Here is a 54253-nt window from a genome sequence, read left to right as displayed (position 1 = left end):
GGGCTTGTTTCCACACGCATATTCCAATGCTGCGTCGTGTCTACGGTGCCCGCCGCGATGCCATGCTGCAGGCGTTGCAGGACCATATGCCAGACAGGGTTCAATGGACCAGGCCCGAAGGCGGCATGTTCATCTGGCTGACATTGCCGGTCGGTACACACGGGGCCGATTTGTTGGCCCGCGCGCTGGACACGGTCAAAGTCGCCTTTGTCCCGGGTGGGGCGTTCTTCCCGGATGGCAGCGGGACCAACACGATCCGGCTGAGCTTCTCGAACTCGGATGAGGATACGATCCGCGAAGGTATTCGCCGATTGGGTGAGGTTTTGCGGGCCTGATCGGCGGAAAGGTTTTGTTAACCTTGATGGCGCAATGCTGGGGGTATGATCCGGTACGTGTCCCTTCTAGTGCTGGCCGCTTGCTCGGCCGGCACGCCCCACTTTCGCGATGTGCCTGCGACCCGTGTGGCAGTGAACGGCAGTGTATTTGATGTGCGGGTCCGCGATCAACTGGCCGAGGCTGTACGCATCAACTCTCAATATGCTCCGCGCCTTGGCCCCATCCGCGACCGGGCCGCACTGGCTATGGCACAGGTGTCGGGTTGCCCGTTGTTGGATGTTCTGGGCGACGCTGCGGTCACCGTGGGCATTCTGGGTTGTGACCGGGAATTGGGGGAAAAGCTGATTTTTGGCAGCCTTCTTCGCGGTCCCTATGAATGTATCGACTATGGCTACTACGAAGACTATGGCTATCAGGTTTTTGAGTGCGCTCCTTACTGAGATACGCGCTTTCTTGCGTATTTTGGCAAGATATTGTGGATAACTTGGCGGGAAATCCCATATCCTGCGTTACTCCGTTGACTCACCCCCAATGGGTTGCGCAGACTTCCAGATATAGGAATCATGGGACGAGCGGCCTTTGCGGTTCAGCAAACTTAAACTCACCGGCTTCAAAAGCTTTGTTGACCCGACCGATCTGATTATCGCGGATGGGTTGACCGGTGTGGTGGGCCCAAATGGCTGCGGCAAGTCCAATCTTCTGGAAGCATTGCGTTGGGTAATGGGTGAAAACCGCCCCAAATCCATGCGCGGTGGCGCGATGGAGGATGTGATCTTTGCCGGGGCCGCAACGCGTCCGGCCCGCAATTTTGCCGAAGTTGTCCTGACGATGGATAACTCGGAACGTTTGGCGCCTTCGGGGTTCAATGACAGCGATCAGTTGGAAATTGTGCGTCGCATCACCCGCGATGTCGGCAGCGCTTACAAGACCAACGGCAAAGATGTTCGGGCGCGCGATGTCCAGATGTTGTTTGCCGATGCCTCGACCGGCGCGCATTCACCTGCACTGGTGGGGCAGAACCGCATTGCCGAGCTGATCAACGCCAAGCCCCGTGCGCGTCGCCGCATTCTGGAAGAGGCGGCCGGTATCTCGGGCCTTTATCAGCGCCGCCACGAGGCGGAGCTTAAGCTGAAGGGCACTGAATCCAACCTGACCCGTGTTGATGACGTGCTGGAGCAATTGGGCACCCAATTGGCGCAGCTTGCGCGGCAGGCGCGTCAGGCCGCGCGGTACCGTGAGATTGGGGAGCAACTACGGCAGGCTGAAGGCATGCTGCTCTATCGCCGCTGGAAAGAGGCTGACATGGCCCGCCAACAGGCCGAAGACGTCTTGCGCGAGCGGATCACCGAAGCCTCGCGCGCCGAGGCCGAAGCCCGCGCCGCCAGCGCCAAGCGGTCTGAAATCGAGGAAATTCTGCCGCCTCTGCGCGAGGAAGAGGCAATCGCCGCCGCCGTCTTGCAACGACAGCAGGTACAGCGCGACCAACTGGCTGATCAGGAAACCCGCGCGCGTCAGACGATCGAGACGCTGACCAACCGCATTCAGCAATTGGCCAACGATATCGAACGCGAAACCGGCCTGAACCGGGACGCGGGCCAGATGATTGAGCGTCTGGAATGGGAAGCGCGCGAACTGGCCAAAGCGGCAGATGGGCATGACGACAAAGTGGCTGAGGCCGCTGAGATCGCGCGCGAAGCCGCATCCGTGCTGCAAGATCGAGAAGATCACCTGTCGCAGGAAACCGAAGATGTGGCGCGTCTTGTGGCGCGTCACCAGTCGGCTCAGCGTTTGGTCGAAGATAGCCGCAAGACGCTGACCCGGTCCGAAGGCGAAGAAGAGAAAGCCCGTGCTGCGGTAGACGAAGCCCGCAATGCTTTGACCCGCGCCAGCGAAGCGTTTGAGGAAGCGCAAGAGGGTGAGGAAGAAGCGCGCGAGGCCGCTGAGGCCGCCGACGAAGCGCTGGCCGCAGCGGACGAGCTGCGCAATGAAACGCAGGCGCGAGAAGCCGAAGCGCGCGCCCAGCGGTCTGAGGCCGAGGGTGAACTGGGCGCGATCCGTGCCGAGACATCCGCCTTGGCCAAGCTGGTCGAACGGGATACGGCGGAAGGCGGGCAGGTTCTGGATCTGCTGCGGGTCGAGCCCGGCTTTGAAAAGGCGCTGGGGGCGGCACTGGCTGACGACCTGCGTACACCTTTGGTCGATGCCGACGGACCGTCCGGCTGGGTGCAAGTGTCAGGCTACGATGCAGATCAGCCCCTGCCCGATGGTGCAGAACCATTGGCGTTGCATGTCTCGGGCCCAGACCGTCTGAGCCGCCGGATCGCTCAGATCGGATTGGTTGATGCGGATCAGGGCGCGCGGCTGCAAGCCTCATTAAAGCCGGGGCAGCGTCTGGTGTCCCGTTCGGGTGACTTATGGCGTTGGGATGGGTTCCGGGCATGGGCCGAAGATGCGCCAAGCGCTGCAGCTTTGCGGTTGGAACAGCTCAACAAGCTTGAAGCTCTGAAACAGGAACTTACCCGCGCCGAAGCGCAGGCTGATGGTGCCCGCGCCGCGCATGAAGCGCTGTCGCAGCAACTGGCGGATGTCACCGAGGCAGACCGCCGGGCCCGTGAAGCCCGACGCGCCGCCGATCAGCGGATGGCAGAATCCGCGCGCGGGCTGAGCCGGGCCGAGGCTGACCGCAATCTGGCGCAGGGCAGGCTGGAAACGCTTACCCTTGCCGTTGACAGACACAAGGATGATGCCATGTCTGCCCGCGCGCAACTGCGCGAGGCCGAAGGTGCTCTGGCCGGCCTGGGTGACGTCGACAGCGCGCGCGCGCAGGTCGAGGATATCAAACAGACGGTTGAGGCCGCGCGGATCACCATGCTGACCCATCGCTCATCCCATGATGAGCTGCGCCGTGAAGGCGAGGCACGAACCCGGCGGGCCCAGGAAGTGACCAAGGACCTCAGTGGTTGGCGGCACCGGTTGGAGTCAGCAGAAAAACGTATCTCGGAACTGGTCGAACGCAAGGAAAGCTCTGAGGAAGAACTGTCTGAGGCGATGGCCGCCCCGGGTGAGATCGCCGAAGCCCGCGAAGAACTGAACGAGTTGATCGAGACAGCCGAGGCCCGGCGCGCCGAGGCCGCCGACAAGCTTGCCGAGGCTGAGACGCAGCAGCGCGAAGTCGTGCTGGCCGAGCGAGAAGCTGAACGCTTGGCGTCTGAAGCCCGCGAATCCCGTGCAGCGGCCGAAGCGCGCTGTGACGCAGCCAAAGAAAGCGTCGTGGCCGCCGCTGAGCGGATCGCTGAAGATCAGCAGCTGACGCCGAACCAGTTGCTGAACCAACTGGATGTGAATCCCGACCAGATGCCTGCAGCCGACGCGCTGGAGGCCGAAGTAAACCGCCACAAGCGCCAGCGAGACGCGATGGGTGCGGTGAACCTGCGGGCCGAAGAAGACGCCAAGGAAGTTCAGGAAGAGTTCGATACGCTGAACACCGAAAAGGCTGATCTGGAAGAAGCGATCAAGGCCCTGCGTAGTGGGATTGCCAGCCTTAACCGGGAAGGCCGCGAGCGTCTTTTGACCGCGTTTGAGCAGGTGAATTCGAACTTTGCCATGCTGTTTAAGCACCTGTTCGGTGGCGGTGAGGCGAATCTGGTCATGGTCGAAAGCGACGATCCGCTGGATGCCGGGCTGGAAATCATGTGCCAGCCACCGGGCAAGAAGCTATCCACTCTCAGCCTGCTTTCGGGCGGCGAGCAGACCTTGACGGCGACCGCGCTGATCTTTGGCGTCTTCCTCGCCAACCCCGCGCCGATCTGTGTGCTGGATGAGGTCGATGCGCCACTGGATGACGCCAACGTCACCCGTTTCTGCGACCTGCTGGACGAAATGTGCCGCCAGACGGACACTCGCTTCCTGATCATCACCCACCACGCGGTGACCATGGCGCGGATGGACCGGCTGTTTGGCGTGACTATGCAGGAACAGGGCGTCAGCCAGTTGGTTTCAGTCGATCTGAAAAAGGCCGAACAGATGGTCGCCTGATCGTTCACTGCAACGTTATGCCTCAATCGCCCGGTGGCGGGGTAAGGTGGCAGCATGACCCGATATCTGATCTTTGCCTTGTTGGCTGCCAGCCCGGTTGTGGCGGCGGAATGGCCAACAAAACCCGGAGATGTCCCGCTTTCATCTGCCGAGCTGGACGCCCTCGCGGGGCGAACGCTGACCTTCTATGACGACGGACAGTCCAAGTTTTCGGCTGGTGGGGCTTATTCCTTTACTTACGCCAGCGGGGATTCTGCGTTTGGGACATATTCCATTGCCGACGACGGCAGTGTCTGCATTGCGTATCGTAACGGATTCAGCCGCTGCGATCTCTATGTACGCAGCGGTAAGCGCCTAGTTTTGATTGACGAGAAAGGCGACCGATACCCGGTCCGGCCTGAATGAGTTTGGTAGCCGCCTCGACGATCAGGCATCGGATCCAAGTAGGGCATTATTTGATTTAAGATTCGCGTTTTGCGTTGTCATTTGATCGAAATATTGCCGAATGCCCGCGAAGAATGGTGAGTTTTCTTGTCTGAGCCGGTGGTATGCTCTCAAAAAATTCATACTCAATGGGGCTAACAGATGTGCCGATTTCTGGCTTGGGCAGGCGCAAAGCGTTATCTAGATGAATTGGTTCTGAACCAAGAGCAATCGCTTGTCATTCAGAGCCGAAATGCTCTGATCGGAAAGACGCCGATCAACGCAGATGGATTTGGCCTTGCCTGGTATTCCGAACGTGAGACGCCTTGTTTTTACAAGGACACTAACCCCGCCTGGTCGGATGCCAACCTGAAACAGCTTACGCATCACACCCGGTCGCATCTCTTTCTGGCCCATGTGCGGGCATCAACTGGTACTGCAACTTCGCGGAACAACTGCCACCCGTTTGGCGTTGGAAAATGGAGTTTTATGCATAATGGGCAGGCCGGAGGGCATGACCGTATCCGGCAGGAGCTGGACGGGATGATACCACCTGACCTCTACAGCCACCGGCTTGGCGCAACCGAAAGCGAAGCGATTTTCCTGATTGCCCATGGCGAAGGTCTGGATATCGATCCGATCGGCGCCATGGAGCGGGCAGTCCAACGTGTCGAAGATCTGTCACGACGCCGAGGTACGATGCCATATCTTCGCTTTGCCGCTTGTTGGTCGGACGGCGATCGCCTTTTTGCCGCCCGATATGCCTCGGACCGCTTTGCCCCAAGCCTCCACTACAAGGCGTGTAAGGATGGGTTCATTATTTCGTCCGAACCGTTGGACGCGAATAGCGGCGAATGGACTGAAATCCCTGCCAATACGGCGATTGAAACGCGGGGAGGGGCGTTGACTTCACACGCGTTTGAACCAAAAGCGCCGCATCACCGCGCCGAGGTTGCATAACTCTGTGGTGTTGCGTCCGGATGCGTCCCGTCTGTGCGGGACGCATCGGGGCTCATAACTGATTGAGCAAATCAGCTGTTGGCCACGCATCCGCGGGCAACCCCAGCCGTGCCTGTTCGGCCTGAACGGCAGCCCGCGTGCCGGCACCCAGAATACCATCGATCTTGCCCACATTATGCCCACGCGCTTGAAGCTTGGTCTGCAATTGCTTCATCTGCGCGCCCGACAGGCCTTGTGGCGGGGAACCTGCGTCATAGATTTGGCCGCCCTCCAACCGCGTACCGAAATAGGCAGCGGTCAGGACATAAACAAAGCTCTGGTTCCATTCGAAATAGACGTCAAAGTTTGGGTAGGCCAAGAATGCGGGGCCGTTGCGACCCTGTGGCAGGATCAGCGACGCGGGCAGATTGGCCAGAGATCCGCTGCGCGCTTGAACGCCCATCGCCTGCCATTCGGATACGGACCGCGACTTGCCGGGGCCGGACAGGGACCAGTCCATCTGGGCGGGAACAGTTACCTCCTGCAGCCAGGGCTCACCCGGACGCCAGCCCAAATGCGACAGCATCTTGCCGCCCGACATCAGCGCATCCGGGGCTGAGGTTTTTAGCGAGACCTTGCCGTCGCCATCCCCGTCCACGCCATTTTCCAGAATGTCGCGGGGCAACATCTGCACCATACCGATCTCACCTGCCCAGGCTCCGGTCGTGCGGTTGGGGTCGAAATCCCCTTGGCTGTAGAGCTCGATGGCTGCAAAAACCTGTGGTCGAAACAACTCAGGCCGGCGGCAGTCATGCGCCAGAGTGACCAGAGCGTTGCGGGTGTTGAAGTCACCTTGTACCGCGCCATAGTCGGTCTCGAACGCCCAGAACGCCAGCAGTACACCGCGCGACACGCCGTATTCCCGCTCAATCCGGTCAAACACCGTATCGTATTTGCGAGACATGGATTTGCCGCGATCAATCCGGTTTTGCGAAATCAGACGGCGTGAAAAATCGATGAAAGGTATTTGGAATACGCCTTGCGCCCGATCCGCCTTTAGAACCGCGCTGTCCTGCTGAACACCTTTGAAAAAGCTGTTCACAGTGGATTTATCGAACCCTTGCTGAACGGCCTCGGCCTTCAGACCCTTCACAAAGGAATTGAACCCGCCGCCACATTGGGCCAGGGCGGGAGAGGTGAGCAGGGTGGCGGCAATGATGCCCGAGAGTAAACGCATTTTAGGGTCCGTCAGAAAATAAAGCTGACCCCAACCCACACCGACACGAGGCCCAGCGCAAGCCCCCAAACCCGCCAAAGCATGTCACATGCGCGGAAAATCTCCGGCGCGCCGATGTTACGTGGCGCATCACCGTTGACCCAGGCCAGATCGCGGACCTGTCCGTCATAGCTGCGCGGCCCAGCAAGGGCGACGTTTAAGGCGCGCGCCATCGCGGCCTCGGGCCAACCGGCGTTGGGTGAGATATGGCGACGTGCATCCGCGACCATTTCTGGCCAGCGCGCCCATTGACCGGATAGCGCCACGATCATCACGCAGGTCAGACGGGCGGGAATGAGGTTCAACAAATCGTCCAGACGCGCCACGGCCCAGCCGAAGTCGCGGTACTTTTCCGACCGGTAGCCGATCATGCTATCGGCAGTGTTGACCGCCTTGTAGATCAGCAACCCCGGCAGGCCCGCGACCAGAAACCAAAACGCGGGCGCAATTACGCCGTCGCTGAGATTTTCGGCAGCGCTCTCAATCGCAGAACGCGCGATCTGCGCCTCGGTCATGTCCCGCGTATCGCGCGATACGATCATGGCCACTTTGGCGCGGCCCTCGGCCAATGAGATGCGCAGCCCGTCGCAGACTTCGCGGACATGGGTCACCAGTGACTTTTGTGCCAGCAGAATTGCGGCAAGGATGATTTCGATCACCGGCCCAAACAAGGTCAGCGCGCGGCCCAGAATCACTGCGCCAAAGACCAGAAGCACCACGACGGCCACGCCTTTCAGGTGCCTATTCGTTCCGCGGTTCAGGCGCTGGTCCAGCCAGCCGATGACAGTGCCGATCATCACTGCCGGATGACGAATGCGCGACCAGAGCCAATCTGGCTCTCCAAGCGCCGCGTCCAGACACATGGCACAAACAAGCAGAAATGCTGTGCTCACAACGCGGCCTCAAGCTGACTCCACCCGTCTGCGGGCGGCAAGCCAAGGCGCAGATAAGTGTTTGAGTAGGGGAATATGCGGCTCCAGATATGGGCGCGGGCCAGCTTGGCCTGCCAAGCGGCGGCATCGTCGACGTCATAAAGGCGGAACAACGTGGTGCCCCCGACCAGTTTTGCCCCCTTGCCGGTCATGATCCTGTCCAGCTGTTTTGTCGCTGCCGCCAACTGCTGACGGGTCGCTTTGGCCCAGTCTGTGTCCCGCAGCGCCCGTTCCCCGATCCGAAGGGCAGGGCCAGAGACGGACCATGGACCGGTCAAATCGTATAATTTTGCGATCAGTTCCGGACGACCAATTGCAAACCCCAGCCGCAGCCCGGCCAAACCCCAGAACTTGCCGAAACTTTTCAACACGATCACACCGGGCTGCTCGGCCAGATGAATTAGGGATACGTCAGGGCAAACGTCACAAAAACTCTCATCAATCACGGTCAGCGGGGCATCGGCGTCCTCTACGGTCCAGATACGTCCATCCGGATTATTCGGGTGCACAAGGACGCGCGCCTCGGCTGGGCCGTTCGATTGAACTGTCCAACCCTGCGCGGAAAAAGCTGCCGCGTGTTCGTTGTAGGTGGGGGCTGTGATCTGCACCCGACCCGTCGCAGCAAGGGCAGGCATGCGGGCGATTACCGCCGAAGCGCCGGGCGCGGGCAGAATCGCGGCACCATCTGGAACAGACCAGAACTGGCGTGCTGCGGCAGACAGTCGTTCGAACGCACCGTGATCCGGCAGCGCGGCCCAATCCGACTGGGTCAGTCCCGACACCGGATACGGGTGTGGGTTGATGCCGGTGGACAGGTCCAGCCAATTGTCGCGTGCCCCGCCGAACCGGGCGATAGCACCGTCCATCCCGCCGCCATGGTCGCGCGCGGCACGGGGGTTCAAATCTGCGTTTGGGCTTGCCATCGATGTTCTCGCCGGAATTGCGTGTTTCCGGTGCTTCAAGCGGATTTTCGCCGCTTACACAAGCAAATCCGCGTGATCGACCCGGTTGACCGGCACCATTAACACTTTGTTAAGGAATAAGCGTGATCACAAACCACGGGGGTCGGCACCGCACACTCTACCAAGTGCCGAGGTTGTTGCAAATGAATGTACTGATTGTTGAGAGTAACCCCGACCTTGGTCGGGTCTGGAAAAGACATCTGGAACGGCAAGGCGCCGAAGTGACGCTTGTTGCCGGACAAGAGGCTGCGATCCTTGCGCTGTATGGCACGGATTTCGATATCATCGTGCTGGATCTGGTGCTGGAAAATGGCAGCGCGTTGGCTGTGGCCGATTTCGCCAGCTATCGCCGCCCCGAGGCGCGGGTGATCTTTGTCACCAACACCACCTTTTTTTCAGACGGATCGATCTTTGCCCACAGCCCAAACGCGTGCGCTTATGTGCAAAGCGGCACGCCGCCAGAAGATCTGGCGGCGATGGTTGAACATTACGCGGCGGGCCGCTGACCGCGCCCGTGCGGTTCCATGTAGTCCAAAACCGGGTTGGTCGGGATGATCCGATGCGGATTGATGCTTTCGTGGCTATAGTGATAGTGGCGCACGATGTGGTGCATGTTCACCGTCGATGCGACGCCCGGCCATTGATACAGCTCGCGCGTATAAGCCCACAGGTTGGGGTAATCGATCAGCCGCCGCCGGTTGCATTTGAAATGCAGATGATAGACGGGATCGAACCGGATCAGCGTCGTGAACAACCTCCAGTCAGCCTCGGTCAGGCGATCCCCCATCAGATAACGGTTTGAAGCCAAACGATCCTCTAGCCAGTCCAGTGTTTCAAACAGCGGGTCCACGGCGGTGTCATAGGCCTGTTGGCTCGTGGCAAAGCCGGATTTGTAGACGCCGTTGTTGACGTTGGAATAGATGCGCGCATTCACCTCTTCGATCTCATCGCGCATCGCTTCGGGCCAGTAATCGTCGGTGTTGCCGGTGATCCCGTCAAAGGCCGAGTTGAACATGCGGATGATTTCCGAGCTTTCGTTCGAAACGATCGTCTGCTGTTTCTTGTCCCACAAGATCGGCACTGTGACACGACCCGAATATGTCGGGTCGGCCCTGGTGTAAACCTGGTGGGCAAAGCCCAGACCGTACAGTGTGTCCCCGGTTGCGCCGTGGTCATCAGTCTCGAAGGTCCAGCCTTTGTCCAGCATGTCGGGATGTACCACCGAGACTGAGACGTGCTTGTTCAAACCTTTCAGTTCCCTGAAGATCAGAGTGCGGTGCGCCCATGGACAGGCCAGGCTGACATACAGGTGGTAGCGGTCGGTTTCAGCGTTGAAGCCACCCTTGCCCGATGGTCCGGCGCTGCCATCTGCCGTCAGCCAATTGCGAAACTGCGCGGCGCTGCGTTTGAACGCGCCGCCAGTGGATTTGGTGTCATACCAAGTGTCGTGCCATTTACCGTCGACCAACAGGCCCATCTCATGCCCTCCGAAAAGCGATTTCGCCAAACATAGGCGGTCGCAAGTGCCGTTCCTATGCGAGGGCGCGCGCATCCTTCCTGCGCATACGCACAGGATGGATTGGGATTTCTGTGCAACAAATAGAAATCCCGGCGCTGACTGTGATCAGGTTCACTGGATTTTTACAATTTGCGCCTCACAATAGAATACACTGCCCGGGGAGATATTTTTATGAGTACTTATGTTTCAAAGGAAATTACTGCCGAATTGGATGCGGCGCGAATCGCAGGATTGAAAAAGATCAGCCGCCTACGTGTCGATATTGGCGACAATACCTACAAGATTCTTCGATTGTGGAAAGATGGATTTACAGTTGAGGCCGATACCACGCCTCAACTGCGCGGGCTTGTGGATATCTATGATGGTGTCAATCACTTGTACCAATGCCTAATCATCGCGGATGAGGATGAAGCAGGCGAAATGCGGTACGAGTTCAAGCGCAGCACGGCCGCGGCCGACAAGGCTCCGCTGGATTTCTACCGCGCGCCGGACGCGCCGATTGCGTTACTTGGGCACAAGGATTGAGGGCAGGGCCAACGACATCGCCGTTGGCCGCCTCGTTCACTGCAAATCAGCAAATGCATGCTTTAGCCGGGCGCATGCCTCTTCGACCCGTGCACGCTGAGTGGCCAAGTTAAACCGTTCGAAGGTCTCACCACCTGCGCCGAAACCGGGGCCTGAGGACGTTGCGATTTTGGCATCTTCGCGCAGGCGACGGACAAACTCTTCATGGGTCATGCCGGTCCCTGAGAATTCTACCCAAGCCAAATAGGTGGCCTGCAGCGGCATGGACCACAGACCAGGGATCTCGGCGATTGCCGCGTTAAAGACCTGGCAGTTGCCCGCCAGATGCGCGACCTGTTCGTCAACCCACGCCGCACCCTCGGGCGAATAGGCGGCAGTTATCATCGCCACGCCCAATGCGCTGGGGTCATAATCCAGCGTCTGAATGCGGTGCCGCATGGCCGCGCGCAGTTTGGGGTCAGGAATGATCATGTTACCGGTCCGCTGACCGGCGATGTTGAATGTCTTGGACGCCGCAGTCAGGGTCACGGTCCACGGCCGCGATTCCGGCGCGGCCACATCCATTGGCACAAACGTATTGCCAGGATAAACCAGATCGTGGTGGATCTCATCCGAGACCAAAATCAACCCATTACGTTCGGCGAATGCGGCCACGGCACGCAGTTCATCCGGTGTCCACACCCGGCCCGAGGGGTTTTGCGGCGAGCACCACAACAACAGCTTTTCCGACCCGTCCAGACGCGACTGAGCATCGTCCAGATCCAGGCCATAGGTTTCGCCTTGGCGAACTAGCGGGCACTCGACAACGCGACGTCCCGATTTGTTCACCTTGTGGGCAAACTCATGGTAAACGGGGCTGAAGATGACGACGCCGTCGCCCGGTTCGCTCCAGACATCCAGAGACAGGGCGATCGCATTGCCTAACCCCTGTGAAGTCAGCACCCAATCGGTGTCGATGTCCCAGCTATGGCGGTTCTTCATCCACCACTGAATCGATGCCAGATAGTCCGGGTGAATCCACGAATACCCAAAGACCCCATGGTCAGCCGCTTTTCGAACGGCATCTATCACGCATGGTGCTGTTGGGTAATCGGAATCCGCGGTCCACATGGCCAGCCCATTCTGCGGCGACACGCCGTAGAGCTGCTCCATCTTATCCCATTTTGAACTGTTGGTTCCCCGGCGGTCGATCAGGTCGTTGAAAGTCATGTCTGCTCCATCTGTCCGGTCGAAAGCTAGCCACAATTCCGGCGGGTGCAAGGGGGGCGTTGCGGCGCGGGTCGGGATGGCCTAAATCAACCCCATGAAACGCAATATCCTGATCCATCCCGACCCCCGCCTGAAAAAGGTCTGCGCGCCTGTGGCAGATATCAGCGACGAGCTGCGCAAGCTGGCAGACGACATGCTGGAGACGATGTATGACGCGCCTGGCGTTGGTCTGGCCGCGCCTCAGATCGGTGTGCTGGATCGGTTGATCGTGTTGGACTGCGTTAAGGAAGAGGGCGAAGCCCCGCGTCCGCTGATCATGTTCAACCCCGAGGTCATCGCCTCGTCCGATGAGACCAATGTCTACGAGGAAGGCTGCCTGTCGATCCCCGATCAATTCGCCGAAGTCACGCGCCCCAAAGTTGTTGATGCCACGTGGATCGACCGGGATGGCAACTTGCAGCAGGACACATTCGATGGCCTGTGGGCGACCTGTGTCCAGCATGAGATCGACCACCTGAACGGCAAGCTGTTCATCGATTATCTCAAGCCGCTTAAGCGTCAGATGATAACGCGCAAGATGCAGAAACTAAAGCGCGAGCAGGCCCGCGCATGACCTCTCGCACCTGCCTGCCATGGCCCGATAAACGCCTGCGCACCAAGGCGGAGGACGTCGCCGAGATCACCGATGAAATCCGTGCCATTTGGGACGACATGATCGACACGATGGAGGCGATGCCCGGTGTTGGCCTTGCCGCACCGCAGATCGGTGTCATGTTGCGGCTGGCTGTGGTGGACGGCTCGGTCGAACGCGGTAAGGCTGTGCGTTTGGCGAACCCAGAAATCCTGCACAGCTCAATCGAATTGCGCGAACATGATGAGGCCAGCCCGAACCTGCCCGGTGTCTCGGCCAAGGTGAAACGCCCGCGCGCAGTGACGGTCAAGTTTCTGAATGAGCAGGGGATGGTGGATCGCCGCGATTTTGTCGGGATCGAAGCCACAAGCGTACAGCACCAGATCGACCATCTGAACGGGAAGATGTATTTCGACCGGCTCAGCAAAGTCAAACGGGACATGCTGCTGCGCAAAGCCAAAAAGCTGGGGTAGAGATGCGCGTTGTATTCATGGGTACGCCCGACTTTTCGGTTCCGGTTCTGGATACGCTTGTCGAAGCTGGGCATGATATCGTCGCCGTATATTGCCAGCCCCCGCGCCCGGCTGGCCGGGGCAAAAAGGACCGACCGACACCGGTTCACGCACGGGCCGAAGCGTTAGGCCTGACTGTCCGCCATCCGGTGTCTCTGAAATCGTCAGATGAACAGGATGCCTTTGCTGCACTGAACGCAGATGTGGCTGTGGTGGTCGCTTATGGCCTGATCCTACCGCAGCCCATTCTGGACGCGCCTGCCCAGGGATGTCTGAATATCCATGCCAGCCTGTTGCCGCGCTGGCGCGGGGCGGCCCCGATCCATCGCGCCATCATGTCCGGCGATGCGCAAACCGGTATCTGCATCATGCAGATGGAGGCCGGTCTGGACACAGGCCCGGTTCTAATGCGCGAAGCAACCGATATCGGGATCGAGGAAACCACCGACCAGTTGCATGACCGGCTGTCGATAATTGGCTCCAAACTGATCGTTGAGGCTTTGCATGACCTGCCGGATCTGACGCCCGAGCCGCAGCCCGAGGTTGGTGTGACCTATGCCGCCAAGATCGACAAATCAGAGGCACGGATTGACTGGTCCCGGCCCGCAGCAGAGGTGGACCGGCAGATCCGTGGTCTGTCCCCGTTCCCAGGTGCCTGGACCGAGATTGACGGGGACCGCGTGAAACTACTGGCGTCGCGTCTGGCCGAGGGGCAGGGCGTACCCGGCGAAGCTCTGGACGATGCCTTGACAATAGCTTGCGGCGAAGGTGCCGTTGATCTGTTGCGCCTGCAACGGGCGGGCAAAGGCGCACAGGATAAGGAAACCTTTCTGCGGGGCTGGCCTGTGGCCAAGGGAAGTCGGATTTAGAAGGAATAACAGACTTGTACATGACTTTGATGGGGACGGTGTTGATCGCAGCCGTCGTTGGAAGCCTCGCGGAAAAAACCGGGTTTACCCGAAACGGCTATCTGCAATCTATCATCATTTGTATCGGCGGTGCCTTTCTGTTTTTCTTTGCTCAGATCATGTTTGGCAGGATGTTCGGGTTTAACCTTGCTTTTGGGTCCCCGGGATTGAACGCTATTGTGTCATCCGTCGGCGCGCTGATTATCGTGCCGACCCATTGGAGGAAGTGACATGCCTGTCATCGCCCTAATCGTCATCGGAGCCGCCGCAGGGTTCCTGGCCACCCGTTTAATGCGGATCGAGGCCAACATCCCCACAACCATGTTGATTGGCATCGTTGGTGCACTGGTTGGCGGATTTTTGTTGCGGGCCTTGATCACCGTGGCAGGGTGGTTGTCCGGATTTATAGGCGCGGTTCTGGGCGCGCTGTTGGTAATCTGGATATGGCAGACCTATCTGCGGCGTTAAGCGTGGCTACCGCTCGTCGCAAATCACTGTTGATCCCAACGATTTCGAATTGCGCGTCGCCATATTGAATCGATTGGCTTCCTCTGCTGACATCCAGTGCATTTCGTCCTCGGACGCTGCATCAAGCGTGAACCAATAAAAGGCCGGGTCGACACCAATATCATTGAAATAGTCGAGATAGCGATCGTGCTCGGGGTGGTTTTCGGGCAGGTTGGCAGCCACATATCCGCCGCCGCCCCAGCTATGAACCCCGACACATGCGCCAGGTTCCAGAGTGCGTCGATTGCCGGCGAGGAACAGATCGGTGCCACCAGAGGCGACCAAACCGTTTGAGGGCACCACAGTATCGAACCCTTCGTCCCGAACAACGCGGCTGAAAACGACATTTGCATCATCATCGACCGAGCCTTCGATGTTCTGCAGTACAAGGGTCTTGATCTCGGGATTGGCCGCGGTGATTTCTTCAAAAGCGCTGAGTGTCGTGTGATCAATAGCCCCCGAAGCAACGATTTCGTCGCCCTGTATAACGAAGCTGACCGCGTCGTATCGCTCTGCACACGCACCCAGAAGAGCCAGTGAGGCGACAAAAATGGGGAAAGTGAATTTCATTTCAGTCCTCACATCTGTGGCACAGGAAATGCAGATCGAACATTTTGCACCCGTTTATTGCCGCGGCGGGCGCGCCTTGTAAACCGGAAGCCGCCAGCCAAACACCAATGATCCCGCCCGCAATGCCCAGCAGATCAACGCACATGCGGCCAGTGTGGCCAGCTCGTCGAAACCAAGTCGGGTTGCGATCACAGCGGCAAAAGCCCCGGCAAACGCGCAAGAGACGTAGAGCTCACCCTGTTTCAGGACCAGTGGCACTTCGTTGCAGACCACGTCCCGCATTAAGCCGCCAAGGCAGCCCGTTGTGACGCCCATCAGCACAACGATGACACCGGATTGGTTCAGCGACAAGGCTGCGCCAGCACCTGCTGCCGCGGCAATCGACAGAGCGAAACTGTCCAGCCAGACCAGCAAGTTGTATCGGCTTTCCACCAAATGGGCGGTGAAAAACACCACCACAGCTGCCGCTGTGGCGATCAGGATATAGTCCGGTTGACCGACCCAGAACACTGGGTGCCGGTCCAACAGCAGGTCGCGGACGGTTCCGCCGCCCACAGCAGTCAGGCAGGCCATAAAGGCAAAACCCACCAAATCCAGCTGTGCCCGGCTAGCCACCAATGCGCCCGTCAGGGCAAAAACCAGAACTGAGGCATAGTCGAGCAGCGCCAGACCGCTCACGTCTGCGCCTTTTTTGGTTTGAACGGGGCCATGCCCGCACGGGCCAGCTCGTCGGCTTTTTCGTTTTCGGGATGGCCTGCATGGCCCTTGACCCATTCCCAGGTCACGTCATGGCGCGCCTGCGCCTCGTCCAGTCGCTGCCACAGATCGACATTCTTGACCGGTTTCTTGTTCGAGGTCTTCCAGCCGTTGCGCTTCCAGCCGAAAATCCAGCCGGTGACGCCATTCTTCACATAGGCGCTGTCGGTTACCACGGTGATCTTCGAGGCCCGCTCCAGCGTTTCCAGCGCGCTGATCGCGGCCAGCAATTCCATGCGATTGTTGGTGGTTTCAGCCTCGCCGCCGTTCAGCTCGCGTTCTTTCAGGAGTTTTTCGCCGTCCATCGCGCGCATCAGCACGCCCCAGCCCCCCGGGCCAGGATTGCCCGAACAGGCACCATCGGTATAGGCAAACAACTCAGGCATGGGCGATCACCAGAATAAAGCCGTCATAAGACCCGGCCAGACCTTTGCCGACTCCGGTTGTGATCCGATCGATTGTGAACCCTGCCTTCGCCAGAGCCTCTTCGATCTCGGTCTGTGAGAAATAGGTGTAATAGCGATCAATGTCGTCGCGGTGTTCACCGGTTCCCAGCTTCAGGCCAAGGAACAAGACACCCTCAGGCCTGAGTGCCCGGTGGATGGCCGCCATATGGCGCGGGAAATCCTCGCGCGGCGCATGCAGCAGCGAGAAGCTGGCATAGATGCCGTCAAACGTGGCCGTTTCGGTCACATCGTCAAATGTACCGACATACGCATCCACGCCATTTTCGCGGGCGTGTTCCACAAAGGCCGGCGTCGCATCCAATGCCCGAACCCGCAGCCCCTCGCGCAGGAAAAACATGCTGTCCGCGCCAGGGCCTGAGCCGAGGTCCAGCACATAGCCGCCCGGCGCAACCGCTTCGGCAAAGGCCATACGCGCTTCGATCTGTTCGGGCGGCAATGGGACGCTCAGGTACTCGGCAACACGCGTGGTGTAGGCATCAATTGTCTTGCGATCGGTCACAGGTACACTCCTACGGCAAGGCATATCAGGACGATGGCTGTCAGCAGAACGCGCAGCCTCAGCCACCATGTTGGGGTCAGCCGCCAATATGCAAATATTGCATCCAACATCAGCAAACCGGCGAAGCCGTACATCAGGTTGATGCCCGCCTCGATAGGTCCACCGCCGGTCATGAAAAACGCCCAAAGCGCCGGGAGGACTGACAGCACATAGCATGTCGCTGCCTTACTGCCGGAGGTCTTGGTGGCGAACCCCCACAGAACACCGGACATAAAGCTTAAGATCACCGAGCCGAAGAACAGTTGAATATACGGCCCGACGAACCGCGAACCAAGCTCTTGTCTGCCCCAATCCTGCAAATCGCCGTTCAAGGAGGTCAGCGCGCCCCAAATGAACGGGATCAGCCCCGCCAGCGCCAGAACCAACGGCGCCCTGGGGACGCCTCTCATGCGGTTTGCCTCAGGACGCGGGGCACTTTGAATTCGACATTTTCGACGGCGGTTTCGACCAGTTCAACCGTCACGTCATAGTGGGTGTCGAAAGCGTCAATCACCTCATTCACCAGCACCTCGGGTGCTGACGCGCCTGCGGTAATGGCGATGGTTGAGATGCCTTCCAGCGCCCGCCAGTCGATATCGTGGGCGCGCTGCACCAGTTGCGCATAGTTGCACCCGGCGCGGGCCGCTACCTCGACCAGCCGACGTGAGTTTGACGAGTTCGGCGCGCCCACAACAAGCAAAGCATCCGATTTCGGAGCCACGGCCTTAACAGCCTCTTGCCGGTTCGTGGTGGCGTAGCAAATGTCCTCTTTATGCGGGCCAACGATGGCCGGGAACCGGGCTTCGAGGGCCGCGATAATGTCCTTGGTGTCATCCACTGAAAGCGTAGTCTGGGTGACAAATGCCAGCTTTTCCGGATTGCGCACCTGAACCGAGGCCACGTCATCAACGGTTTCAACCAGCAGCACTTCGCCGTCAGGCAATTGGCCCATGGTGCCGATGGTTTCTGGATGGCCCTTGTGCCCGATCATGATCATCTGCAACCCGGCCTCAGCATGGCGCTGCGCCTCGACATGGACCTTGGAGACCAGCGGGCAGGTGGCATCGACGTAGATCATTTCCCGCTGGGCCGCCGACGCGGGAACGGATTTCGGTACGCCATGCGCTGAAAAGATAACGGGTCGGTCGTTAGGACACTCGTCCAGCTCTTCGACAAAAACGGCCCCCTTGGCGCGCAGACCATCGACGACAAATTTGTTGTGCACGATTTCATGCCGCACATAGACCGGGGCACCCCATTTCTGCAGCGCCATTTCAACGATCTTGATCGCCCGGTCGACACCGGCGCAGAACCCGCGAGGTGCGGCAAGGTAAAGGGTAAGGGGCGGCTTGGTCATGTCTTGGTCTCCATAGGCCACAGGTAAGTCTTTTCCCGGCTATGGTCCAGACAGGACATTGTCATTGATCTGACATGAATCACTGCTAGCCAGCAGGTGTTTCAGTACCTGCTTTTAGTTAAAGAAGCGCGGTCAGGTTGGTACAGCCTGACCGCGCAAATTTCTTCCCCCGGGTTTGGTGAGTGGCCCGGTTTTACTGTCCACCCGCAGCAACGCTGCGTGGCTCCATGGGCATTTCGCGTGGGGGCCGCCCAATCACGTCGCGCAGGTCCTCAAGCTCGATGAAGTTGTCAGCCTGGCGGCGCAACTCGTCCGAGATCATTGGCGGCTGGCTGCGGATGGTCGAAACCACCGAAACGCGCACGCCCTGACGCTGCAGACTGGCAATCAGCGGGCGAAAATCCCCATCGCCCGAAAACAGCACAATATGATCGACCCGCGGTGCCAGTTCCATGGCGTCGACTGTCAGTTCGATATCCATGTTACCTTTGACTTTCCGACGCCCCATGCTGTCGGTGTATTCCTTCGCCGGTTTTGTCACCATGGTGAAGCCGTTGTAATGCAGCCAGTCAACCAAGGGGCGGATCGGGGAATACTCGTCGTTTTCCAATAGCGCCGTATAGTAAAAAGCCCGAAGCATCTTGCCGCGCCGCATAAACTCCTGGCGCAGCAATTTGTAGTCGATGTCAAACCCCAGTGCTTTTGCGGCCGCATAAAGATTCGAGCCGTCGATGAACAGCGCTAGCCGTTCGTCTTTATAGAACATAAATAGGTCCTTCCGGTACAATACAGGACGCCGTGGTGTTACGTGAGTGGGTATTTGGAAATATGCGGCGCGCTGATCTTCTATAATTAGGCCATTTCGGTCGTATCGCAAGCATGCAATTCGCCGAATATAGTGAATGGAACGAACAAATCTATGTCAAAAGCGGTTATCGCGCTGGGCGCAAATCTCAAATTGAGAGGTATTGGCCCCAAGGTGACACTTCAAAGCGCCCTTGACGCGATCTTGCGTCAAGGGGTGGTGATTCGTGCCGTCAGCCGTTTTTTTGAGACCCCGTGCTTCCCGGCAGGTGCCGGGCCGGACTACGTCAATGCGGCAGCTTTGATCGAAACGGACAGGACACCGACCGATTTGTTGCACCTGCTTCACCAGATTGAGCATCAGTTTGGCCGCGAAAGGGTGCAGCGATGGGGTATGCGAACGCTGGATCTTGATCTGGTCTGCTATGATGATCTGGTTCTGCCGGATCGCACCGAATATGATAGCTGGCTGACCCTGCCAGCACAGGAACAGACGCAAAAGGCGCCGGACCGGCTGATTATTCCACATCCGCGCCTGCAGGATCGTGCTTTTGTACTTGTTCCGATGGCGGACGTCGCCCCGGATTGGCGCCATCCAGTGCTGGGCCGGACGGTAACCGAAATGCTGGCTGACCTGCCCGCGGCGGATATTGCGGCGGTCACGGCTGTGTGAACGGTGCATTTGCAGCATTTCTTGCTTGTCAAGGCAGGGATTCGCCCTTAGATAAACCTCTTCCTGACATGGATTCAGTAACGGAGAGCGCCCCATGGCCCGCGTGACGGTTGAAGATTGCGTAGACAAGGTTCCTAACCGGTTTGAACTGGTGATGCTTGCCGCCCATCGTGCGCGCGAGATTTCTGCCGGCGGCCCGATCACCGTCGACCGTGACAATGACAAGAATCCCGTCGTGTCGCTGCGCGAGATTGCGGACGAAACCCAAAGCGCAGATGATCTGCGCGAGCGCCTGATCGAGGCCAACCAGACCCAGATTGAGGTCGACGAGCCGGAAGAAGATCAGATGGCTCTGTTGATGGGTGCGGAATCGGACAAACCTGCCGATGACGATATGTCGGAAGAGAAGCTGCTGCGCGCTCTGATGGAGGCTCAAGGCCAGGGGTAATCCCCAAAGATAAAGGTGCGGACCGGATGATTTCTGCAGACGACCTGATTGCGCTGGTCCGCAACTACAACCCCAAGACTAATGCTGACCGTATCGCCCGAGCATATGAGTTCGGAAAGCAGATGCATGACGGTCAGTTCCGCCATTCAGGCGAACCCTATTTCACGCATCCCGTTGCCGTTGCCGCCATCCTGACCGAACAGCGTCTGGATGATGCGACGATCATTACGGCGCTGCTGCATGACACGATCGAAGACACCAAGGCCAATTATGGCAAAGTGTCCGAACTGTTCGGGGAAGAGGTTGCCAAGCTGGTCGATGGCGTCACCAAGCTTACCAACCTGCAACTGTCCAGCCGCGAAACCAAACAGGCAGAAAATTTCCGCAAGCTGTTCATGGCGATGTCCAAGGACCTGCGGGTCATTCTGGTCAAGCTGGCCGACCGTTTGCACAACATGCGTACGATCAAGGCAATGCGCCCGGAAAAGCAGGTGCAGAAGGCGCGCGAGACGATGGATATTTATGCGCCGCTCGCGGGTCGCATGGGTATGCAGTGGATGCGCGAAGAGCTTGAGGATCTTGCTTTCCGGGTTCTGAATTCCGAAGGCCGCCAGTCGATCATTCGCCGCTTTATCACCTTGCAACGTGAAACCGGCGACGTGATTCATCGGATCACCGGCGACATGCGGCACGAGCTGGAAAAGGCGGGCATCGAGGCCGAAGTGTTTGGTCGTGCCAAAAAGCCATATTCGATCTGGCGCAAGATGCAGGAAAAGGACCAGGGCTTTTCGCGCCTGTCCGACATCTACGGCTTTCGCATCATCACCCGGTCCGAGGAAGATTGCTACCGGACGCTGGGTGCCATTCACCAGCGCTGGCGCGCAGTGCCGGGTCGGTTCAAGGATTATATCAGCCAGCCGAAATCGAACGGATATCGCTCGATCCACACAACAGTTTCCGGCCGCGACGGGAAACGGGTCGAGGTTCAGATCCGCACCCGTCAGATGCATGATGTGGCAGAAACCGGTGTTGCAGCGCATTGGTCGTACCGCGACGGTGTCCGCTCGGAAAACCCTTTTGCGGTTGATCCGGCCAAGTGGATCGCGAACCTGACTGAACAGTTCGACAGTGAGGAAGATCACGAAGATTTCCTCGAAGCGGTCAAACTGGAAATGTACTCGGATCAGGTGTTTTGCTTCACGCCCAAGGGCGATGTGGTCAAGCTGCCGCGCGGGGCTACGCCGATTGATTTCGCCTATGCGATCCATACCCGTATTGGCCATGCTTGTGTTGGCGCTAAGGTGGACGGCATCCGCGTGCCATTGTGGACGCGGATCAAGAACGGTCAATCGGTGGATGTGATCACCGCTGACGGCCAAACGCCTCAGGTTACGTGGCTTGAGATTGCGGTGACCGGCAAGGCCCGCACCGCGATCCGGCGCGCCCTGCGCGAGGTCGACCGCGAGCGGTTTATCAAGCTGGGTAAGGAACTTGCACGTTCCGGTTTCGAACATGTTGGTCGAAAGGCCACCGACAAGACGCTGGATACTGCGGCGAAACACTTGCGCTTGAAGGATCGCCACGAATTGCTGGCGCGTCTCGGCAGCGCAGAGCTAACGGCGCATGATGTGGTCAGCGCCGTTTACCCTGAACTGACCCAGGATGACGGTGATGCCATATCTCCGCGCCGCGCGGTGATCGGCCTTGAACCCGGCCAGAAATTTGACCGCGCGCCCTGTTGTCAGCCTTTGCCCGGCGAACGCATCGTCGGCATTACCTATCGCGGCAAGGGCGTTGTGGTGCATGCAATCGATTGCGACCGCCTGTCCGAGTTCGAAAGCGAACCAGACCGCTGGGTTGATCTGCACTGGCATTCTGGCACGCACCCGGCTGTTCATGGTGCGACGCTGGACGTCACGATTGGCAATGATGCCGGGGTGCTGGGCCGCATCTGCACTTTGATAGGCGAGAAAAAGGCCAATATTTCGAACCTGGAATTTGTCGACCGCAAACCGGATTTTTACCGCCTTCTGGTCAGTGTCGAATTGCGTGACCTGGAACAGTTGCATTCGCTGATGCTGATGCTTGAGGCCGAAAGCGACGTTGCCGCGGTCGAACGCTATCGGGACAGGACCAAAACCGCAGTAGCGGCTGGCTGAGAAGGGGTGATCAGGAGTGGTATTTAAGCGCCGAGACCGACGCTCGCCTGTCCAGATCGCGTCTGAATTTGTCTATCCCCGTGGTGGATGGACAAGGGCCTTTCACTACGTCAAGCATCGTGTACGTAGATTGCCGGATTCCCCCGAGCGCATTGCGCGTGGCATCGGGGCAGGTGTCTTTGCCTCATTCACTCCGTTCTACGGATTGCATTTTCTGGTCGCTGCCGTGGTTGCGCGCCTGCTGAACGGCAATATTCTGGCCGCTTTGAGTGGAACATTCTTTGGCAACCCACTCACCTATGTGCCAATCGGCGTGGTTTGCCTGCAGACCGGGCATTTCCTGCTGGGGACCAAATTCCACAAAGGCGATACGCATGGTCTGATGGGCAAGTTCACAGATGCAATGGGTGATCTGAAGAACAACTTTATTGCCATGTTCACCGATCATGTCGCGGACTGGCATGGGCTCAGCATCTTCTATAACGAGGTGTTCTTTCCCTACATGATTGGCGGCGTTCTTCCGGGCATTCTGGCGGGTGTAATCTGCTCCTATCTCAGTTTGCCGCTGATCCGCACCTATCAGCAACGCCGTCGCGACAAGATCAAGGCAAAGTTTGACGAAATCAAACGCTTGGCCGAAACAAAGTCTGCCGTTCCACTGATGAATGCCCTAGGTTCAGACCAGGGCCTTAAGAAGGATTCGAGCGATGTCTGACAACCACCTGCGTCTTGGCGTAAATATCGACCACGTGGCCACAGTGCGTAACGCGCGGGGCGGGGCCTATCCTGATCCGCTGCGTGCTGCCAAGCTGGCAGAAGAGGCCGGGGCTGACGGGATCACCGCGCATCTGCGCGAAGACCGCCGCCATATCTCGGACGCCGATATCGACGGCCTGATGGAGGTCCTGTCGGTGCCGTTGAACTTTGAGATGGCCGCGACGCCCGAGATGCAGAAAATTGCCTTGCGCCATAAGCCGCATGCTGTTTGCATCGTCCCTGAAAAGCGCGAAGAACGCACCACCGAAGGCGGGCTGGAAGTCGCGCGCGAGGAAAACAAGCTGGCTCATTTTATCGCTCCGCTGCGCGATGCCGGGTGTCGTGTGTCGATCTTTATCGCTGCTGATCAGCGCCAGATCGAGGCGGCGCATCGTATCGGCGCCGAAGTGATCGAGCTGCACACCGGTGCATATTGCGATGCCATGGCCGAAAGCCATGACGACAAAGCCAACAGTGAGTTGGAAGCCCTGCGCGAAATGTCCGCTTTTGCCCACGCACTGGGCCTTGAGGTCCACGCGGGTCACGGCCTGACCTATGACACCGTGCAACCGATCGCGGCATTCCCCGAAGTGCGCGAGCTGAATATCGGCCACTTCCTTATTGGCGAGGCCATCTTTCGCGGCCTCACGCCTGCCATGGCCGAGATGCGGCGTCTAATGGATGAGGCGCGCGGATGATCACGCCCGGATTTGTTGTCATCTGGTTTGCCTGGCTGATGGCCGGCGGTTCTCCTGGGCCTGCAACAATGGGGATTGCTGGAACGGCAATGAACGAAGGTCGCCGCGCTGGCCTGGTGTTTGCGTTGGGTATTTGCGCTGGTTCTGCCGCTTGGGGCATCGCCGCCGCGCTGGGTTTATCGGCGATCATGCTGGCCAATGTTTGGGTATTCGAGGTCATCCGCTATGTAGGGGTGGCCTATCTGGCCTGGCTGGCGATCAAGGCGCTACGCCGGGCGATGACGTCTGATGAGGTTGCTATGGGCAACCCTGTCACCGGCTCTTTTCGCACAATCTTTACCAAGGGCGCGGCCATTCACCTGACCAACCCTAAGGCGATCCTGAGTTGGGGGTCGATCTATGCCATCGTCGCCCCGAATAATGCCAGCCTTTCGATGTTGTTGGGCTATTTCGCCATGCTTTACACAGGATCGTTGCTGATCTTCATCGGCTACGCCTTCCTCTTCTCTTCCGAGCATATGGTGCGCGTCTACAGCCGCGCCCGTCGCTGGTTCGACTTCGCCTTTGCCGGGTTCTTTGGGGTGGCGAGTTACAAGATTTTGACGGTGCGGTTGGGGTGAAAGAGGCATTCGCGTGAACTTTGACATACTCAGATTTACATGGGTATTTTCGGCAGCGTTCGTCTGTATTCTGGTTCTTTTCTTCATTGAAGCAGTTGTGCGTGTCTTATTGGTAGATCACGGATCGCTGGGGGCTTCTCCAAGTATCTTTATGTATCTGTATTTAATTGCGAATTTATCCGAGAAAATTTGGATCAGCGTCCTAGACTATTTTCATTTGTTCGAACTCGCTGCGTTTGGCTTGGCCGCATATGTGGAAGGTTCCCACTACGCAAAGAAGCAATCAGAGTGGCCCAAAGGGATCCATCTTTTGACTGCGAGTACCGCGATGGCGGTTATGGGTTTGGTGATCGCCCTGGTTCTATCGTCGCTCGTTGTCGTGGCCATTGGTGAAAGTATCCCTTTCGACTCACTACTAGTAGATCCGATGGATGCGTACTATTTGGCAGTCGCGATTGTAGTCTGCACCATTACCTGCCGCGCTTTATTGGGCCGCGGGTTACGAGAAATGCGCAGACCTGAGCTCAATGTATTAAGTGAGAACCTATGATCCTCGGCATCGGCACGGACCTTGCAAATATCGACCGCATTCAGGGCACACTCGACCGGTTTGGCGACCGGTTTCGCAATCGTGTCTTCACCGAAACAGAACAGAGCAAAGCGGAACGTCGCGCTGATGTCGCCGGAACATACGCCAAACGCTGGGCCGCGAAAGAGGCTTGCTCCAAGGCGCTGGGCACCGGTCTTGCCATGGGCATCGCGTGGAAGGACATGTCGGTCACCAATCTACGCACCGGTCAGCCTGTGATGCATGTCACCGGGTGGGCGGCAGATCGACTGAAAGAGATGACGCCCGAAGGGTGTGAGGCCATCATCCACGTCACCCTGACCGACGATCACCCCTGGGCACAGGCATTCGTGGTGATCGAGGCGCGTCCGCTTCACGATGGCCCCGCGCAGCCTTGACTTGCCCTTAACTGACCCGCATGTAGCACCCCAACGAATAATCGACCGGAGAGCAGTATGGCCGAGGAAGCCAAAACAGGTAACGCCGTTTGGGAGACGATCAAGACCATCGTCTATGCCCTGCTGATCGCGGGCGTCTTCCGCACGATCCTGTTTCAGCCGTTCTGGATTCCGTCGGGTTCGATGAAGCCCACCTTGTTGATCGGGGATTTCCTTTTCGTCAACAAAATGTCTTACGGTTATTCTTACGCGTCCTGTCCCAGCCTGATCATCCCAAGCGTCGGCCTGAATGTTGACGCCGAAGATCTCTGCGGCTGGATGCAAAGCGATGAAAACACCCGTATCTGGGGTGGTGACCCCGAACGCGGTGACGTCATTGTTTTCCGCCACCCGGTCAGCGGCCGTGATTATATCAAACGTCTGATTGGTCTGCCCGGGGACCGCATTCAGGTGCGGGACGGTCAGATCATTCTAAACGGCACAGCCGTACAACAAGAACCTGATGGCGTATTCACCGAAGTCGCCGAACCACAAGGTTCGCAAGGTTTGCGCCCACGCTGCGAAAACGGTCCTGTCGGCTTTGGCGGTGTCTGCGAAAAATCGCGTATGATCGAAACACTGCCAAACGGTGTGTCCTACGAAGTGCTGAACATCGGCAATCAGGCGGCTGACAATACCGGCATCTACACGGTTCCCGAAGGGCATTACTTCTTCATGGGGGACAACCGCGACAACTCCAGCGACAGCCGCGTGCCGCAATCCGCGGGTGGCGTTGGCTATGTGCCCTACGAAGACCTGATCGGGCGGGCTGATCGCATCCTGTTCTCATCCGCTGGCCGGTCGATGCTGTTCTTCTGGACATGGCGCGGGGACCGCTTCTTCAAGGCGGTCAATTGAAGCTTTCGGCCGAGATAAAGGCGTTCCAGCAACGTCTGGGGTACGAATTTTCGAACCCTGAACTGCTGGTGCGCGCCCTGACCCATGGATCGGTCTCGTCCTCGACACGACCCGACAATCAGCGGTTGGAGTTTCTGGGCGATCGGGTTTTGGGTCTTGTCATGGCCACCGCGCTGTTGGAGGCCGACAAAAAAGCATCGGAAGGGCAGTTGGCCCCTCGGTTCAACGCGTTGGTCCGCAAAGAGGCCTGCGCTGATGTGGCCCGGCAAATCGATCTTGGCGTGGTGCTGAAACTGGGCCGGTCCGAGATGCTGTCAGGCGGGCGCCGCAAACAGGCCCTGCTGGGTGATGCGATGGAGGCTGTAATCGCCGCAATCTATCGCGATGCCGGTTTCGAGGCTGCGCGCGACGTCATCCTGCGACTGTGGGGAGATCGCGTCCACAACGTTGAAGCGGATGCGCGCGACGCCAAAACCTCGCTGCAGGAATGGGCGCAGGCGCGCGGGCAAAAGCCGCCCGCTTACGTCGAGGTCAAGCGCAGCGGCCCCGACCATGCCCCGGTGTTTACCATTGCGGCCCGGTTGCAGGACGGGGCCGAGGCTCAGGCGACGGCGGGGTCGAAACGTCAGGCGGAACAAGCCGCCGCGAAAGCGCTGCTGGATCAGTTGAAGTAACAAAGCTCCGCAGCCCGTTTATGTCACAATTCTCAATCTAACTTGAGGCCTATGGCGGACCTCGGGTCGCAGTCGTATCTGAAGGTCATCCGCTTTGGCGCTTACTTATGAGCACTGGATCAAAGCGAAACAGATACAATGATTTGAGGCATTACAATGCAAAGCGCAAAACTGACCACCGTGAATATCGGCTTTCTGTTTATCGCCGGTTTTATCGCCACGATCGCCTTCGATTTCTGGGGGCAGGTTATCAGCCCCGGCATCGGCTGGGCCAATCTGTCGCCCGAAGGGCTGGCCCAAAGCTTGCTGGCCAGTCTCGGCTTGCCCAGCAATGCCTTCCTTGGCTTTTTCGTGCATTTCTACCTTGTGGGTCTGATTGCTTATCCGATGGGATGGTTTCTTATCTTTAAGCCGATCTGGGTTAAGGTCCTTGGCCCTGTTCATATGTTCGCCGCCTCGGCCATCTATGGGTTTGGCCTTTGGGTTTTTGCCCTGGGCGGGATCACCACCTTGTCCGGATTGCCGACTTTCCTGAACTTCTCGGCGATCACCTGGGTCGCGTTGATCGGGCATGTTTTTTACGGGATCGTCATGGTTTCCGTTCTGCGCCTGATCGAACGTCAGAACGGATGAAATGCCTGGGGGGGCGTCTAACGCGCCCCTCAGACCACCCGGATAAATCCAGTCAGCCCGGTCTTTTGGTGCTCGATGACGTGGCAATGAAACGCCCAATCGCCCGGGTTGTCGGCCACCAGTGCGATCTCGGTTACCTCGTCCTTTAGCAACAGCATCGTGTCGGTCATCAGTGGCGGCAGTTCGCGCAGGTTTGACCGCAGCGGTACAAAAGCCAACCCGTGCAGGTGGATCGGGTGCAAGTTGGGGGACTCATTTCGCAACCTCAGGACATAGCTTTTGCCCATTTCCAGTGTTGCCAAAGGCCCAACACCCTGCGCCGCGTCACCGGGCCATGGTTTGCGGTTGATAGACCAGAAATTATACCCCAGCGAGCCGCAGAACCCGTTGTTGGGTTCACCACCTTCGGGGGTCCAGCCAAAAACAAACTCGTGCAGCTCGGCATTGGTCAGATCGGGTTTTGCGACCGGGTTGACGGGTAGGGGGCGCAACTCTTGCAGGTCCCGCGATGCCGATGGCCCGATTGCGCGCAGTTGTGCCATGGGTTTATGCGGCTGACCCGGCAGTTTGGCCATCAGGGCAACACTGCGCCCCTCGTCGCCGGGCATTGCTACCGCAAAATCCACACGCTGGCCAGGCCCGACAAGAAGTGGCTCATCAGCGCTGGGCATCGGGATGTCAATCTCAAGCGGATGGCCATCCCACGCGATGATCCGTGCATCGCCGCCCTCAAGATGCAGTTTGTAGATGCGCGTTGTGTCTGTATTCACCACTCGTAGTCGCACTAGACTGCCTGCGGCGTGATCGTAGACTGGACCCTGCACCCAGTTGGCGGTGTGGACATTGCCAAAGGTCCCGGCCCGTGCGGCACCGCGCTGAGTATAGGCGGGCAGGAACGCGCCATCTTCATCCAGCCGAAAATCGCGCAGGTTGATCACTTGTTCGCTGTCAAATCCGGGGTCTTCGGGTTCTGCAATCACCATGACGCCGGTCAGGCCATGGGCCATCTGCTCCATCGTCATACAATGCGGATGATACCAGTAGGTGCCTGCATCGGGCGGGGTGAATTCGTAGTTGAACATCTCACTTTCACCCAATGGCATTTGGGTCAGGTAAGGCACTCCGTCCATGTTGTTCGCGATCCGCATCCCGTGCCAGTGCATTGCCGTATATTCCGACAGCGTATTGCGCACGGGTAACCGCATCACTTCCCCCTGCTTGCCATGCAATACCGGCGGCGGTGCGTTAGGGGACAGGCTGACCATTCCGGTCGTCACCGTATCCCGCAGGGCAAAGCTTGCTGGTTGAATGGTTAACTCCGGCGTCCCCTGCGCCAACCCGAAACCGCCCAGACCCAGTGCGCCGGCAGCGGCCCCGCCGCCCAAAAGAAACTCGCGACGTTTCATGTCTTGCCTCATTTTCCGATGGTTGCCTGGCTGGATTTGGCGTGGCATGCGTCAGGGGTGACATCGATTTTGCATGGCCGCAATGCGACAAATCCCTCTGGCCCGCGCGACCTTTCTGCTATAGGGGTGCGCACTTGCAACCAGGAACGCCAGACACATGACCACACGCGCCGGATTTATCGCCCTGATCGGAGAGCCCAACGCAGGCAAATCCACCCTGCTGAACCGCATGGTCGGGGCCAAGGTTTCGATCGTGACGCATAAGGTTCAGACGACCCGTACCCGTATTCGCGGTGTGGCAATGGAAGGCGATGCGCAGCTGGTCTTTGTAGACACACCCGGCCTGTTCAAACCGCGTCGTCGTTTGGATCGCGCCATGGTTGCCGCGGCCTGGGGCGGAGCGGCGGATGCAGATGTGGTCGTTCTGATGATCGAGGCGCATCGCGGCATCACAGAAGGGGTCGAGCGTATCCTCGAAGGTCTGGAAGAGATCGGGCAGGGCCGAAAGGTTGCGTTGGCGATCAACAAGATCGACAAGGTCCAGTCTGAGGTGCTGCTGGCCCTGACAAGTGACTTGAACGCACGCTACCCGTTTTCCGAAACCTTCATGATTTCCGCCGAAAAGGGGTATGGCGTTGACGATCTGCGCAAATGGCTGGCTGCGGAACTACCCGAAAGCCCGTGGCTGTATCCAGAAGATCAGATCGCCGATCTGCCCCTGCGCATGATCGCGGCTGAGATGACGCGCGAGAAACTGACCCTGCGCCTGCATCAGGAACTGCCCTATCAACTGACGGTCGAGACCGAAAACTGGGAAGAGCGCAAAGACGGCTCTGCCAAGATCGACCAGATCATCTATGTCATGCGCGACGGTCACAAAGGCATCGTGTTGGGCAAAAAGGGCGAGACGATCAAGGCGGTCAGCCAAGCCGCGCGGGCCGAGCTGGAAGAGTTCCTGGACCGCAAGATACATCTGTTCCTGCAGGTCAAAGTGCGCCCGAACTGGCTGGAGGAATCCGAGCGTTACTCCGAAATGGGTCTGGATTTCAAAGACGGTAATGCATGACTCGCCTGACGGCTGATTTCTGGGTCCACGCCTATCTGGCGCGGCTGCGTTTTCAGGAAATCCCGGCTTTTGTCGTGGCACATGGCGACGACACAGCGGGCGCGGTGTTGGTCAAACTAAACACTTTGGACGGGCACGCCGTGGCGTTACAACGCAGCTTTGATCTAATGAGCGGTGAACGTAAATGGGTCGAGCTTTCCTCCGGCGCAGAAAAAGAAGTCGACGAAGCCATCACCCGGCAACGCAGCTTTGACCCTGACCTTTGGGTGATCGAGGTTGAAGACCGACAAGGGCGTCATCTGCTGGGTGAAGAGGGATTGGACTAGCCCGCGGTTCAACGGGTCTTGGTCGCACGGGCCAAAACGTCTATTTTACCCACACTATGTCGGCGAGGATCGCCGCACCGTTTGAATAGATAATGGGTGTATGTATGGCTGAAACACTCGCTGAAAAGCTTGAAAAATCAGAGCTTGGTCATTGGATGCATCGGTTTGAAGGCTTCATGGTCTTCATTGGCGTTGTCGGCCCTTTTGCCACGCTGCCGCAGCTGATCAAGCTGTACTTCACGCATTCACAACACGCGACCGGCCAGTCTCTGCTGTCTTGGTCGCTCTTTGCTGCGCTGTCATTCCTGTGGTTCGCCTACGGGCTGGTAGTCGGCAAGCTGCCTATTTATGTGGGCAACGGTATATCGATGGTGCTGAACATCCTGATGGTTCTGGGCATCCTGATCCACGCCGGTTTAACGTTTTGACCGGCCGCCACGATCCGGTGCCAAGACGTCACCAGCCGCTGCTTTTGAGCGTGATATCGTGCCCGGTGGTGGTCAATGTCTCACCGGCGAATTGCTTCACTTTGGGTGCGAAGGCCTGAAAATAGGGTTGCGACTGCACATGAGCCAATGTCTCGGAGCTGTCCCAGCGGCCCCAGTGAACCCGGGACTTTCCGTCATCAGCGATCGCAACCTGATAGGTGAATTTTCCGGCCGCCTCGGGGTCGGCGTCGATTGCCTCGATAAAGGTGCGGATAGTGGTCTGCCATTCGGCCTCATCACCGTCATACCGGTATGAGATTGTGATGCCTCGCATGATCCCGCCTCCTTGTTTAACAATATTGTTAATTAATTGCAAGAATGCCAGCGAGTCAAGCATTCGCGGTTGCGGCTGCCCGCAATGCCGGGTCAAATTGAACAAGGCAAACAGTGCGAGGCCCCATTGGACTGGCGGGATCACGGCATCCTTTTAGCGTCTCGTCGACATGGCGAGACAGCGGCAATCATCGAGGTCTTCACCGAAGGCCACGGTCGCCACGCGGGCGTCGTACGTGGTGGCACCAGCCGCAAAATTGCCCCCATCCTGCAGCCCGGCGCGCAACTGGATGTTCTGTGGCGCGCGCGGTTAGAAGAACATCTTGGCACTTTTCAGGTTGAACCTTTGCGTTCACGCGCGGCAGCGGCGTTTTCGGGTCGGATGGCGTTGGCAGGATTGAACGCGTCCGTTGCGCTGCTATCCTTTTGCCTGCCCGAGCGCGAACCGCATCCAGCGATCTACAAACAGACCGAACAGTTATTGGATCTGCTGGGGCAGGACGAGATCTGGCCACTGGCTTATCTGCGCTGGGAATTGGCGTTGCTTGAAGAATTGGGCTTTGGCCTGGACCTGTCGGCCTGTGCTGTGACCGGGGCGGCGGATGGGTTGGTCTATGTCTCACCCAAGACCGGCCGTGCCGTCAGTGCCCAGGGGGCCGGGGAATGGGCGGATAAGCTGTTGCCCCTGCCACCCTGTTTGCGCGGTGAAGGGCAAGCGCCGGACGCTGAGATTGCCGCAGGGTTAAAAACCACCGGTTACTTTCTGGAACACCATCTAGCCCCGTCCCTGGGGCATAACCCCTTGCCGGATGCGCGGGTAAGATTTGTGGATCAGTTCACTCGGCGGCTTTGAACACCATTTCGTGCCCGTCATCATTGCGCAGTATCAGCAGGTCGCCTGATACTTCGGACTGCGTCATCGCAATCAGCGCAGCGAAATAGAACCCTTCGGCCTCAAGCCCGGCACAGGCCGCACGTGTTGCGGTCAGGTCCATAATCTCGAACCAGGGGTAGGGTGCGTTCAGGGTGCCGCTATAGCTGTTGCACGGGGCGTTACCCGCGATCTTGCCCTCTTCGGAGAACCGCAACATGGCGCTGGCCTCGAAAGGCTGTCCGTCGATTTCCTGCAGCACCCAAGTCTGGTCCGCGGCGCCATAGGCCGCAACGGATTCGTCCCTGTCGCATTGAAACAGGGCAATCAAGGGCAGTGTCAGGATTAGACGTATCATACGGGTGCCTTACTTTCTTACCGGTGCCGAGGGAACCGGCGAAGCCAGCTTAGTAGGGGATCTCGCCGCTTATCAGTTCTTTGCGAACGTCCAGGCGTGGCCTCCAGTTGTATCTGGTGTCCTCACTTACCTGATCCCAGAACAACGCACCGCTGTTGCGCCATGGGTCAAGGATAATGCCGTCCTTCATCGTATCGCCCTTGGCGCTGATTGCTGCCGAGTGGTGGATGATCCGGAACGCGGTTGGCGGCGAAGTGGCCCAATGGATGTCCAAAGTGCGGAAGTTTTCCTTCTGCAGGCGGCGGCTCATCGCCTGCGCCCAGTCGTTGCACAATCCCTTTTCCCGGAACCCGTTGATGACCTTGGCGTTGTGGATAATCGCCGGGTCTGTGACGTTCCAATCCCGCCTAAGTTGTTGCGAATACGTGTAGGCGATGGTGGCGGCTTTTTGTGCCTCGGTGGGATCGACATCGGGTCCCAGGCCTTCGATCGCTAGTGCTAGCTCGTCTACCTCGGTGTAGCCCGCGACAGGCTGGGTTGTGGCGCATCCGCCCAGTATCAGGGCTGCAACGGTCGCCCAAAGCGCAAAAAATAGTCGGGTCATTGTGTCATCACCATCTTTGGGCCCGGTTTGGGTCGCAGCGTGCCCTAAAGGGGTTTCAACAAAAAGCAAAGGGGGAAGTTTTTTCGGTCGAGGATCAGAAAAGGTCTCTATCCGGTCACAGGTCGGATGGCATGAATTTCAAACTGGGGTTCGGAACAAAGAAAATGACCCGGCACAAGACCGGGTCTAGTTGGGGAAACGGGATGCCTAATTCCGGTTAGCCCAGCAAACGCCGTGCAATAACCTGTGCCTGAATTTCGGCAGCCCCTTCAAAAATATTTAGAATGCGCGCGTCACACAGAACGCGGCTGATCTTGTATTCCAGCGCAAAACCGTTGCCGCCATGGATTTGCAGACCGTTATCCGCCGCAGCCCAGGCCACACGAGCGCCAAGCAGCTTGGCCATGCCGGCCTCAAGGTCGCAGCGGTGACCGTGATCTTTTTCCCAGGCTGAGAAATATGTCAGCTGACGGGCGATCATGATTTCGACCGCCATCATGGCCAGTTTGCCGGACACACGGGGGAAGTTGATCAGCGACTTGCCGAACTGCTTGCGATCCTGCGCGTATTGCATCGCGATATCCAGCGCGCTTTGGGCCACACCAATGGCGCGGGCAGCGGTTTGAATGCGTGCGCTTTCGAAGGTTTCCATCAGCTGTTTAAAGCCTTTGCCTTCTTCACCGCCCAAAAGGTTCTCGCCCTTGACCTTGAAGCCGTCAAAGCCCAGCTCGTATTCCTTCATCCCGCGATAACCCAGAACTTCGATCTCACCGCCGGTCATGCCGGGCGTGGGGAAGGGGTTCTCGTCCGTGCCCGGGGTCTTTTCCGCGAGGAACATGGACAGACCGCGGTGATCGGTGGTGTCCGGATTGGTCCGGGCCAGCAGCGTCATCACATGGGTTCGTGCCGCGTGGGTGATCCAGGTTTTGTTGCCGGTGATCTCATAGTCACCGTCCGCGTTCTTGACCGCACGTGCACGCAGGCTGCCCAGATCCGAGCCAGTGTTTGGTTCGGTGAAAACGGCTGTCGGCAGAATTTCGGCGCTGGCCAGTTTAGGCAACCAGTTGGCTTTTTGTTCATCGGTGCCGCCCGCGATGATCAGCTCGGCCGCGATCTCGGAGCGTGTACCCAATGAGCCAACGCCGATATAGCCGCGCGACAATTCCTCGGACACGACGCACATCGAAGCCTTGGACAGACCGAAGCCGCCGAACTCTTCAGGGATAGTCAGGCCAAAGACACCCATTTCGGCCAGTTCGTCGATGACTTCCATCGGGATCAGTTCGTCTTTGAGGTGCCAGTCATGAGCGTGGGGCTCGACCTTTTCGACCGCATAGCGGCGGAACTGGTCACGGATCATCTCAAGCTCTTCGTCCAGACCCGAGGCACCGAACATGGTGGCACCTGCCTGATCTTCCATCAGCTTGACCAGACGGCTGCGGGCGGCCTGAGAATTGGCCTGCGCCATCAACGTTTGAATTTCGGGGATCTGAAAACCGGAAAGCGCGTCCCAGCCAAGACCCATGTCCTGCAGGCGCACGACTTCGCCCTGGTTCATCGGAATGCCGCCCGCAACCTGATGCAGGTATTCGCCAAAGGCGATTTGGTGCAGCAGCTGTTCGATCTCACCGAACTTGCCTTCGGCCTCCAGCGCTTCGGCCCAGCGTTGCATCTGTTTCAGCGACTGAGAATATGTGGCCAGCCAGGACAGACCGTGGGCGGCAGTTTGATTGGCTTCGATCAAGGCACCGGATACACGGCCATCAGCGGAAACCATACCGCGTACCGACTCACGCGCGCGCTCGAACACTGTTTCAACGGCGGGTGCGGCCGCACGGGTCAGCGTCAGAAGATCGGGCAAAATCGCAGGTGTTGTCATCTGGGTCATATCCTGTCCGTCATGGGCCATGAATCGTGTCCTTTTCTCGTGTCGTCTGGTCATATCATGCTGCACGTGCAGCGCAACAAAAATACGTATTACGTCGGGAAAAAGTTCTAATATTTCTCGAACGTTTTTGCAGTGCAGCGCCCGTCAGGAATGATATCAGGGGGCCATGACATTGTTTTCCTTACTGACTCCGCAGGACCTGCTGCTGGCTCTGGGCGTTGCCTTCTTGGCGGGCTGGGTCAAAGGTATCGTCGGTTTTGCCATGCCGATGGTTATGGTTTCAGGGTTGAGTGTCTTTCTGCCGCCCGAGCTGGCCATCGCGGGCCTGATCCTTCCGACACTGGTAACTAATGTCTTTCAGGCTTTGGGACAGGGTGTTTCCGCAGCCGTGTCGTCGGTCAGGGAGTTTCGCATCTTTCTAATCGTGGGCTTAGTGTTCCTTCTGGCCGGAGCCAAGCTGGTCACTTTGGTGCCGACATCGACCTTCCTGTTGATGATAGGCGTTCCTGTCACGTTCTTTGCCTTAATCCAGGTCCTGGGTGTGAAACTAGTGCTGAAAGAACCATCGGCCCGTGTAGAGGTTCTCATTGGGGCCGTCGCAGGATTTGTCGGTGGTATGTCCGGTATTTGGGGGCCGCCAACGGTGGCGTACCTGACGGCCCTGAACACACCGAAAGCCGTGCAAATGCGGGTGCAGGGGGTCATCTATGGGCTGGGCGCAATTGCCCTGATGGTCGCCCATATGGGATCAGGTATCCTGCGGGCCGACACCGCGCCGTTTTCGGCTGCCCTGATCGCTCCGGCGGTGATCGGGATGTGGGTGGGCATGCAGTTGCAATCGAGAATCGATCAGGCGCTGTTTCGCAAAGTGACTTTGGTTGTGCTGTTGGCCGCAGGATTGAACCTGCTGCGCCGCGGTCTGATGGGTTAAGTTCTGCGGTCCATAAACCGAAACGTGAAGTAAAGCCCCAGCATCAGGAAAAACAGCCCCGAGATATCGCCGATCAGAAAGGCGATGTACTCTACCCCTGCACTGCCAAAACTCATGTTTGTCATGGCGGATGCCAGGAACGACGTGATCACGCCGACACCCATGACGCACAGCCAGCAGGGTTTGCGATCGGGTCTGGGAAACAAGTCCCAACCTGCCCATTTGAGCAGGTAGAACACGGTAGGAACCGTTGTGACCGCAATGACAATTGCCAACAAGCGGCTGGGTAAAAAGACATCCGCCCCCCCCAGGAATGCGAAAACTGCAAAGACGCCCGGCAACAATGCGAAAATCGCGCGCCACCCCAGTAGCCACGCTGCCAGGACCCTAACCCCGTGAGGTAGGAACAGCAGGCTGGCCCGGCTTGGGTATTCAGGAAAGAACACGTTTTGCAGCGGCATCAAGACCTCAAAGGTGAGGAATGATGCAACTATGTAAGCCAGTGAGGCGAAGAAAGTGTCAGAGGCCCATCTGCGCACGATTATTAGCCATCAACACGCAGGTTGGCGGTGTCACCTGGGCGCATGTACGATATACCGCCCCCGGTTGGCATTGCCGCTTTGGGACAGATAGCCCTTTTGGACCAGAGATTTCAGCGCGCGGAAGAATGTCGGACGCGAGACGCTCTGAACAAGGGTGTGCTCGATCAAACCGAACGTGCGGACTTCTTGGTCGGCTTTCGACAGTTCCTCGGCCGCGTAGTAAATGTCACGCTCAACCGGAGAGAGTTGTTCCAGTCCAAGGGTCCGTTCCATACTCTGCATCAATTTGCGAAGTTCGGTCAGTTTCGAGATTTCCGTCATTTGCCTACCTGTTGTTTTCCTTGCCGCCTTTCGCGCTGAAGCGAAAGTTAGAAACTTGTGGAAACTGAAATTTTCCAGCATGTCTCATATTGACACCCATCCCCGATGGATTACACTAGATACTTGATTAGGTTGCTCAAATCGCGAATGTGAGTGCGCGCTCATGAGTGTCCCCAAGGTCTTTTTCTTCACGCCCGGTGCGCAAGCGCCGGGCTTTTTCGTCATAATGACACAGTGAAGTACTGCAATCTGCTGCAGCGAGCAACGAATTTGTATATGCATTGCGCATTATACAGCCACAGGAAGATTGCAGAGAGGTTACTCGCCTGGGCAAAAGAAAAGGGGGCGAAAAGCGCCCCCTTTGAATTCAACCGATTGCTACGGCTTTGATGTCATCATCGATAAAGGGCAGGTACTGCTCAAAGTTCTCTGCAAACATCTGCACCAGTTTTTCAGCCTGCTTGTCGAATGCGGCCTGGTCATCCCAGGTGCGTCGCGGATCCAGCAGAACTTCGGCCACGCCAGGCACGGATACCGGGACGTCAAAGCCGAAATTGGCGTCTTTGCGGAACTCGGCGTCGCGCAGCGATCCTTCCAAGGCAGCTGTCAGCAACGCGCGGGTCGCGCGGATCGGCATACGGCTGCCAACACCATAGGCACCACCGGTCCAGCCGGTGTTCACCAGCCAGCAAGTCGCACCATGCTGGGCGATCTTGTCGCGCAACAGGTTGCCATACTCTTCCGGGCGACGCGGCATAAAGGGCGCGCCAAAGCAGGTTGAGAAGGTGGGCTGAGGTTCGGTGACGCCACGCTCTGTTCCCGCCACTTTCGACGTGAAGCCCGAAAGGAAGTGATACATCGCCTGCGCCGGGGTCAGCCGTGCGATCGGAGGCAGAACACCAAATGCATCACAGGTCAGCATGATGATGTTCTTGGGGTGCCCACCCAGCGCGCTGCTCGAGGCGTTCGAGATATACTCCAGCGGATAGGCGCAGCGCATGTTCGCGGTCAGCGAGTCATCCTCGAAATCCAGTTCCTTGGTTTCGGGGTCGAAGACCATGTTCTCGATCACAGTGCCGAATTTGCTGGTGGTCGCGTAGATCTCCGGCTCGGCTTCGGCGTTCAGATTGATGGTCTTGGCATAGCAACCGCCTTCGAAGTTGAAGGTGCCGCGATCCGACCAGCCATGCTCGTCATCGCCGATCAACGTGCGGGCAGGGTCTGCCGACAGGGTGGTCTTGCCAGTGCCGGACAGGCCAAAGAACACCGCGGTGTCGACCGGGTTGCCAACAGCGTGGTTGGCTGAGCAATGCATCGGCATAACGCCTTTTTCAGGCAGCATGTAGTTCAGCAGGGTGAAGACCGATTTCTTGTTCTCGCCCGCGTATTCCGTACCGCCGATCAGGATCAGCTTGCGGTCGAAGTTCAGCGCAATCACGGTCTCACTGTGGCAGCCATGCTTGGCCGGGTCGGCCTGGAAGCTTGGGCAGTTGATGACGGTGAAATCTGCAATGAACTCTTCCAGATCTTCGCGATCCGGGCGGCGCAGCAAGTGGCGGATGAACAGGTTGTGCCATGCCAGTTCGGTGACCATGCGCACATTGATCGAATAGGCGGGATCGGCGCCGCCGACGAGATCCTGCACGAAATAATCACGGCCCTTCATATGCTCGATCATATCGACATATAGCGCGTCAAAACCCTCGGGGGTCATCGCGGCGTTGTTTTCCCACCAGATGGTATCGGCAACGCTGTCGGTTTTGACGACGTGTTTGTCCTTGGGCGAACGACCGGTGAATTTGCCGGTGGTGACCAGGAAAGCGCCGCCATTGCCAAGAGTGCCTTCGCCGCGCTTCAGCGCCTCTTCGATCAGCGCCGGTTCCATGAAGTTGTAATAGACATTGCCCAGACCCTCGATGCCCTGATCTTCGAGGCGGAATTGCGGGTTAACCCGTCCAGATGTCATGCGTTTCTTCTCCTGTGGCGGCGCGTCGGCAGTTGGGCCGGGGGCGCTCTTGGGGCAGTATACCGGGAAAAACCGGCGGATGGGCGGGTCATAACATGGTCGTTTGGGGCATGAACAGGACGGTTTGGCGCAGTTAGCGCAACCAAGTTAAAGTTTAGCGCCACCACTAATTTCCTGCCGGAAAACAAGGCGCTTTTCCGTGCGCATTAACGGCTTTTTTGCCGCATCTGTGTGACAACAATCTCACGATTCGCAGATACGGATTGATTCGCAGCCATAAAAACGACAAAGATGCCCTACTAATAAGCGAATTATTGCGTGAGTGAGCAGGAATAGGGGTTAACCCGATGTCGAAGATTGCATTGGTGGACGACGACAGAAATATTCTGACGTCCGTATCCATGACACTCGAAGCCGAAGGGTTCGAGGTTGAGACTTATAATGATGGGCAGGCAGCGCTGGACGCTTTCAACAAGAAACTGCCCGATATGGCTGTTCTGGACATAAAGATGCCGCGGATGGACGGGATGGACCTGTTGCAGCGGCTGCGACAGAAAACCCAGATGCCGGTGATTTTCCTTACATCCAAGGATGACGAAATAGATGAGGTTCTCGGCCTGCGCATGGGCGCGGACGATTACGTCAAGAAGCCTTTTTCTCAGCGTCTTCTGGTCGAACGCATCCGCGCGCTGCTGCGTCGGCAAGAGGCGACAACTGGCGATGTGACAACCGCCAACACAGGTGACGCCAAGGTTATGGAGCGCGGCGAACTGCGGATGGATCCCTTGCGCCATGCAGTCAGCTGGAAGGGTTCGGACGTTTCTTTGACCGTGACCGAGTTCCTGTTGTTGCAAGCGTTGGCTCAGCGTCCGGGCTTTGTCAAAAGCCGCGATCAGCTGATGGATGTGGCTTATGACGATCAGGTCTATGTCGATGATCGTACGATCGACAGTCACATCAAGCGACTGCGCAAGAAAATGCGCGCCGCAGATTCTGAGTTTTCGGCGATCGAAACACTGTACGGAATTGGGTACAGGTACAACGAAGAATAGGCGTGGCCAAATACTAGGGGTAACCGGGTCTCGTGCGGGATACAGAACAAGCCAGCGAAATGCGGGACGGTGATGTCGTTCTCGGGGATGATTGGGTCATCCCGCAGGATCCCGAGTCAGCCGAACTTCGGCATGCACGCCGCCGTCGCGGCCTGTTTACTATGCGCGGCTCGCCGCTTGCGCGCAAGATTATCACCCTTAATCTGATCGCGTTGGTGACGCTGGTTACCGGGTTGCTGTATCTGGACGATTCCCGTGATGAGCAGGTTCAACAGACCGCGCGCAATCTGATCGGGGATGCGCAACTGGTCAGCAACGTGTTCGAAGCACAGCTGCGCCAGACAGCGTCCGGCCTGTCGCAGGATGCCGGCGCCCTTGACGTCAAGGACACGCTTGAGGGGCTCACCTTGCCCGAAGGGGGCGAAGTCTTTGTCTATGACGCACGGGGAACTCTGATTGGATGGGCGCGTGGTGCCGCATCCGAGCAGGCGCTATTGGCGTCCGAGTCCGAGGTGCAAACCGGCAGTACGTTGATCAGCGATGCCTTGAACGCCGTGTGGAAGGGTTTGTCGCGCGTGTTCACCGACACGGAAACCAACGAAGCGCCTACGCTGGCGCAACGGGTTCAGACCATCGTACCCGGCGCGCTTCAGGGGCAGATGCAGGTGCAGGCCGTCAAGGATGACTTTGGCGAAACGGTCATCGTTGCAGCCGCCCCAATTCTGCAGGATGGCGTCGCGGTAGGCGCGGTTGCCATGGCCGGTCCATCCGGAGAGATTGACGCCCTCGCCCGCCGCGAGCAGGAGCGTATCCTTCAGATGTTTGTTGTCGCGCTTCTTGTGTCGATCGGACTTAGCCTTGTTCTCGCTTCAACCATCGCAAACCCATTGGCGGATCTTGCGGCGGCCGCCGAACTGGGCAAGGACCGGGGCGCCGGAGTGAACCCTGGTCGTATCCGCATCCCCGACCTGACCGCGCGTCCGGATGAAATCGGTCTGCTCAGCCGCGCGCTGCGGGGTATGGTGACCGCGCTTTATAACCGAATTGACGCGAACGAACAGTTCGCCGCTGATGTCGCGCATGAGATCAAAAACCCCCTGGCCAGCCTTCAGTCTGCCGTGGGCACGTTACGAATGGTCAAACGCGATGACCAACGTGAAAAGCTGATGGGTGTGATCGAACACGACGTTCGCCGTCTGGACCGTTTGGTCAGCGATATCTCGAACGCGTCCCGTCTGGATGCCGAACTCGTCAAGGAAGAAGAACAGCCCTTTGATCTGGTAAAGCTGGTTGGCAGTATCAGTCAGTTTCTGGGAGAAGATGCCCGGGCAAAGGGCATCGACTATGTGACCGATCTGCCGGCCAACCCGATCATTATCAACGGGCTGGAGGCGCGTCTGGCGCAGGTCTTTGTCAACCTGATCACCAATGCCACTTCGTTCTGCGCGGAAGGCGATGCGATCCGAGTCTGGGTCCGGCGGCGCGAAAACCGCGTGCTGGTCGTGGTCGAGGACACCGGCCCTGGTATTCCGGAACAGGCCCTGACCAAAGTCTTCAAAAGGTTTTATTCTGAGCGACCTGCCGAACACTTTGGAAATAACTCAGGCCTTGGCTTGGCGATCTCAAAACAGATTGTTGAAGCACATAGCGGTGTGATCTGGGCAGAAAACATCCGACCAACCGATGCCGATATCACCTCGGACCCGCTAGGCGCGCGCTTTGTAGTTGGCTTGCCCGTGTAAATCATGAGCGCCCCGTCAATCTATGATCTGGAAAAACAGGACAGTGCCATACTCCACGCCAGCTGTGTGGCTGTTGGCGGGCGCGGCCTGCTGATTGTTGGTGCGTCGGGGGCGGGAAAATCCGCGCTGGTTTTGCAGATGATGGCACTGGGTGCTGAACTTGTCGGTGATGACCGCGTGGCTTTACGCAATAGCGGCGGGGAAGTGACAGCTGATGCGGCCCCAAATATCCGCGGTGTTGTTGAGGCCCGCGGTATCGGATTGTTGCGCGCGCCACCCGTAGGACCAGTGGGGTTGCGCTATGTGGTGGATTTGGACCAGCGGGAAGAAGCACGTTTGCCAGATCCGATCTCGATCCGAGCCCTGGGGCAAACTATCCCCTTGCTTCGCGGTAGCGGCGTCCCCAACTTGGCTTCGGCATTGATGCAACTGATGAAAATGGGGCGTGTGAACCCGGAATGGCCCAGCAAATGAAACAACAGCGGCGGATCGTTTTGATCACCGGCCCTTCGGGTGCTGGGCGGACAACGGCGATCCGTGTGCTTGAAGATTTGGGGTTCGAGGCCATCGACAATTTGCCGATGGGCCTTTTGATGCGCTTGTTGGACGGTCCGGAAAACGATCGGCCCATGGCGTTGGGCATCGATGCCCGAAATCGCGATTTCTCGACCATCGGGTTCATTGATCTTGTTATGCGGCTGCGGCGGACCGAGCAGGTCGAGCTGACGGTTCTCTATTTGGATTGCCGAAACGAAGTGCTGTTGCGGCGGTTTTCGGAAACCCGAAGGCGCCATCCCGTTGCGGCTGATGCAGGCCCTGAAGCCGGTGTGCTGCAGGAAAAAGAGCTGTTGGCCCCGATCCGAGAAATTGCGGACATTCTGATCGACACCAGCCAGATTAACGTTCACCAGCTACGCAAGGAAGTCGAGCATTGGTTCGCTCCGGAAGGCGGCCGCCATCTGGCGGTATCCATCGAGTCTTTTTCGTACAAGCGCGGCTTGCCGCATGGGTTGGACATGGTTTTTGACTGCAGGTTTCTGGCCAACCCCCACTGGCGTCCGGAATTGCGGGCCAAAGATGGTCGAAACCCGGACGTGGCGCGCTATGTTCAGTCTGACACGAATTACGCGCCGTTTTTCGACCGCGTTGTCGATCTGCTGAAATTGTTACTGCCGGCCTACCGCGCCGAAGGCAAAGCGCATCTCTCGGTGGCCTTCGGGTGCACCGGAGGGCAACACAGATCTGTCGCAACTGCAGAAGCGGTCGCAAAGGCCCTTGCACAGGAGGGGCAGCAAGTGGCAGTTAGACACCGCGAAATGGAACGTCGATCGTTGAATGAGAGGCTGGATTGATCGGGATCGTACTCGTAGCACATGGCGGGCTGGCTCAGGAATATCTGGCCGCAATGCAGCATGTTGTCGGAAATCAACCGGGCCTGGCCGCAATCTCGATTGAGGCTGACCACGACCGGGAAGCCAAGCAGTCGGAAATCTGCACCGCCGCTGACGGCGTGGATGTCGGCGATGGTGTGGTCGTTGTCACGGATCTGTTTGGCGGCAGCCCGTCGAATCTGAGTTTGAAGGCCTGCGCGCCGCAGGATCGGCGTATTCTTTACGGTGCAAATCTGCCTATGCTGATAAAATTGGCCAAAAGTCGCCACTTGCCGATCGGGGATGCGGTCCGGCGGGCGATGGAGGCTGGACGTAAATATATCAATGCGCAAAACGTGACGTTGGATTAAGACCGGATTGATTAAGAATGACCAACCGAAGCTTGAAAATAATCAATGAAAAAGGCCTGCACGCCCGCGCCTCGGCTAAGCTGGTCGAAGTGGTCGAGGGGTTTGACGCGCAGGCAGAGGTGTCCAAAGACGGACTTTCTGCATCAGGGGACAGCATCATGGGTCTTTTGATGTTGGCAGCGTCTCGCGGAACGACTATTGACGTCGAGACGTCCGGACCGGATGCTGAGGCGTTGGCGGATGCATTGGAAACCCTTGTGAACGGAAAGTTCGGGGAAGGGTTCTGATCCTGCCAGTCGCGATACGAAGAACGGGAAAACCAGGAATTGGCGCAAACGACGCACGAGACCAAGACAGGCCCGGTGGTGGACGGGGCGGAAGATCAGGGCGAAATCTATGATCGTAGAACCCTGACCTATGCGAATTCCTTCGACGATGCCTGGACGTCTACAGCTATCCGCGCCATCGAATGGTGTACCGGTAAGCTGACTATTCTTCGGATGGTAAATAAGTTCGAAAAAAAGAACGAATACTATCGTGGTCAAAGGTTCTGGGGCGGTGCGCTTGAGGTCATGGGAATCAACCTGACCACACCGCAGGACCAATATGCAAACATCCCGAAAGAAGGACCTGTGATCGTCGTGGCCAATCACCCGCATGGCATGGTCGACGGCATGATACTGGCCGAACTAATCGGGCAGGTTCGCAATGACTACCGTATCCTGACCCGCTCGGTCCTGACCGGACTGGATGAGGCAGCGACCTCGTTCATGATCCCGGTTCCTTTTCCACACGACCCCGAAGCGCAAGCCAAAATGCTTGAGATGCGCGGCAAGGCGATGGAACACCTGAAGGAAGGTGGCGTTGTTGCGCTGTTCCCGTCGGGTGTGGTTATGTCCTCGGACGACTGGTTCGGGCCTGCGCAAGAGCAGGAATGGAATGTGTTTACCGCCAAGATGATCCGCCGATCCGGCGCGCAGGTGGTCCCGATTTTCTTCCCCGGCAGCAATTCGCGCGCCTATCAGATTGCCAACAAGTTGTCGCCGATCCTACGACAGGGGCTGCTGTTGCATGAGATCGTCCGCTCTTGCAACAAACCGCAATCTCCGGTGATTGGCGAGCCGATTTCGGACGAGGATATGAAGCTGCTGGAAAGTGACCCGCGCGGTTTCATGGCGTGGCTCAGAAAGCGCACAATGGCGCTTGGTAAATCACGCAATCCCTGATCCGCTCTTCATCTGGCAAAAAATTTCCCGGGCGAGGGGGCTGGCCCCCTCTAGCGCGTTGGGACCGGTGTTTCACCTCTGTAGTCATAAAATCCGCGTTCGGTCTTTCGGCCAAGCCAGCCGGCTTCGACGTATTTTGTCAGCAGTGGGCAGGGCCGGTACTTGGTGTCTGCCAACCCGTCGTGCAACACGTTCATAATCGCCAGACATGTGTCCAGCCCAATGAAATCAGCCAGCTCCAGCGGCCCCATCGGGTGGTTTGCACCCAGTCGCATCGATTGGTCAATCGACTGCACGCTGCCGACCCCTTCGTAGAGGGTGTAGACAGCCTCATTGATCATCGGCATCAGAATACGGTTCACGATGAAGGCTGGGAAGTCTTCCGCGCTTGCTGCGGTTTTGCCAAGCCGGTCCACAACCGCCTTACACGATTTGAACGTCTCTTCATCCGTGGCAATCCCCCGGATCAGCTCGACCAACTGCATCACGGGTACCGGGTTCATGAAATGGAACCCCATAAAGCGTTCCGGCCGATCCGTTCGGCTGGCCAGGCGGGTAATCGAGATTGAGGACGTGTTGGATGTCAGAATCGTATGGGGCAGAAGATGCGGCTGCAGGTCTTCGAAAATCGCCTGTTTGATTGCTTCCCGCTCGGTTGCGGCTTCGATCACCAGATCGGTCTGACCCAACTGGGGCAGCTCCAACGTCGTGTTGATCCGGCTCAGTGTGGCTTGCATCATTTCGTCCGAGATTTTGCCTTTTGATGCTTGTCGGGCCAGATTGCCTTCAATCGTCGCCACGGCGCTGTCCAGCGCGTCCTGCGAGACATCGTTCAGCAGAACGTCATACTCCGCCAGCGCCAGAACATGAGCAATGCCATTGCCCATCTGACCTGCGCCAATCACTCCGACCGATTTTACATCCATGTTCAGGTGCCTTTGTGTCTCGGGATACGGCGACAGTATCGACAGATAGGGGCGGGCGGCAAGGGGATCCGACCGTTCGATTTTGCTTCAAATGCGCACATTAGGATTTTCTCAAGACTTGCGGCTGCAAGATGGCAACCGGGTGAAAAATGGGTGAGTGATATGAGCTATCATCAAACAGGCTCGGGGGGACCCGGGCATGAGGTTTGCCAATATGATGGATCGCGGCTGTGGTTTCGCGGTGCTCGGCGTGTTCTGGATCAACCTTACGCAGCTTGCGTTGGCGGGGATGAGACATTTGGGCGATTCGTCGACCGTCCATTCTCAGCTATTCTCGAAGACGGGCTTGAAAGGCGCGTTCTGAACTTTGGATGCCTGTTCAGCGGCGTTGACGCGTTGTGCGATGACATGGGGTTGTGCAATTTGCTAAGGGGCGCAGATCTGTGCGTCATGCAGGCGCCAGGGCTTCTTGGACAGTCCAACCATTTTTATCGCGTTCATTCCAGGCGCAATGACCGGTTTCTGGCGCCAACGAAGGATTTGATCAGCCTGTATCCCGAAATTGACTTCACCGAGATTCATTTCGTGCGCCACCTGATGACCTGCCTGCAAACGGTTCGCGACGCGCGCATCGAAGTTGTTCTGGACGAACTGCGCCGAAACTGGGTTCGGAAGATCGGTGAATTTCTTCGAGGCCTGGAAACTCCGGTGATCCTCTTGCGGCTGCACGTCATTCGAGGAGAACTGGGCGCGCATCACATTGACAGCGCTGATGTCGGCGTAACGGATCAGATGATCGAGGTCGTTGGCAATTCCTGTACGGATATCGTCGACGTCAAAACACATGTGTGCGGCCAGTCTGACGAGATTGAGGACATGTTGTTCGGCACACTGCAACAGCCGATGGCAGAGCACATGATTGGCCCAGCTGCCCATCGGGCGATTGCGGCAGCTTTGATGGGGCCAATACGCAATCTGCATTAATAAAAAGGCCCGCCTTTTTGCGGGCCTTTCCAAATTTCGCGATGAAAAAGCTAAGCCAGCGGTTAGCCGAGTTTCTCGGTCAGTTCGGGTACGGCCTGGAACAGATCTGCAACCAGTCCGAAATCCGCAACCTGGAAGATAGGCGCTTCTTCGTCCTTGTTGATCGCAACGATGACTTTCGAGTCTTTCATACCAGCCAGGTGCTGAATCGCGCCCGAAATGCCGATCGCGACATACAGGTCGGGTGCAACAACCTTACCGGTCTGACCGACCTGCCAGTCGTTCGGTGCATAGCCCGAGTCCACGGCGGCGCGCGATGCGCCGACTGCGGCACCCAGCTTGTCAGCAAGACCTTCGATCAGTTTGAAGTCCTCTTCCGAGCCGACACCACGGCCGCCCGAGACAACAACGCCAGCCGAGGTTAGTTCCGGACGATCGCTCGCGGCAACTTTGTCCTCGACCCATGACGATAGACCTGGGTTGTCACCGACCGAGATGGTCTCAACCGCAGCCGAGCCGCCTTCGCCAGCCGCGTCAAAGGACGCCGTACGGAAGGTGACGACTTTTTTGGCATCGCGTGACTTCACGGTCTGGATCGCGTTGCCCGCATAGATCGGACGCTCAAAAGTCGAGCCGTCAACCACGCCAGATGCATCCGAGATCACCATCGCGTCCAGCAGGGCTGCAACGCGCGGCATCACGTTCTTGGCGTCGGTGGTGGCAGGAGCAACGATGTGCTCATAACCATCAGCCAGACCGACGATCAGGGCCGCGGTCGATTCAGCCAGGCGGTGGCCCAGCGATGCGTCTTCAGCGACCAGTACCTTGGACACACCGTCGATCTTGGCGGCGGCTTCACCGGCAGCAGCGGCAGAACCGCCCGCGGCCAAAACGGTGATTTCACCCAGTGCCTTTGCGGCCGTGACAGCTTTGGCGGTGGCGTCCATCGCCAGTTCGCCGTTGTTGACTTCTGCGAGAAGAAGAACAGCCATTACACAGCCCCCGCTTCTTTGAGTTTCTCGACCAGCTCATCAACCGATCCGACGACGATACCTGCGGCACGTGCCGGAGGCTCTTCGGTTTTGACGACTTCCAGACGCGGCGTGACGTCGACGCCGTAATCGGCGGCGGTTTTCTCGTCCAGCGGCTTTTTCTTCGCCTTCATGATGTTCGGCAAAGACGCATAGCGCGGCTCGTTCAAGCGCAGGTCAACAGTGACGATGGTCGGCATCTTGACGCTGATGGTCTGCAGGCCGCCGTCTACTTCACGGGTGATCTTGGCGCTGTCGCCTTCGATGTCCAGCTCGGACGCGAAGGTGCCTTGCGACCAGCCCAGCAGGGCCGACAGCATCTGACCGGTAGCGTTCATGTCGTTGTCGATCGCTTGCTTACCAGCCAAAACGATGCCGGGTTGCTCTTCCTCGACCACTTTGGCCAGGATCTTGGCAACGGCCAGCGGTTCGATGTCTTGATGGACGTCATCGGCAGCAACAACCAGAATGGCGCGGTCAGCGCCCATGGCCAGTGCGGTGCGCAGGGTTTCCTGCGATTGCTTGACGCCAATCGAAACGGCAACGATTTCGTCAGCCTTGCCTGCTTCTTTCAGGCGAATCGCTTCTTCCACAGCGATTTCGTCGAACGGGTTCATCGACATTTTGACATTGGCGAGATCAACACCGCTACCGTCCGCTTTCACGCGAACTTTCACATTATAGTCAATCACGCGTTTGACAGGCACGAGTACCTTCATTTTGCGCTTGCTCCTCACAAAAAACGGTAAGCCGCGAAGCGACTCCACCAATGCTCTCGGGGGACTGAATAGCGTCTCAGTTCACGCTGCAACAGGGCAAAATCGTCACGTCATGAACTTGAGACGTCGCGTTTCATGTTTTTTGACGCAACGGCGTGAAATTTTATTGTTTTGGTGGCCGGTGCCAGAGCGTTGTTCCCCACCCGTTTGGCTGGGGTTTTGCTTTGTTGGTCGCTTCAGGGTTCGCCGGATCCCGCGCCATCTTCAGCGGTTTGCGCCCGGAACCCACAAAACGTCCACAGTGCCGTTTTCGTTGGCGCAGCGGGCGGCAACAAAAAACCAGTCACTCAGACGATTGAGGTATTTCACCGCGACTGCGTTGACGGGTTCCATGTTGGTCAGCTCGACCGCAAGGCGTTCGGCGCGGCGGGATACGGTTCTGCAGACATGCAGATTCGCTGCCAGACGCGACCCGCCGGGCAAGATGAAGCTGCGCAGCGGCTCTAGCGTTTCGTTCATCACGTCAATCTCGGCTTCCAACCGATCAATCTGAGATGCAACGATGCGCAGGGGCGTGTAATCGGCCTCGGCGTCTTTTTCCATGTCGGGGCGACAGAAATCTGCGCCCAGATCGAACAGGTCGTTTTGAATGCGCGCCAGCGCAGCATCGACATCGCCTTCCGCCTCGGTCCGGGCAACGCCGACAAAAGCGTTCAGTTCGTCAACGGTCCCATACGCGGCCACGCGACCAGAATATTTAGCAACACGCTCGCCGTTGCCCAGCGCAGTTTTTCCATCATCGCCGGTGCGGGTGTAAATCTTGTTCAGAACGACCATTTATTAAGCTCCTTGTCCGCGCAGGTAGACGTAGAGCACGATCAGCACCACAGCAATGAACTGGAACAGGATGCGAAGACGCATCATCTTGTTGCTTTTCATCGCAGCAGCTTTGCCGCTTTTGCCGAAATTGGAGATGCCGATCGCCAGCACGACGACAACCGCCGCCATGGCCAACAGCAAAATGACCATCAAAAGGTCCATAAGCACACCGTCCGCGTTTCTTGTTTCGTTTGGCTATCATCTAGCCTCATGTACATGAAAAGCGAACGGGTAATTTCGCCTCAGACGTCCGACAGAATGCGGTCGATAGTGCGGGTGGGCAAAAGGCGGCGCAGATAACCGGCGATATAGGTTGGCGTGGTGACATAGTAGCGCGCGCGCGGCCTTTTTGATTCAACCGCATGGGCCAGCTTGTCGGTCACCGCTGATGCAGGCAGTTCGAAACGATCCGGGCCTGAGGATTCGTACAGTCTTTTCAACAGCGAAGCCTCGTATCTTTCGCGCAGAGCCGAGTTCTCCCAGTTGATGAAACGTTCGAAGAAGGGGATCGAATTCTCGCGGATTTTCGACGTGATTGGGCCGGGTTCGATCAGGATGGCCTTGATATTCGTCCCGGCAAGTTCCAGACGCAGCGTGTCGGTAAGACCTTCAATGGCATACTTTGTGGCGACATATGCGCCGCGCCATGGGAAGGCCACCAGGCCCAGAACCGACGAATTCTGAACGATTCGCCCGTGCCCCTGCGCGCGCATGACCGGAATCACCAGCCGGGTGAGTTCATGCCAGCCAAAGAAGTTGGCCTCGAATATCACACGGAGTCCTTCGGTCGGCAGATCTTCAACTGCGCCGGGCAAGCCGTGCGCTCCGTTGTTGAACAGCGCATCCAGGGTGCCTCCAGTGGCCTCAAGCACTTCGGTCAGGCCCGAGGCGATACTTGCGGCGTCGGTATAGTCGATGCGCGGGCTTTCAAAGCCTTGCGCGCGCAGCCGGTCGCAATCACGCTGCTGGCGGCAGGATGCAAAGACACGCCAGCCGCGCGCACGCATACCGTGTGCCGCGTCCAGACCGATGCCGGACGAGCAGCCGGTGATAAGAATGGTTTTCTGCATGATCTTCCTGACCCTTAATTCAGGTCAAAGTTATGGTGAGGTACGGGGCAGGACAATGACGGTGCAGCGTCAGTTTTGAATTTTTCGAACCAATGAGGCTGAAATCCAACCGACCTGTTGCGCGGGCAACACGCGCAAGCGCAGCCAGCCGGTTCCGGATTCGCTTAGCACTTCGACCTTTTGTCCGATGGCCGCTTTGCCGACAATTGGGTAAATGGTGCCTGGCCCATCGCGCATGTTCACCCGCGTTCCCGAGATTTCGCGGATGTCTTTTTCAGGTTCGGGAATCGCCGCGGCCTCTGAAGTTTCCGGCAGGGGCGCTTCATCGGTCTGACGCAAACCCGCTACGCCGTCTTCCAACGAAGCAAGCGTGATGTTTGCGCTCTGATCGTCGAACACCGAGATGCCGGACAGAGATTGAAGGCTGGCGGGTTCGGCCACGATCTGCACGATCTCTTCGGGTTCAGGTTGGGGTTGTGCACGCACCGATGGTGCCCGTACGGCCACATTGGTCACAAGTTCTTCAACCCGAGCGGGCGCTACTGCCGCAGGCTGGGATACAGAGGCAACGCGCACAGGTTGATCGCTCCGCAAGCCGCGCGGTTCGAAATCTGGTCCGCCGCTCATAACGTAAAAACACCAGCCAAGTGCAGTGAAAGTCAAAATAATAAGGCGCGTCATGGCGCATCCCCCAGGTCAATCGTTAGGTACAAGAAATTGGCAGCAGTCTAATGAAGACAGCCTACCATATTTCGCGGTCCGAGTCGAAAACCGGGGGAATTCCGGGACTTGTCTCCCCCTGTTGCAAAAAGCGCGACTTGTCCCCAGCAAAATCTAAGCTGATTGCTTTACCAGCGCGCGCTTGCGGCGTATCACATCATATATGAACGATACGATCGACGACCCCAATATGGAGGTCCCCAACAATGGGGGCGAGATAGCTGAACCGCTGCGCCGCGCGATTGGCGAACGCTATCTGACCTATGCGCTGTCCACCATCATGCACCGGGCCTTGCCTGATGCGCGCGATGGGCTGAAGCCTGTGCACAGGCGAATCCTCTATGCGATGCGCGAGCTTCGACTCAGCGCAACGGGCGGGTTCCGTAAATCCGCGAAGATTTCCGGCGACGTGATGGGGAACTATCACCCGCATGGCGATGCCGCGATCTACGACGCGATGGCGCGTCTGGCGCAGGATTTCAACGTTCGCTACCCGCTGGTCGACGGGCAGGGCAACTTTGGCAACATCGACGGTGATAACCCTGCGGCCTCACGTTACACCGAGGCGCGGATGACCATCGTGGCCGAAGCGTTGCTTGAGGGGCTGAACGAAGACGCCGTCGATTTCCGCGACAACTATGATGGCACGCTGTCCGAGCCGGTCGTACTGCCGGCGCAGTTTCCGAACCTGCTGGCCAATGGGTCCAGCGGAATCGCGGTGGGCATGGCAACGAACATCCCGCCGCACAATATTGCCGAGCTGTGTGATGCCTGTCTGCATCTGATCAAGGTGCCGGATGCCCGCGATGATACGTTGCTGAACTATGTGCCGGGTCCGGACTTCCCGACCGGTGGCATTATCGTCGAGCCCCCAGAGAATATTGCGCAGTCTTATCGAACCGGGCGTGGATCTTTCCGTCTGCGGTGCAAATACGAGGTCGAAGATCTGGGCCGCGGCCAGTGGCAGATCATTGTCACCGAGATCCCTTATCAAGTTCAGAAATCCAAACTGATCGAAAAGATCGCGGAACTGATCCAGACCAAGAAAATCCCGATCCTTGCCGACGTACGCGACGAATCCGCAGATGACATCCGCCTGATCCTCGAACCGCGCTCCAAGAACGTGGACCCAGAGGTTTTGATGGGCATGCTCTATCGCAGTTCGGACCTTGAGGTGCGATTCAGCCTGAACATGAACGTGCTGATCGACGGGGTGACGCCCAAGGTCTGCTCGATGAAGGAAGTGCTGCGCGCCTTCCTAGATCACCGGCAAGAGGTGCTGCTGCGCCGCTCGCGCCACCGCATGGCGAAGATCGACCACCGGCTGGAAGTGCTGGAGGGCTTTATTGTTGCCTTCCTCAACCTCGACCGTGTGATCGACATCATCCGCTACGACGACGACCCCAAAGCCGCGCTGATGCGTGAGGATTGGGGCATCGACCATATCCGCGCCACCAGCGAGGCCGACTATGTCTCGCCCAAGCCGGGCGAGGGCGAATTGTCCGAGGTTCAGGTCGATGCGATCCTCAACATGCGCCTGCGCAGCTTGCGCCGTCTGGAAGAGATGGAACTGGTCCGCGAACGTGACGCATTGATGTTGGAACGCGCCAATCTCGAGGACCTGCTGGCCGACCCGGCCCTGCAATGGGCCAAAATCGCCGAGCAGTTGAAAGAGACCAAGAAGACCTTTGGCAAAGACTATGAAGGTGGCGCGCGCCGAACCCAATTTGCCGAAGCCGGGCAGGTTGAAGAAGTACCGCTTGAGGCAATGATCGACAAAGAACCGATCACGGTCGTCTGCTCTCAGATGGGCTGGATTCGCGCCATGACGGGTCACATCGACCTGAAGCGCGAGTTAAAGTTCAAGGACGGCGACGGCCCGCGTTTCATATTCCACGCTGAAACGACTGACCGCTTGTTGGTGTTTGCCTCGAACGGACGATTCTACACGCTCAGCGCCGCCAATCTGCCGGGTGGGCGCGGTATGGGCGAACCGCTGCGCCTGATGGTCGATCTGCCGAATGAGGCACAGATCATCGACATCCTGATCCACAAGCCAGGGCGCAAGCTGTTGGTGGCGTCAGACGCGGGTAACGGTTTCATGGTGCCCGAAGATGACGTGTTGGCCCAGACCCGCAACGGTAAGCAGGTGCTGAACGTCAAAGCTGACGAGACGGCGATGATCTGTAAGCCCGTTTCGGGCGATCACGTCGCGGTTGTCTCGCAGAACGGCAAGTTCTTGGTGTTCCCAGTGGAAGAACTGCCCGAAATGGGGCGCGGTAAGGGCGTACGCCTGCAAAAATACAATATGGCGCGCGGCCGACAGGGGACACTGGAACTGGATGGTGGCCTGTCCGACATCACGACCTTCAACTGGGAAGAGGGGCTGAGGTGGTCCATGGGCGGTGACAAAACGCGTCACGAGGCGGACATGTCACAGTGGCTGGCCAAACGGGCCAGCGTTGGGAAAAAAGCGCCTTATGGTTTCCCGCGCGACTATAAATTTTCGTGAGTAAGCGCGCAGGCAAGTGGATTTCTGCCGATACGGCTTGGCACAAGCCGTATCGTTGCGCTAGATCAAAGAAAAACAGGCATATCGAGACGAGAACATGTTGCGAGCTTTGACCCTGATTACCGGACTGGCCCTGATGGGCGCGTGCACGCAGACACAGGTTTACGAAGAGCCTGAGTCGCTGGGCGAATTCAAATTGCGTGTCAATTATGCTTTTGCTGAAAAGGCTCGGAAGGGGCCGGTGTCGCGGGAAGCGACGCCTAAAGAGTGGGAAGACGCCATTCAGAACGCCGTGAATATTCGGCTTGGCCGGTATGAGGGCGCCCAAGAATACGACATAGGAATCAGTCTGGAAGGGTTTATGCTGGCCCCTCCGGGTGTGCCTGTGATCTACAATCCCAAAAGCACAGCAATCGTTCTGGTGAATGTTTACGATGTGCGCAAAAAAGAGTTTCTGGCCAAAGGCAAACAGTTCCAGGTTCTTGAAGACACGACCGGTGAAAGCGCTCTTACGGGATCTGGGCATACCCGCACCAGAGAAGAGCAAATGGACGGATTGGCGCTCAAGGTTGCCGATCGTGTCGAGGAATGGCTTGCCGAGGAACACAAGGACAACGGCTGGTTTGACCGGCGTCCCGACCTGATCCAGCCGTTGGAATCCGTCGAGGTCACCCAAAATCCGGCGTCTTGACCAGCTTTTCACGCAGGATGTGCTTGATTTTCTCCTTTGAACCCAATATCTCGCGCGCGCAGATGTAACCACGGGACCACGGGTCCCCCCAATCGCAAAAGGGCGCCTGAGGAATGGCAAAGGAAAAGTTTGAGCGTAATAAGCCGCACGTCAACATCGGCACGATTGGCCACGTTGACCACGGCAAGAC

The 54253-nt window shown here is 57.9% G+C and carries 66 protein-coding genes (1 of these 66 cut by a window edge); 38 read left to right on the top strand and 28 right to left on the bottom strand.

The annotated features are described in order from the left end of the window. From AC2FIS_RS13595 to AC2FIS_RS13575, 5 genes are all read left to right on the top strand, one after another. Positions 1 to 335 carry the end of an aminotransferase-like domain-containing protein gene (locus AC2FIS_RS13595; protein ID WP_496773880.1) on the top strand. Its footprint begins 865 nt before the window's first position, so only the last 335 of its 1200 coding nucleotides appear in the window; its start codon lies off the left edge, out of view; it ends in the stop codon at positions 333 to 335. Positions 336 to 392: 57 nt separating this feature from the next. After that, a complete protein-coding gene (locus tag AC2FIS_RS13590) occupies positions 393 to 776 on the top strand; it encodes a hypothetical protein (protein ID WP_496773879.1) in 384 nt (127 codons plus the stop codon). Positions 777 to 915: 139 nt separating this feature from the next. Next, complete coding sequence (locus AC2FIS_RS13585) at positions 916 to 4371, top strand: chromosome segregation SMC family protein (protein ID WP_496773878.1); 3456 nt, start codon at positions 916 to 918, stop codon at positions 4369 to 4371. Positions 4372 to 4425: 54 nt separating this feature from the next. Then, complete coding sequence (locus AC2FIS_RS13580) at positions 4426 to 4776, top strand: hypothetical protein (RefSeq protein WP_058273303.1); 351 nt, start codon at positions 4426 to 4428, stop codon at positions 4774 to 4776. Positions 4777 to 4956: 180 nt separating this feature from the next. Then, the gene (locus AC2FIS_RS13575; RefSeq protein ID WP_282120838.1) at positions 4957 to 5754 is read left to right on the top strand and encodes a class II glutamine amidotransferase; all 798 of its coding nucleotides are present in this window, start codon (positions 4957 to 4959) and stop codon (positions 5752 to 5754) included. Between the two features lie 52 nt (positions 5755 to 5806). Here the strand turns inward: AC2FIS_RS13575 and AC2FIS_RS13570 are convergent, their stop codons facing one another. Genes AC2FIS_RS13570 through AC2FIS_RS13560 form a run of 3 tightly spaced genes read right to left on the bottom strand, consistent with a single transcriptional unit; the run spans position 5807 to position 8864 of the window. Further along, complete coding sequence (locus tag AC2FIS_RS13570; RefSeq protein WP_496773877.1) at positions 5807 to 6970, bottom strand: lytic murein transglycosylase; 1164 nt, start codon at positions 6968 to 6970, stop codon at positions 5807 to 5809. An 11-nt stretch (positions 6971 to 6981) separates the two neighbouring features. Beyond that, positions 6982 to 7902, bottom strand: a complete 921-nt coding sequence (gene cbiB, locus AC2FIS_RS13565; RefSeq protein WP_496773875.1) for an adenosylcobinamide-phosphate synthase CbiB — start codon at positions 7900 to 7902, stop codon at positions 6982 to 6984. After that, positions 7899 to 8864, bottom strand: a complete 966-nt coding sequence (locus AC2FIS_RS13560) for a threonine-phosphate decarboxylase (protein WP_496773874.1) — start codon at positions 8862 to 8864, stop codon at positions 7899 to 7901. The genes cbiB and AC2FIS_RS13560 overlap by 4 nt, the downstream gene beginning before the upstream one ends. A 182-nt stretch (positions 8865 to 9046) precedes the next feature. Between AC2FIS_RS13560 and AC2FIS_RS13555 the strand changes: the two genes are divergently transcribed. Beyond that, on the top strand, positions 9047 to 9409 hold the full coding sequence (locus tag AC2FIS_RS13555) for a response regulator transcription factor (RefSeq protein WP_108861296.1): 363 nt from the start codon (positions 9047 to 9049) through the stop codon (positions 9407 to 9409). Here AC2FIS_RS13555 and AC2FIS_RS13550 read toward each other — a convergent pair. Continuing rightward, complete coding sequence (locus tag AC2FIS_RS13550; RefSeq protein WP_496773873.1) at positions 9391 to 10380, bottom strand: glutathione S-transferase family protein; 990 nt, start codon at positions 10378 to 10380, stop codon at positions 9391 to 9393. The two genes, AC2FIS_RS13555 and AC2FIS_RS13550, sit on opposite strands and share 19 nt — an antisense overlap. Positions 10381 to 10593: 213 nt before the next feature. On the opposite strand from AC2FIS_RS13550, the gene AC2FIS_RS13545 reads away from it, so the two are divergent. Next, on the top strand, positions 10594 to 10947 hold the full coding sequence (locus AC2FIS_RS13545; protein WP_496773872.1) for a hypothetical protein: 354 nt from the start codon (positions 10594 to 10596) through the stop codon (positions 10945 to 10947). Positions 10948 to 10983: 36 nt separating this feature from the next. Here AC2FIS_RS13545 and AC2FIS_RS13540 read toward each other — a convergent pair whose 3' ends face one another. Further along, positions 10984 to 12156 carry a MalY/PatB family protein gene (locus AC2FIS_RS13540; RefSeq protein ID WP_496773870.1) on the bottom strand — a complete coding sequence of 391 codons (1173 nt, stop codon included), beginning with the start codon at positions 12154 to 12156 and terminating at the stop codon, positions 10984 to 10986. Positions 12157 to 12250: 94 nt separating this feature from the next. Here AC2FIS_RS13540 and def (AC2FIS_RS13535) point away from each other — a divergent pair, with 94 nt between their 5' ends. Genes def (AC2FIS_RS13535) through AC2FIS_RS13515 form a run of 5 tightly spaced genes read left to right on the top strand, consistent with a single transcriptional unit; the run spans position 12251 to position 14675 of the window. Continuing rightward, positions 12251 to 12769 carry a peptide deformylase gene (gene def / locus AC2FIS_RS13535; RefSeq protein WP_496773869.1) on the top strand — a complete coding sequence of 173 codons (519 nt, stop codon included), beginning with the start codon at positions 12251 to 12253 and terminating at the stop codon, positions 12767 to 12769. Further along, positions 12766 to 13260 carry a peptide deformylase gene (gene def / locus AC2FIS_RS13530; RefSeq protein ID WP_496773867.1) on the top strand — a complete coding sequence of 165 codons (495 nt, stop codon included), beginning with the start codon at positions 12766 to 12768 and terminating at the stop codon, positions 13258 to 13260. The genes def (AC2FIS_RS13535) and def (AC2FIS_RS13530) overlap by 4 nt, the downstream gene beginning before the upstream one ends. 2 nt (positions 13261 to 13262) lie before the next feature. Further along, positions 13263 to 14168: a methionyl-tRNA formyltransferase gene (fmt, locus tag AC2FIS_RS13525; protein WP_496773866.1), complete on the top strand. Its 906-nt coding sequence runs from the start codon at positions 13263 to 13265 to the stop codon at positions 14166 to 14168. A 14-nt stretch (positions 14169 to 14182) separates the two neighbouring features. After that, positions 14183 to 14437 carry a hypothetical protein gene (locus AC2FIS_RS13520; RefSeq protein ID WP_058278955.1) on the top strand — a complete coding sequence of 85 codons (255 nt, stop codon included), beginning with the start codon at positions 14183 to 14185 and terminating at the stop codon, positions 14435 to 14437. Between the two features lies 1 nt (position 14438). Continuing rightward, positions 14439 to 14675 (top strand): GlsB/YeaQ/YmgE family stress response membrane protein, encoded by a 237-nt coding sequence (locus AC2FIS_RS13515; protein WP_496698531.1) that lies wholly within the window; start codon positions 14439 to 14441, stop codon positions 14673 to 14675. A gap of 6 nt (positions 14676 to 14681) precedes the next feature. Here AC2FIS_RS13515 and AC2FIS_RS13510 read toward each other — a convergent pair whose 3' ends face one another. From AC2FIS_RS13510 to AC2FIS_RS13480, 7 genes are all read right to left on the bottom strand, one after another. Then, the gene (locus tag AC2FIS_RS13510) at positions 14682 to 15284 is read right to left on the bottom strand and encodes a COG3904 family protein (protein WP_496698533.1); all 603 of its coding nucleotides are present in this window, start codon (positions 15282 to 15284) and stop codon (positions 14682 to 14684) included. 54 nt (positions 15285 to 15338) lie between these two features. Continuing rightward, complete coding sequence (locus tag AC2FIS_RS13505; protein WP_058273289.1) at positions 15339 to 15962, bottom strand: trimeric intracellular cation channel family protein; 624 nt, start codon at positions 15960 to 15962, stop codon at positions 15339 to 15341. Continuing rightward, complete coding sequence (rnhA, locus tag AC2FIS_RS13500; RefSeq protein WP_496773865.1) at positions 15959 to 16426, bottom strand: ribonuclease HI; 468 nt, start codon at positions 16424 to 16426, stop codon at positions 15959 to 15961. The genes AC2FIS_RS13505 and rnhA overlap by 4 nt, the downstream gene beginning before the upstream one ends. Beyond that, positions 16419 to 17006, bottom strand: coding sequence for a class I SAM-dependent methyltransferase (locus AC2FIS_RS13495; protein WP_496773864.1), 588 nt, complete (start codon positions 17004 to 17006; stop codon positions 16419 to 16421). Before AC2FIS_RS13495 ends, rnhA begins: the two co-directional genes overlap by 8 nt. Further along, the gene (locus AC2FIS_RS13490; RefSeq protein WP_496773863.1) at positions 17003 to 17455 is read right to left on the bottom strand and encodes a DUF3429 domain-containing protein; all 453 of its coding nucleotides are present in this window, start codon (positions 17453 to 17455) and stop codon (positions 17003 to 17005) included. The genes AC2FIS_RS13495 and AC2FIS_RS13490 overlap by 4 nt, the downstream gene beginning before the upstream one ends. Next, positions 17452 to 18402: a 4-hydroxy-3-methylbut-2-enyl diphosphate reductase gene (gene ispH, locus AC2FIS_RS13485; RefSeq protein WP_496773861.1), complete on the bottom strand. Its 951-nt coding sequence runs from the start codon at positions 18400 to 18402 to the stop codon at positions 17452 to 17454. The genes AC2FIS_RS13490 and ispH overlap by 4 nt, the downstream gene beginning before the upstream one ends. A gap of 193 nt (positions 18403 to 18595) precedes the next feature. Next, positions 18596 to 19168, bottom strand: coding sequence for a LabA-like NYN domain-containing protein (locus AC2FIS_RS13480; RefSeq protein WP_058278950.1), 573 nt, complete (start codon positions 19166 to 19168; stop codon positions 18596 to 18598). Positions 19169 to 19321: 153 nt separating this feature from the next. On the opposite strand from AC2FIS_RS13480, the gene folK reads away from it, so the two are divergent. The 11 genes from folK (at position 19322) to AC2FIS_RS13425 (ending at position 27730) form a co-directional block, all read left to right on the top strand. Beyond that, the gene (gene folK / locus AC2FIS_RS13475) at positions 19322 to 19879 is read left to right on the top strand and encodes a 2-amino-4-hydroxy-6-hydroxymethyldihydropteridine diphosphokinase (protein WP_496773860.1); all 558 of its coding nucleotides are present in this window, start codon (positions 19322 to 19324) and stop codon (positions 19877 to 19879) included. Between the two features lie 94 nt (positions 19880 to 19973). Next, positions 19974 to 20327, top strand: a complete 354-nt coding sequence (gene rpoZ, locus AC2FIS_RS13470) for a DNA-directed RNA polymerase subunit omega (protein WP_085824454.1) — start codon at positions 19974 to 19976, stop codon at positions 20325 to 20327. 26 nt (positions 20328 to 20353) lie between these two features. Beyond that, positions 20354 to 22486, top strand: coding sequence for a RelA/SpoT family protein (locus AC2FIS_RS13465; RefSeq protein ID WP_496755550.1), 2133 nt, complete (start codon positions 20354 to 20356; stop codon positions 22484 to 22486). A gap of 16 nt (positions 22487 to 22502) precedes the next feature. After that, a complete protein-coding gene (locus AC2FIS_RS13460) occupies positions 22503 to 23201 on the top strand; it encodes a DUF2062 domain-containing protein (protein ID WP_496740286.1) in 699 nt (232 codons plus the stop codon). Further along, positions 23194 to 23940 carry a pyridoxine 5'-phosphate synthase gene (locus AC2FIS_RS13455; RefSeq protein WP_496740287.1) on the top strand — a complete coding sequence of 249 codons (747 nt, stop codon included), beginning with the start codon at positions 23194 to 23196 and terminating at the stop codon, positions 23938 to 23940. Before AC2FIS_RS13460 ends, AC2FIS_RS13455 begins: the two co-directional genes overlap by 8 nt. Beyond that, on the top strand, positions 23937 to 24560 hold the full coding sequence (locus tag AC2FIS_RS13450; RefSeq protein WP_496773859.1) for a LysE family translocator: 624 nt from the start codon (positions 23937 to 23939) through the stop codon (positions 24558 to 24560). Before AC2FIS_RS13455 ends, AC2FIS_RS13450 begins: the two co-directional genes overlap by 4 nt. 13 nt (positions 24561 to 24573) lie before the next feature. Next, positions 24574 to 25110, top strand: coding sequence for a hypothetical protein (locus AC2FIS_RS13445; protein ID WP_496773858.1), 537 nt, complete (start codon positions 24574 to 24576; stop codon positions 25108 to 25110). After that, positions 25107 to 25526, top strand: coding sequence for a holo-ACP synthase (acpS, locus tag AC2FIS_RS13440; RefSeq protein WP_496773857.1), 420 nt, complete (start codon positions 25107 to 25109; stop codon positions 25524 to 25526). Before AC2FIS_RS13445 ends, acpS begins: the two co-directional genes overlap by 4 nt. 57 nt (positions 25527 to 25583) lie before the next feature. Further along, positions 25584 to 26423: a signal peptidase I gene (gene lepB / locus AC2FIS_RS13435; RefSeq protein ID WP_496773855.1), complete on the top strand. Its 840-nt coding sequence runs from the start codon at positions 25584 to 25586 to the stop codon at positions 26421 to 26423. Then, positions 26420 to 27097: a ribonuclease III gene (gene rnc / locus AC2FIS_RS13430; RefSeq protein ID WP_496773853.1), complete on the top strand. Its 678-nt coding sequence runs from the start codon at positions 26420 to 26422 to the stop codon at positions 27095 to 27097. Before lepB ends, rnc begins: the two co-directional genes overlap by 4 nt. Positions 27098 to 27253: 156 nt before the next feature. Then, entirely contained in the window at positions 27254 to 27730 is a 477-nt protein-coding gene (locus tag AC2FIS_RS13425) for a hypothetical protein (RefSeq protein WP_496773851.1), read from the top strand. 29 nt (positions 27731 to 27759) lie between these two features. Here the strand turns inward: AC2FIS_RS13425 and AC2FIS_RS13420 are convergent, their stop codons facing one another. Beyond that, positions 27760 to 29136, bottom strand: a complete 1377-nt coding sequence (locus AC2FIS_RS13420) for a multicopper oxidase family protein (protein WP_496773849.1) — start codon at positions 29134 to 29136, stop codon at positions 27760 to 27762. 157 nt (positions 29137 to 29293) lie between these two features. Between AC2FIS_RS13420 and era the strand changes: the two genes are divergently transcribed. The 3 genes from era (at position 29294) to AC2FIS_RS13405 (ending at position 30956) form a co-directional block, all read left to right on the top strand. Then, entirely contained in the window at positions 29294 to 30202 is a 909-nt protein-coding gene (gene era, locus AC2FIS_RS13415) for a GTPase Era (RefSeq protein ID WP_108861276.1), read from the top strand. Further along, positions 30199 to 30528 (top strand): DUF1491 family protein, encoded by a 330-nt coding sequence (locus AC2FIS_RS13410; RefSeq protein ID WP_282153185.1) that lies wholly within the window; start codon positions 30199 to 30201, stop codon positions 30526 to 30528. The genes era and AC2FIS_RS13410 overlap by 4 nt, the downstream gene beginning before the upstream one ends. A 104-nt stretch (positions 30529 to 30632) precedes the next feature. Beyond that, entirely contained in the window at positions 30633 to 30956 is a 324-nt protein-coding gene (locus tag AC2FIS_RS13405) for a SemiSWEET transporter (RefSeq protein WP_113791309.1), read from the top strand. A gap of 28 nt (positions 30957 to 30984) precedes the next feature. Here AC2FIS_RS13405 and AC2FIS_RS13400 read toward each other — a convergent pair whose 3' ends face one another. Next, positions 30985 to 31290: a hypothetical protein gene (locus tag AC2FIS_RS13400; protein WP_496773846.1), complete on the bottom strand. Its 306-nt coding sequence runs from the start codon at positions 31288 to 31290 to the stop codon at positions 30985 to 30987. A 126-nt stretch (positions 31291 to 31416) separates the two neighbouring features. Between AC2FIS_RS13400 and recO the strand changes: the two genes are divergently transcribed. Then, entirely contained in the window at positions 31417 to 32142 is a 726-nt protein-coding gene (gene recO, locus AC2FIS_RS13395) for a DNA repair protein RecO (RefSeq protein WP_496774024.1), read from the top strand. Here recO and AC2FIS_RS13390 read toward each other — a convergent pair. From AC2FIS_RS13390 to AC2FIS_RS13380, 3 genes are all read right to left on the bottom strand, one after another. Further along, positions 32126 to 32518 carry an META domain-containing protein gene (locus tag AC2FIS_RS13390; protein ID WP_496773844.1) on the bottom strand — a complete coding sequence of 131 codons (393 nt, stop codon included), beginning with the start codon at positions 32516 to 32518 and terminating at the stop codon, positions 32126 to 32128. The genes recO and AC2FIS_RS13390 overlap by 17 nt on opposite strands. Before the next feature lie 49 nt (positions 32519 to 32567). Further along, complete coding sequence (locus AC2FIS_RS13385; protein ID WP_496773842.1) at positions 32568 to 33122, bottom strand: hypothetical protein; 555 nt, start codon at positions 33120 to 33122, stop codon at positions 32568 to 32570. 217 nt (positions 33123 to 33339) lie between these two features. Further along, positions 33340 to 35031: an acyl-CoA dehydrogenase family protein gene (locus tag AC2FIS_RS13380; RefSeq protein WP_496773840.1), complete on the bottom strand. Its 1692-nt coding sequence runs from the start codon at positions 35029 to 35031 to the stop codon at positions 33340 to 33342. A 145-nt stretch (positions 35032 to 35176) separates the two neighbouring features. Here AC2FIS_RS13380 and AC2FIS_RS13375 point away from each other — a divergent pair, with 145 nt between their 5' ends. Further along, the gene (locus AC2FIS_RS13375; protein WP_496773838.1) at positions 35177 to 35941 is read left to right on the top strand and encodes a sulfite exporter TauE/SafE family protein; all 765 of its coding nucleotides are present in this window, start codon (positions 35177 to 35179) and stop codon (positions 35939 to 35941) included. Here AC2FIS_RS13375 and AC2FIS_RS13370 read toward each other — a convergent pair. The 3 genes from AC2FIS_RS13370 to AC2FIS_RS13360 form a co-directional block, all read right to left on the bottom strand. Then, positions 35938 to 36402: a hypothetical protein gene (locus tag AC2FIS_RS13370; protein ID WP_233493496.1), complete on the bottom strand. Its 465-nt coding sequence runs from the start codon at positions 36400 to 36402 to the stop codon at positions 35938 to 35940. The two genes, AC2FIS_RS13375 and AC2FIS_RS13370, sit on opposite strands and share 4 nt — an antisense overlap. Before the next feature lie 111 nt (positions 36403 to 36513). Then, a complete protein-coding gene (locus tag AC2FIS_RS13365) occupies positions 36514 to 36804 on the bottom strand; it encodes a hypothetical protein (protein WP_058273655.1) in 291 nt (96 codons plus the stop codon). Between the two features lie 367 nt (positions 36805 to 37171). After that, the gene (locus AC2FIS_RS13360; protein WP_113791304.1) at positions 37172 to 38770 is read right to left on the bottom strand and encodes a phosphoenolpyruvate carboxykinase; all 1599 of its coding nucleotides are present in this window, start codon (positions 38768 to 38770) and stop codon (positions 37172 to 37174) included. A gap of 347 nt (positions 38771 to 39117) precedes the next feature. Here AC2FIS_RS13360 and AC2FIS_RS13355 point away from each other — a divergent pair, with 347 nt between their 5' ends. From AC2FIS_RS13355 to AC2FIS_RS13325, 7 genes are read left to right on the top strand one after another with little or no spacing between them, the layout of a single operon-like run. Then, entirely contained in the window at positions 39118 to 39822 is a 705-nt protein-coding gene (locus AC2FIS_RS13355; protein ID WP_113791303.1) for a response regulator transcription factor, read from the top strand. A 32-nt stretch (positions 39823 to 39854) separates the two neighbouring features. Continuing rightward, a complete protein-coding gene (locus tag AC2FIS_RS13350) occupies positions 39855 to 41564 on the top strand; it encodes a sensor histidine kinase (RefSeq protein WP_496773835.1) in 1710 nt (569 codons plus the stop codon). A gap of 3 nt (positions 41565 to 41567) precedes the next feature. Then, complete coding sequence (locus AC2FIS_RS13345; RefSeq protein ID WP_496773833.1) at positions 41568 to 42038, top strand: HPr kinase/phosphorylase; 471 nt, start codon at positions 41568 to 41570, stop codon at positions 42036 to 42038. Further along, the gene (gene rapZ / locus AC2FIS_RS13340) at positions 42023 to 42916 is read left to right on the top strand and encodes an RNase adapter RapZ (protein ID WP_496773831.1); all 894 of its coding nucleotides are present in this window, start codon (positions 42023 to 42025) and stop codon (positions 42914 to 42916) included. The genes AC2FIS_RS13345 and rapZ overlap by 16 nt, the downstream gene beginning before the upstream one ends. Then, a complete protein-coding gene (locus tag AC2FIS_RS13335) occupies positions 42913 to 43305 on the top strand; it encodes a PTS sugar transporter subunit IIA (protein ID WP_108861263.1) in 393 nt (130 codons plus the stop codon). The genes rapZ and AC2FIS_RS13335 overlap by 4 nt, the downstream gene beginning before the upstream one ends. Before the next feature lie 17 nt (positions 43306 to 43322). Beyond that, positions 43323 to 43592: an HPr family phosphocarrier protein gene (locus AC2FIS_RS13330; RefSeq protein WP_058273259.1), complete on the top strand. Its 270-nt coding sequence runs from the start codon at positions 43323 to 43325 to the stop codon at positions 43590 to 43592. A gap of 39 nt (positions 43593 to 43631) precedes the next feature. Then, on the top strand, positions 43632 to 44531 hold the full coding sequence (locus AC2FIS_RS13325) for a lysophospholipid acyltransferase family protein (protein WP_496773830.1): 900 nt from the start codon (positions 43632 to 43634) through the stop codon (positions 44529 to 44531). A gap of 50 nt (positions 44532 to 44581) precedes the next feature. Here AC2FIS_RS13325 and AC2FIS_RS13320 read toward each other — a convergent pair whose 3' ends face one another. Beyond that, positions 44582 to 45457 (bottom strand): 3-hydroxybutyryl-CoA dehydrogenase, encoded by an 876-nt coding sequence (locus tag AC2FIS_RS13320; protein ID WP_058273257.1) that lies wholly within the window; start codon positions 45455 to 45457, stop codon positions 44582 to 44584. A gap of 162 nt (positions 45458 to 45619) precedes the next feature. Here AC2FIS_RS13320 and AC2FIS_RS13315 point away from each other — a divergent pair, with 162 nt between their 5' ends. Beyond that, the gene (locus tag AC2FIS_RS13315; RefSeq protein WP_496773829.1) at positions 45620 to 46441 is read left to right on the top strand and encodes a DUF6473 family protein; all 822 of its coding nucleotides are present in this window, start codon (positions 45620 to 45622) and stop codon (positions 46439 to 46441) included. A 62-nt stretch (positions 46442 to 46503) separates the two neighbouring features. Here AC2FIS_RS13315 and AC2FIS_RS13310 read toward each other — a convergent pair whose 3' ends face one another. The 6 genes from AC2FIS_RS13310 to AC2FIS_RS13285 form a co-directional block, all read right to left on the bottom strand. Beyond that, a complete protein-coding gene (locus tag AC2FIS_RS13310; protein ID WP_496773828.1) occupies positions 46504 to 47433 on the bottom strand; it encodes an electron transfer flavoprotein subunit alpha/FixB family protein in 930 nt (309 codons plus the stop codon). Then, positions 47433 to 48191, bottom strand: coding sequence for an electron transfer flavoprotein subunit beta/FixA family protein (locus AC2FIS_RS13305; RefSeq protein WP_058278923.1), 759 nt, complete (start codon positions 48189 to 48191; stop codon positions 47433 to 47435). Before AC2FIS_RS13305 ends, AC2FIS_RS13310 begins: the two co-directional genes overlap by 1 nt. 264 nt (positions 48192 to 48455) lie before the next feature. Further along, entirely contained in the window at positions 48456 to 49028 is a 573-nt protein-coding gene (locus AC2FIS_RS13300) for a cob(I)yrinic acid a,c-diamide adenosyltransferase (RefSeq protein ID WP_496773826.1), read from the bottom strand. Between the two features lie 3 nt (positions 49029 to 49031). Beyond that, positions 49032 to 49232: a twin transmembrane helix small protein gene (locus AC2FIS_RS13295; RefSeq protein ID WP_496773825.1), complete on the bottom strand. Its 201-nt coding sequence runs from the start codon at positions 49230 to 49232 to the stop codon at positions 49032 to 49034. Between the two features lie 80 nt (positions 49233 to 49312). Then, positions 49313 to 50140 (bottom strand): SDR family NAD(P)-dependent oxidoreductase, encoded by an 828-nt coding sequence (locus AC2FIS_RS13290; RefSeq protein WP_496773824.1) that lies wholly within the window; start codon positions 50138 to 50140, stop codon positions 49313 to 49315. A gap of 69 nt (positions 50141 to 50209) precedes the next feature. After that, on the bottom strand, positions 50210 to 50821 hold the full coding sequence (locus AC2FIS_RS13285; RefSeq protein ID WP_496773823.1) for an SH3 domain-containing protein: 612 nt from the start codon (positions 50819 to 50821) through the stop codon (positions 50210 to 50212). A 202-nt stretch (positions 50822 to 51023) separates the two neighbouring features. On the opposite strand from AC2FIS_RS13285, the gene AC2FIS_RS13280 reads away from it, so the two are divergent. After that, positions 51024 to 53372, top strand: a complete 2349-nt coding sequence (locus tag AC2FIS_RS13280) for a DNA topoisomerase IV subunit A (RefSeq protein ID WP_496773822.1) — start codon at positions 51024 to 51026, stop codon at positions 53370 to 53372. A 97-nt stretch (positions 53373 to 53469) separates the two neighbouring features. Continuing rightward, positions 53470 to 54063 carry a hypothetical protein gene (locus AC2FIS_RS13275; RefSeq protein ID WP_113791293.1) on the top strand — a complete coding sequence of 198 codons (594 nt, stop codon included), beginning with the start codon at positions 53470 to 53472 and terminating at the stop codon, positions 54061 to 54063. Here AC2FIS_RS13275 and AC2FIS_RS13270 read toward each other — a convergent pair. Then, positions 54041 to 54253: hypothetical protein (locus AC2FIS_RS13270; RefSeq protein WP_282169893.1), on the bottom strand; the 213-nt coding region annotated here is incomplete at its 5' end. The genes AC2FIS_RS13275 and AC2FIS_RS13270 overlap by 23 nt on opposite strands.

The sequence above is a fragment of the Ruegeria sp. CDSB113 genome (genome assembly GCF_059611045.1).
Note: the sequence above shows the minus strand (reverse complement) of the source record. Positions and strands in the feature narration are given on the sequence as shown.

Excerpts from the sequence above, each read along its gene's own strand:
- AC2FIS_RS13580 (WP_058273303.1), top strand. The coding sequence starts at position 4,426 with ATGACCCGATATCTGATCTTTGCCTTGTTGGCTGCCAGCCCGGTTGTG.
- rapZ (WP_496773831.1), top strand. The coding sequence starts at position 42,023 with ATGGCCCAGCAAATGAAACAACAGCGGCGGATCGTTTTGATCACCGGC.
- AC2FIS_RS13400 (WP_496773846.1), bottom strand. The coding sequence starts at position 31,290 with ATGCGAGGCATCACAATCTCATACCGGTATGACGGTGATGAGGCCGAA.
- AC2FIS_RS13480 (WP_058278950.1), bottom strand. The coding sequence starts at position 19,168 with ATGTTCTATAAAGACGAACGGCTAGCGCTGTTCATCGACGGCTCGAAT.
- AC2FIS_RS13390 (WP_496773844.1), bottom strand. The coding sequence starts at position 32,518 with ATGATACGTCTAATCCTGACACTGCCCTTGATTGCCCTGTTTCAATGC.
- AC2FIS_RS13455 (WP_496740287.1), top strand. The coding sequence starts at position 23,194 with ATGTCTGACAACCACCTGCGTCTTGGCGTAAATATCGACCACGTGGCC.
- AC2FIS_RS13490 (WP_496773863.1), bottom strand. The coding sequence starts at position 17,455 with ATGAGAGGCGTCCCCAGGGCGCCGTTGGTTCTGGCGCTGGCGGGGCTG.
- def (WP_496773869.1), top strand. The coding sequence starts at position 12,251 with ATGAAACGCAATATCCTGATCCATCCCGACCCCCGCCTGAAAAAGGTC.
- AC2FIS_RS13345 (WP_496773833.1), top strand. The coding sequence starts at position 41,568 with ATGAGCGCCCCGTCAATCTATGATCTGGAAAAACAGGACAGTGCCATA.
- AC2FIS_RS13450 (WP_496773859.1), top strand. The coding sequence starts at position 23,937 with ATGATCACGCCCGGATTTGTTGTCATCTGGTTTGCCTGGCTGATGGCC.
- AC2FIS_RS13375 (WP_496773838.1), top strand. The coding sequence starts at position 35,177 with ATGACATTGTTTTCCTTACTGACTCCGCAGGACCTGCTGCTGGCTCTG.
- AC2FIS_RS13355 (WP_113791303.1), top strand. The coding sequence starts at position 39,118 with ATGTCGAAGATTGCATTGGTGGACGACGACAGAAATATTCTGACGTCC.
- AC2FIS_RS13545 (WP_496773872.1), top strand. The coding sequence starts at position 10,594 with ATGAGTACTTATGTTTCAAAGGAAATTACTGCCGAATTGGATGCGGCG.
- rnhA (WP_496773865.1), bottom strand. The coding sequence starts at position 16,426 with ATGCCTGAGTTGTTTGCCTATACCGATGGTGCCTGTTCGGGCAATCCT.
- AC2FIS_RS13420 (WP_496773849.1), bottom strand. The coding sequence starts at position 29,136 with ATGAAACGTCGCGAGTTTCTTTTGGGCGGCGGGGCCGCTGCCGGCGCA.
- lepB (WP_496773855.1), top strand. The coding sequence starts at position 25,584 with ATGGCCGAGGAAGCCAAAACAGGTAACGCCGTTTGGGAGACGATCAAG.
- acpS (WP_496773857.1), top strand. The coding sequence starts at position 25,107 with ATGATCCTCGGCATCGGCACGGACCTTGCAAATATCGACCGCATTCAG.
- fmt (WP_496773866.1), top strand. The coding sequence starts at position 13,263 with ATGCGCGTTGTATTCATGGGTACGCCCGACTTTTCGGTTCCGGTTCTG.
- def (WP_496773867.1), top strand. The coding sequence starts at position 12,766 with ATGACCTCTCGCACCTGCCTGCCATGGCCCGATAAACGCCTGCGCACC.
- AC2FIS_RS13370 (WP_233493496.1), bottom strand. The coding sequence starts at position 36,402 with ATGCCGCTGCAAAACGTGTTCTTTCCTGAATACCCAAGCCGGGCCAGC.
- AC2FIS_RS13360 (WP_113791304.1), bottom strand. The coding sequence starts at position 38,770 with ATGACATCTGGACGGGTTAACCCGCAATTCCGCCTCGAAGATCAGGGC.
- AC2FIS_RS13310 (WP_496773828.1), bottom strand. The coding sequence starts at position 47,433 with ATGGCTGTTCTTCTTCTCGCAGAAGTCAACAACGGCGAACTGGCGATG.
- AC2FIS_RS13575 (WP_282120838.1), top strand. The coding sequence starts at position 4,957 with ATGTGCCGATTTCTGGCTTGGGCAGGCGCAAAGCGTTATCTAGATGAA.
- AC2FIS_RS13515 (WP_496698531.1), top strand. The coding sequence starts at position 14,439 with ATGCCTGTCATCGCCCTAATCGTCATCGGAGCCGCCGCAGGGTTCCTG.
- folK (WP_496773860.1), top strand. The coding sequence starts at position 19,322 with ATGTCAAAAGCGGTTATCGCGCTGGGCGCAAATCTCAAATTGAGAGGT.
- AC2FIS_RS13330 (WP_058273259.1), top strand. The coding sequence starts at position 43,323 with ATGACCAACCGAAGCTTGAAAATAATCAATGAAAAAGGCCTGCACGCC.
- AC2FIS_RS13405 (WP_113791309.1), top strand. The coding sequence starts at position 30,633 with ATGGCTGAAACACTCGCTGAAAAGCTTGAAAAATCAGAGCTTGGTCAT.
- AC2FIS_RS13540 (WP_496773870.1), bottom strand. The coding sequence starts at position 12,156 with ATGACTTTCAACGACCTGATCGACCGCCGGGGAACCAACAGTTCAAAA.
- AC2FIS_RS13275 (WP_113791293.1), top strand. The coding sequence starts at position 53,470 with ATGTTGCGAGCTTTGACCCTGATTACCGGACTGGCCCTGATGGGCGCG.
- AC2FIS_RS13465 (WP_496755550.1), top strand. The coding sequence starts at position 20,354 with ATGATTTCTGCAGACGACCTGATTGCGCTGGTCCGCAACTACAACCCC.
- AC2FIS_RS13510 (WP_496698533.1), bottom strand. The coding sequence starts at position 15,284 with ATGAAATTCACTTTCCCCATTTTTGTCGCCTCACTGGCTCTTCTGGGT.
- AC2FIS_RS13295 (WP_496773825.1), bottom strand. The coding sequence starts at position 49,232 with ATGGACCTTTTGATGGTCATTTTGCTGTTGGCCATGGCGGCGGTTGTC.
- AC2FIS_RS13570 (WP_496773877.1), bottom strand. The coding sequence starts at position 6,970 with ATGCGTTTACTCTCGGGCATCATTGCCGCCACCCTGCTCACCTCTCCC.
- ispH (WP_496773861.1), bottom strand. The coding sequence starts at position 18,402 with ATGACCAAGCCGCCCCTTACCCTTTACCTTGCCGCACCTCGCGGGTTC.
- era (WP_108861276.1), top strand. The coding sequence starts at position 29,294 with ATGACCACACGCGCCGGATTTATCGCCCTGATCGGAGAGCCCAACGCA.
- AC2FIS_RS13280 (WP_496773822.1), top strand. The coding sequence starts at position 51,024 with ATGAACGATACGATCGACGACCCCAATATGGAGGTCCCCAACAATGGG.
- AC2FIS_RS13385 (WP_496773842.1), bottom strand. The coding sequence starts at position 33,122 with ATGACCCGACTATTTTTTGCGCTTTGGGCGACCGTTGCAGCCCTGATA.
- AC2FIS_RS13285 (WP_496773823.1), bottom strand. The coding sequence starts at position 50,821 with ATGACGCGCCTTATTATTTTGACTTTCACTGCACTTGGCTGGTGTTTT.
- AC2FIS_RS13300 (WP_496773826.1), bottom strand. The coding sequence starts at position 49,028 with ATGGTCGTTCTGAACAAGATTTACACCCGCACCGGCGATGATGGAAAA.
- AC2FIS_RS13425 (WP_496773851.1), top strand. The coding sequence starts at position 27,254 with ATGCAAAGCGCAAAACTGACCACCGTGAATATCGGCTTTCTGTTTATC.
- AC2FIS_RS13555 (WP_108861296.1), top strand. The coding sequence starts at position 9,047 with ATGAATGTACTGATTGTTGAGAGTAACCCCGACCTTGGTCGGGTCTGG.
- AC2FIS_RS13365 (WP_058273655.1), bottom strand. The coding sequence starts at position 36,804 with ATGACGGAAATCTCGAAACTGACCGAACTTCGCAAATTGATGCAGAGT.
- AC2FIS_RS13305 (WP_058278923.1), bottom strand. The coding sequence starts at position 48,191 with ATGAAGGTACTCGTGCCTGTCAAACGCGTGATTGACTATAATGTGAAA.
- AC2FIS_RS13550 (WP_496773873.1), bottom strand. The coding sequence starts at position 10,380 with ATGGGCCTGTTGGTCGACGGTAAATGGCACGACACTTGGTATGACACC.
- AC2FIS_RS13290 (WP_496773824.1), bottom strand. The coding sequence starts at position 50,140 with ATGCAGAAAACCATTCTTATCACCGGCTGCTCGTCCGGCATCGGTCTG.
- AC2FIS_RS13560 (WP_496773874.1), bottom strand. The coding sequence starts at position 8,864 with ATGGCAAGCCCAAACGCAGATTTGAACCCCCGTGCCGCGCGCGACCAT.
- AC2FIS_RS13410 (WP_282153185.1), top strand. The coding sequence starts at position 30,199 with ATGACTCGCCTGACGGCTGATTTCTGGGTCCACGCCTATCTGGCGCGG.
- AC2FIS_RS13320 (WP_058273257.1), bottom strand. The coding sequence starts at position 45,457 with ATGGATGTAAAATCGGTCGGAGTGATTGGCGCAGGTCAGATGGGCAAT.
- AC2FIS_RS13315 (WP_496773829.1), top strand. The coding sequence starts at position 45,620 with ATGAGCTATCATCAAACAGGCTCGGGGGGACCCGGGCATGAGGTTTGC.
- rpoZ (WP_085824454.1), top strand. The coding sequence starts at position 19,974 with ATGGCCCGCGTGACGGTTGAAGATTGCGTAGACAAGGTTCCTAACCGG.
- AC2FIS_RS13380 (WP_496773840.1), bottom strand. The coding sequence starts at position 35,031 with ATGGCCCATGACGGACAGGATATGACCCAGATGACAACACCTGCGATT.